A 56,074-nucleotide genomic window follows, 5' to 3' on the forward strand; every position below is an offset into this window, starting at 1 on the left:
TGCCCACCAGGTGGCTCGTAACCACGCTCCTGTAGATTGGCCGACCGATCCTCTCCAACCCCATCAGGTGGCGGTCTTGCACCGACCCCGTACAGAAGCGAGACCCCGGCGAGCGGATGACGCAAAAAGGGATTGACTGAGCAAGGCCCGTTACAGAAGGGTGGGCAAAGCGAAGCGTGCCCACCATCCACGTTCGGTGCAAGAAAGGTGGGCACGCTTCGCTTTGCCCACCCTACTTTCTCCACATGGCCTGCGCGAGCGACCATCACGCGTGATACTGGCCGCCGTTCACGGTGAGCGTCGAGCCGGTGATGAAGCCGGCGTCCTCGGCGGCGAGAAACAGCACCGCACGCGCGATCTCCTCGGGCTCACCAAGACGATTGACCGGGATCTGCGGGATCACGTTCTTCTCCAGGACGTCCTTCGGCACCGCCTGCACCATTTCGGTGTTGATATAGCCGGGCGCGATCACGTTCACGGTGATGCCGCCCTTGGCATTCTCAAGCGCGAGCGCCTTGGTGAAGCCGATGTCGCCGGCCTTGGCCGCGGAATAATTGACCTGGCCGAACTGGCCCTTCTGGCCGTTGATCGAGGAGATGTTGACGATGCGGCCGAACTTGCGGGCACGCATGCCCTCGATCACCTGGCGCGTCATGTTGAAGAGCGAGCCGAGATTGGTGTTGATCACCTCGTTCCACTGCTGCAGCGTCATCTTGTGGAATGCGGTGTCGCGGGTGATGCCGGCGTTATTGACGAGAACGTCGATCGGGCCGACCTCGGCCTCCACCTGCTTGACGCCGGCAGCGCAGGCATCGAACGAGGCGACGTCCCATTTGTAAACGGGAATGCCGGTTTCTTCCTTGAACTTTTGCGCCGCGGCATCATTGCCGCCATAGGTTGCCGCGACCTTGTAGCCGGCCGCCTTCAACGCCTTGCTGATCGCAGCGCCGATGCCGCGCGTCCCACCCGTTACCAATGCAACACGTGCCATGTCCGTCTCCTCCTTCGTCATTTTTTTCTAGGCCGACATTGTGCCGGTCTTTTGAAATTTATCTCTCTATTGAGCATGATCTTTTCGGAAAACCGGTCTCCACTTTTCCGGATCATGCTCTCAAAACGAAAATGCCCGGCGCGAGGCCGGGCATTCTCTTAACAGCTTGCACTGCGGTTGACAGACGATCTTTTCATCATTCAACCCGGCATGTTGCCTCTTGTTCAGTCGCGTGCAACGCACATCGCGATGCCCATGCCGCCGCCGATGCACAGCGTGGCGAGGCCCTTCTTGGCGTCGCGCTTCTGCATCTCGTGCAGCAGCGTCACGAGGACGCGGGCGCCGGACGCGCCGATCGGGTGACCGATCGCGATCGCGCCGCCGTTGACGTTGACCTTGGACGTATCCCAGCTGAGGTCCTTGTTGACGGCGCAGGCCTGCGCCGCGAACGCCTCGTTGGCCTCGATCAGGTCGAGATCGCCGATGCTCCAGCCGGCCTTCTTCAGTGCGCTGCGGGAAGCCGGGATCGGGCCGGTGCCCATGATCTTCGGGTCGACGCCGGCCTGGCCCCAGGAGACGATGCGCGCGAGCGGCGTCCTGCCTTCCTTGGCGGCCTGCTTGGCCGTCATCAGCACCACGGCGGCGGCGCCGTCATTGATGCCGGAAGCGCTGCCGGCGGTGACCGTGCCGTCCTTCTCGAAGGCGGGCTTGAGCTTGGCCATTGCGTCCAGCGTGGCGCCGTGGCGCGGATATTCGTCGGCGTCGACGACCACATCGCCCTTGCGGGTCTTGATGGTGACGGGGACGATCTCGTCCTTGAACCGGCCGGCCTTCTGCGCGGCTTCGGCCTTCTGCTGCGAGGCGACGGCGAACTCGTCCTGCTGGGCGCGGGTGATCTGATATTGCCGCGCCACGTTCTCGGCCGTGTTGCCCATGTGGTAGCCGTTGAAGGCGTCCCACAGGCCGTCCTTGATCATGGTGTCGACGAGCTCGAGCCCGCCCATCTTGACGCCGCCGCGCAGATGCTGCGCATGCGGGGCCATGCTCATGGATTCCTGGCCGCCGGCGACCACGATGTCGGAATCGCCATTGACCAGCGCCTGATAGCCGAGCGCGACCGAGCGCAGGCCCGAGCCGCAGAGCTGGTTGACGCCCCAGGCCGGGCTTTCCACCGGGATGCCGGCGGCGATCGAGGCCTGGCGGGCCGGGTTCTGGCCCTGGGCTGCGGTCAGGATCTGACCCATGATGACTTCGGACACGCGGCCCGGCTCGACGCCCGCACGCTCCAGCGCCGCCTTGATGGCGATGGCGCCGAGGTCATGGGCGGGAGTGTTGGCGAACGCACCGTTGAAACTGCCGACCGGGGTGCGGGCGGCGCTGACGATGACGACATCGTCTGACATGGGCATCTCCTAGAGCTTGATGTTTGGCCTGGGTAACTTGGCGGCGGGCGGGCGGCCGGACGCGGGCCTATCTTTCGGCCTTATCCTGTTAACCTCCTTGAGGCATGTCAATCGGCCAGACGGCCAAATCCTGCCGCGGCGCACTTAAATTGACCCCGTTGGAGCTTTCCTGAGCAATAACTATGCTTTGGAATTAACCGTGGCGCACAAATCGTTGCCGAACTGCTTTGAAAATGCTTACCTTTGCTGCGATGCGTGTGCATCACCCCTGCAGCAATGCTGCAAAGGGTCCCCTCCTGGTGTTGATGTGTGAGCCCCATGGCAAAATCAGAACACCCGACCACGATCAAGAAGTACGCCAACCGGCGGCTCTATAATACCGGAACCAGCACTTATGTGACGCTTGAGGATCTCGCCGCGATGGTGAAGGAAGGCGAGGACTTCCTCGTCTACGACGCCAAGACCGGTGACGACATCACCCGATCGGTGTTGGCGCAGATCATCTTCGAGCAGGAGAACAAGGCCGGCCAGAATCTGTTGCCGACCACTTTCCTGCGGCAGTTGATCCGGTTCTACGGCGACAGCATGCAAATGGTGGTGCCGAAATATCTCGAGCAGTCGATCGAGACGCTGACGAAAGAGCAGGAGAAATTCCGCAAGCAAATCGCAAGCACGCTGAGCGGAACTCCCTTCGCCCCGCTCGAGGAACAGGTTCGGCGCAACATGGAGCTGTTCCAGCAGACCTTCTCCATGTTCAAGCCATTCGTGCCGCCGCGCACGGGAACCGCAACGCCCGAGCCCGAGAAAGTGCCGGAGCCGGCGCCGGATGACGACAACATCGACGACCTGCGCCGCCAGATGAAGGAGATGCAGGAGCGCCTCGAGCGGATGTCGCGCGAGACGACGACGGCGACGAAGAAGGAAGAGTAGGCTCTTCCCCATACCTGCATTGAGCTCGTCATTCCGGGGCGCGCGCAGCGCGAACCCGGAATCCATTGGGCCGTTTGCGCGAGCGGCTGAATGGATTCTCTGATGTGCAAATTGCACATCATAGCTCGATGCGGTCGCATCGCCCCGGAATGACGGAGAGCGGTGGACGACCAGCTAACCAGCCGCCGGCATCGCTTTATCCGCGGTGTGCCATGGCCGCGTCGGCGAGGCCAATCCGATCAGGCGGCCCTGGATATAGTCGCAGCCCCATTCGCGCAGCATCACCGCGGACGCTTCGTCCTGCACCCATTCCGCGACTGTCTTGATGCCGAGCCGGCGCGCGAGGTCGAGCAGTGTCTGCACGAAAGCGCGGTCGTCGGCGGAATGCGCGATGTTCTGCACGAAGGCGCCATCGATCTTGACGATATCGACGCCGAGCTTGCGCAGGTTGCGGAACGAGGTGTAGCCGGCGCCGAAATCATCGATCGCGATCCGGCTGCCGAAATTCTTCAACCGCGTGACGAAGCCGCGCACCTCGTCGAGATTGCTGATCGCCACCGTCTCCGTGATCTCGACGATCAGCCGCTCGCCGACGCCGGGATGCGCGGCCATCAGCGATTCGATTCCGGAGAGCCAGTCCGGATCCATCGTGGTATCCGGCGAGATGTTGAGGCTGAGCTGAACCTCGGGTGAAGCGGCAAGCTCGGCCACCGCAAGCTCGAGCACGCGGTGATCGACCAGCCGGATCAGGCCGAGACGCTCGGCGACCGGCACGATGTCGGGCGCCGACAATGCCCGCCCGTCCTCCTGCTGCATGCGCACCAGGCACTCGTAGAAGGCAGGCTGCCGCGACTGCACCTCGACCACCGGCTCGAACGCCACGACGATGCGACGTTCGTTCAGGGCGGTGACGATCTCGTCGGTGACGCGGATGTTGACGCGGCGCTGGGCGTCGCGCTCGACATTCGGCTTCCAAAGCAGGAACGAGCCGGCGCGGCGGCTCTTGGTGGTATCGAGCGTCTCCTGGGCGCGGTTGATCGCCTCGTCGGCGCTGCGGGCGTGGCGGGGCACGCTGACCGCGCCTATCGACGCCGTCACCGACACGGGGCCCGACTTGGTCGGCACGATCTCCTCCCGCACGGCCGTGAGAAAACGTTCGGCGGCGACATTGGCATCGTCGACGGTGCAGTTGCGCAGGATCAGCCCGAACTTGTTGCCGGAGAAACGCCCGAGCACGTCGCCGCCGCGCAGGCGGGCGCGGATGCGCTTGCTGATCTCCGCGATCACGGCGTCAGCGACGTCGAAGCCGAAGGCGTCGTTGATGCGCGCCAGATGGTCGATGCCGATCATCATGAAGGCGCAGGACGATCGGAAGCGTGCAGCCTCCTCGATCGCCTCGGCGAGCGCGGCGATCAGATGGGTGCGGTTGAGTTCGCCGGTGAGCGGATCGTGCCGCGACAGCTTCACGAGCTGCTCGTCGCGGGCATGACGCTCATTGTCGATCCTGATCACGCCCTGGGCGCGCACTGGCCGGCCGTCGGGTCCGGCAAACCAGCAGCCGGTTTCCTCGATCCAGATCACGGGCGCCGAGGTATTGGCCCGCACGCCGTACTCAATCCGGTAAGGCATGCCCTCGCCGCTACGGAGCGGCGCGGGTTGGCCGAACGCATCGCTGCGAATGGCGCGCGATGGCTCGATCAGCCTGGAAAATGCGGCGCCGCTTGCAATCGCCTCCGCCGGGAGATCAGGGAAAACCAAGGCCACATTGTCGCTCCAGACGAGCGCATCGGAGGCAATATCCCAGACAAAGGTGACTTGGCCGAGCGAAGCCAGGATGTCGGCGGCTGGCGGGATGGAAGGCATCTGCTGTCGCCTCGTTTCAGGACACGGCCAATTCAGGACACGGCCAGTTGGATACAGGTGGACGCACGTGACAGTGGGTAAGTGATTCCGAGCCCGCAGTGTGCCTCTGTTTCCGCTCAGACCTTAGGTAAAGTTCATAAATAATCTGGAAACCACGTTTTGCCGCCATCGGGAACAAAAGCCCGTGCACCGGCATGGACCTTGCGAGTTCGAGGCCAACGGGATGGCAGCGTCCCGAAACGTGACAATCGAGCGGGATCAGCGATGCCGGAAGCCGGCGAATCAAGGCAAGTGCTGGACGGCGAGGTTTTGACCGGCGCCGCCATCGCCTCGGCTGAACTCGTCCCGCTGACCGAATCCCTGCACTACGTGTCCAAGCAGCCGCTGCCACGGCCCGACGCGGGCTTCGTGACCCAGCTGATCGCGACTGCGGCGCTGGCGCCGGAGACTCGTCCGCTGCGGCGCGGCACGCTGGCGGACGCGCAGATGGCCTATGGCGCCCATCCGCAGGAACGGCGCGGCGTCGCGCGCCGCACGCGCCAGATCATCTAAGAGCGTTTTCGAGCGAAGTGGAAACCGGTTCGCGTAAAGAAAACGCGTCAAAACAAGAATCCAGAGCTCAGCGCTGTTCCGGTTCAGTCGGCGGATTGCGGCTTGGCTGCAGGTCCGGGGAGGCGACCGCGGGTTGCACCTGCGTCGGCTTGGAATGATCCTGCAGCACTGATTCCGCGACCGAGGCCGCCGGCGGCACCGTGTTCGCTGACGTCGTTGAGGCTGCGGGTGGTGGAGCCGGCTGCGGGGCCGGCGCGGGAGCCGGCTGGGGAGTTGGCGCCGGCGCGGGTTGCGGCAGCGGGGCTGGCTCCGGCTCGATTTGCTGCACCCGTGTTGCGGGCGCGATCGCCGCACGACGGCGGGTGCGAAGCGCGATCCCGGAGATGAAATCCGCCAATGCCAGCAAGGTCAGCAGAGCAAAGGTCGAGGTGCCGAATTTCGGCCACAGCACGAATTCGGCGGCTGCCGCACCGAACACGATCAGCGACAGCAAGTGATCCATCACGAATTTGGCGCCCGGCCGCGCGCCCTTGATGACTTCGAGCAACAGCAGGAGGATGCCGAGCGCCAGCAGGATGTCGCTCAGCGTTATCGGCCACTCCGCCCCCGACATCAGCGGCACCGTCACCAGCGGATCGACCAGCGATACGCCGGGCATCAGGAAGACGATGATGTTGTAGACCGCGAGCGGAATCAGCAGCAGCGGAAAACCGACCATGCGAGCGAGGCCTTAGCGAAGGAAACCAGGAGCGAAACGCCCTGAGATCGTGATTCGATCAGATTGAATCGGATCATGACCTGATTTGATTGTTTGAGCATGACTTCCGCGCAAACGCTACGCGTTTGTCGCGAGGGAAGAACCGGTGCCACTCTTCCCGGATCACGCCCGACGCGCCGAGGCGGACCGTCTGATCGCACTCATTGGCCGATTTCAGGCGGCCCAATCAATCGTGATCCCGGCCCTGCTTTCAGAGCCGGGGATCCAAATGCTCTCCGATCCCGCGGGGATCAGGATTCTTTCTTCTTCAGGACCTGCCGGCCCTTGTACATGCCGGTCTTGAGATCGAGATGGTGCGGGCGACGCAGCTCGCCGGAATCCTTGTCCTCGACATAGGTCGGCTTCTTGATCGCGTCCGCCGAACGGCGCATGCCACGGCGCGACGGCGAGGTTTTTCTTCTGGGAACAGCCATAACAGTCCTCTAGGGGTGTAGCGGAGGCATCCGTCCGAAATTAAGGACGCGCGTCAAAAGCGAGCTGCGATGCCGATAAGGCCGGGCTTATAGAGGAAGGGATGGCGTAAAGCTAGGGCCTGACGCGATTAGATTGCGGTGCGAGCCCTCCCCGTCGGCAACGGGCAAAGCCCGACATGGCTGGTCGAATTTATCGGAACAAAACGTGACCATCCGCTATCGGTTTCGGCACGCGAGGGCACCACGATCTCGTCCCGTCCAGAATAGGCCATGCGGTGCCGGCCAGCGGGTGCATCGCGCTCAGAATCCGCGGCTCTCGCTCCAGCAGCGCTGCACCGCGCTGGCGCGGGCCATATAGGTTGCGCTCAGGCGGCGCACACCGGGGCCGGGATTGCGGGCGCTGCGCTTGACCGGATTGGGCAGGATCGCCGCGAGCAGCGCTGCCTCGCGTGGCGACAAAGTCGCCGCCGAGCGGCCGAAGGCGTATTGGGAACCGGCCTCGGCCCCGAACTGGCCGGACGGGCCGAGCTCGGCGATGTTGAGATAGATTTCCAGGATCCGCTGCTTCGGCAGCACGAAATCGATCCACATGGCCAGCGGCAGTTCCAGGGCCTTGCGGACCACGCTGCGGCCCGGCCACAGGAACAGGTTCTTGGCGACCTGCTGGGTGATGGTCGAGCCGCCCCGGCCCGGCTCGCCATCCTCGGCATCGTCGATCGCATCCTGCAGCGCGTCCCAGTCGATGCCGCGATGGCTGCAGAACTTCGAATCCTCCGACCCCACCACGGAGCGGGGGAGATACGGCGAGATCGCGTTGAAATCGACCCATTGCCGGGTGACAGGCGCGCCCTTGAGAGTGCGCCAAGCCATCAGCGCCGAAACCGGCTGCCCGGATCGGTAAAGCGGTGTCAGCACGTAGGGCACGAGCAGCACGGCCACCAGCAGCAGCAAAAGGATCCGGACAATGCGCAAATTGGAGGTTCCGGCTGAAAGCGGGTCGGCGCTGCCGGCAATATTGGCCGGTTTCAAATGAGATTCTGTAACAATTGGCGGTTTTTCCAGCGCTTTTAAGGCGCAGCCTTCGGCCCGGCGGAATTGACGAAGCCGGTGCCATCAACGATTGTCCGCCCCGAAATCCGATCTGGAGCAATTCTTAATGACGACCGGTACTGCAGAATTCGCCAAGCGGCTGGACCAGACCGCTGACGATACCGAGGCCCTGCTGGCGAAACTCTTGGCCGACACCGTGGAGAAGGACGAGATCGTCCGCCCGAGGCGGCTGATCGAGGCCATGCGCTATTCGAGCCTCGGCGGCGGCAAGCGCCTGCGGCCGTTCCTGGTGGTCGAGAGTGCCGCCGTGTTCGGCGTGCCGCGCAACGCCGCGCTGATGGCGGGGGCCGCGCTCGAATGCATCCACTGCTACTCCCTGATCCATGACGACCTGCCGGCGATGGACAATAGCGATCTGCGCCGCGGCCGCCCCACCCTCCACAAGGCCTATGACGACGCGACCGCGATCCTCGCCGGCGATGCGCTGCTCACGATCGCCTTCGACATCATCACCCGCGACGAGATCCATCGCGATGCCGGCGTCAGGCTGGCGCTGACCCGGGCGCTCGCGCGCGCCTCCGGCGTCGGCGGCATGGCTGGCGGGCAGATGCTCGACCTCGCCGGCGAAGGCCGGTTCGGCGACCGCGAGCCGGTGGACGTGGCGCGGCTGCAGCAGATGAAGACCGGCGCGCTGCTCCGCTTCGGCTGCATCGCCGGCGCCATCCTCGGCCAGTCCTCCGAGAAAGAATATCTGGCACTCGACGATTTCGGCCGCGCGCTCGGCGAAGCCTTCCAGATCGCCGACGACCTGCTCGACGTCGAGGGCGATGCCGCCGCGCTCGGCAAGCAGACCGGCCAGGACGCGGCGCTTGGCAAGACCACCTTCGTCACCCAGCTCGGCATCGACGGCGCCAAGCAGCGCGTCCGCGACCTGCTCGCGCGTGCCGATGCCGCTTTGTCGGTGTTCGGAGCGAAGGGCGATGTGCTGCGCGCGGCGGCGCGGTTCGTTGCCGAGCGCAGGAATTAGAGTGCCAATGGATCGGATCAGGTAGAGCGACCAAGACGAAGCTGCGCCCCCTCTCCCGCTTGCGGGAGAGAGTTGGGGTGAGGGTGTCGCCGCGGCGAGACTCTTCGTGTGGAGAGAGCCCCCACCCGCCGCTTACGCGGCGACCTCCCCCGCGAGCGGGAGAGGTGAACGAGCTAGCGGCCTGGCCGTTACAATCAAAGAGAGCAACCAGGGCGGACCATGAGCAAGGAATTCGAGGAACACCTTGTTCGCTTCCGGAAACTGCCGAAGGCTGTCCGCGTGGTGTATTCGCGGCCACGCATCTTTACTTCGATCGCAGTGGGCGTCGCCGCGTTCTTCCTTTTGCCTCAGACACTGCGTCCGGTGACGCGGCTCGTAGTGAGCTGGGATATCTTCGTCGCGCTATATCTCGCCCTCGCCTTCATGATGATGCTCCAATGCAGCATCGCTTACATCAGGCGCAACGCGATCCTGCAGGATGACGGCCGGTTCCTGATCCTGCTCATCACCGCGCTCGGCGCCTTCGCGAGCCTTGCTGCGATCATCTTCGAGCTCGGCGCCGCCAAAAGCAGCCCGGAAGCGCTGGCGCTCGCGATCGTCACCATCGCGCTATCGTGGGCGCTGGTGCACACCGCCTTTTCGCTGCACTATGCGCACGAATATTATCGCGGGAAGGAACCCGGCGGTCTGCAGTTTCCGAGCGGCAAGGAGCACGTCGAGGCCGACTACTGGGATTTTGTCTACTTTTCATTTGTGATCGGCATGACCGCGCAGGTCTCCGATGTCGGCATCACCGACAGGATCATCCGCCGCACCGCGACCGTGCACGGCATCATCTCCTTCGTGTTCAACACGGCGCTGCTGGCGTTGATGGTCAATATCGCGGCGAGCGCGATCTAGCTTCGGCGCGCAACATCACGCGTCATTGCGAGTTTGGCACCGGCCGAGGGCCGACCCCGCTTGATGAAAATAGGAGGGCGTTATTGACGCGCAGAGGCGCCTCCTCACCGCTGTCATTCCGGGGCGTCCGAAGGACGAGCCCGGAATCCATCGGGCGCCGCACTCCGCGGTGAGATGGATACCGGGCTCACGCTACGCGTGCCCCGGAATGACCGCGCGGACGATGACCGGCGGCTTGCAACTCACTTTCTTCTTAGCGGAGCGAAGCAATCCATTTCGCCGCTTGCTGAGGCATGGATTGCTTCGCTTCGCTCGCAATGACGGCTCGGCCAAGCTAATTGCAAACCTGGACATTGCCGCCGCCGCCCTCGTATGGGCCGCCTTGCGCGGTGGTGCGGAATTCGAGGTGGCAGCCGCGCGCGACCGGCCGGCAGCCGCCGCGGTCGCAGACCATTTGGCCGCCGCCACCGCCGCGGCCGCCTGAAGAGGCCATCGGCCGGGGAATGCGCACTTCCGCCCGCTCGCGCCGTGCCGGCCGATCGCCGGAATCGCGCTTGGCCACCGGCTTCTTGTCGCGTCGCTTCTCGCACGCATTGTCGTCATTGAGGAACGAGCCCGCGCCACAGACGATCCGGGTGCAGCGATCGCCATCGGCCTTGGTGCCGTGCTCGCAGATCAGCGGGCAGACGCGCGATGATTTCTGCTTAATGGCATCGAGCGTGTCGACATTGGCGACCTTGGTGTCGAGCCTGGTTCCGGCATAGCGATTGAACAGCGTCAGCGACCGCTGAGAGGCGGCGTTCCACTCGCCATCGGCGCTACCTGTCAGGCAGCCGACGCGGCGCAGCTCGGTCTGGATCGATTTGGTGACGTCGGCTTGCGGCGAGCCGGTGCTGAGCGCAGCGACACTCACCGCTTTGTCCTTGTCGACCGGCGTCGTCGCGGGCGCGGCGGCCGCCTGATCCGCGGCGATCTTGTCGGCCAGTGCCTTTTCCGCGGCCAGCCGCTTCTGCTCGGCGACCGCCGCCTGCTCCTGCGCGACCTGCTTGGCCTTTTCGGCGGCGATGCGCGCCTGTTCAGCGGCCCTGGCGTCGGCAGCCGCCTTGGCCTGCTCGGCTTTTTGGGCACCTTCGGCGGCGAGCCGGGCACGCTCCTGCTCCGCCGCCCGCGCCTTCTCCGTGGCGGCGACGCGGGCTTCCTCGGCTGTGATCTTCTCGAGCTGGAGTTTGGCGAGGCTCGCATAGAAGCCGTCGGGATATTGCGCGAGAAAGGCGTTGAGCGCGCTCTTGTTGCCGACCTGCAGCGCCAGCTCGTAATCACGGCGGATATCGGCCTGCGGATTCGGCACGGGCGCCGCCTTGGCTGGCGCCGGGACCAGCGGCACGTCCTCCCCACCGAGCGAGCCATAGACGAACGGCTCCTGGCGGTTATTGGTGGACTTCAGCACGTCGTCGCGGACGTAACCGAACGCGCGCCGCACATCGAGCCCGGGCGTCGCCAGGTGCTTTGCGAGCGCCGATGTGAAGGGGCTGTTCTTGCCGTCGCCATCGGCGGCGGTGGAACCGGCCTTGGCCGCATAGGCGATCAGCACGTTCGGGCTGGTCGGCTCGACCTTGGCGAGGCCCTGCCCGATCGCGCGCGACGCCACCGTGCGCTTCATGGTCTTGGCAAAGGGATTGTCGCGGCAGGCGTCGAGGATCACGAGCCGCAGTTTCTTGGCCGGCTCGATCGCGATCAGGACGCGGTCGAGCGAAAACGCCTCATCATAGACGTCGGTGTCGCGTTCCAGCCTCGCATCGACCGGAATGAGGTAATTGGCGCCGTCGACCTCGATGCCATGGCCGGCGTAATAGACCACGGCGATCTCGGCATCGCGGGTACGATCGGCAAAGTCGCGCAGCGCGCGGCGGGTCTCGACCGCCGGGAGATCGCGGCGGAAGTCCACCACGTCGAAACCGGCGTCCTTCAGCATCGCCGCGATCAGCGCGCCGTCATTGACGGGGTTGGGGAGCGGCGCGACGTTCTGATAGGCCTGATTGCTGAGCACCAGCGCCACGCGCTTCTCGGCGAAGGCCGGCTGGCACATCAGAAGCAGGAACAGCGCCAGAACGAGGTGATGCAATCCCGGAAATCCAATCGATTTCATTACCGCACCTTCAAAAAACGCGGCTTTTCCATCCGACAGCAAAGCCTATCAGAAGCCGGGGCCGGATGGGGTGAGCCAAATCACGAACCATCCCGTGCCCGCCGTCCCATAACGTGTTAGTAGCCGAAGCCGAATGATGGTTCGCGTAGCCCGGGTGAAGCGAGGCATAACCCGGGAGCGCTGGTGACCGTCGATGGAGTGTCCCGGGTTGCGCTACGCTCCACCCGGGCTACCAACGGATGCCGGGAGGAACCAACCATGAGCCATGACCGATCGACCATTGAGGCCGTCGTGCAGAACTATTTCGACGGGCTCTACGAAGGCGACGCCGACAAGCTCGGCGCGATGTTTCACCCCTCCGCCGACCTGCGCTGGCTGGAAAAGGGCGAGCTTCAGGTGCTGACCGTGCCGGACTGGCTCGACCGGGTCCGCAAGCGGCCGTCGGCCAAGGCCGAAGGCAAGCCGCGCGAGGATTTCATCGTTACCATCGACCGCTCGGACGACTCCACCGCCTTCATCAAGGTCCGCTGCCAATTGCCGCCGCGCTATTTCACCGATTATCTGGTGGCGATGAAACTGAAGGACGGCTGGCAGATCGTCTCGAAATCCTATCGTTACGACCTGCGGGAGTAAGTCCGCCCCGGGGTTGGCGGATCGGACGGCCCTCTTTTCGATCTCGCACGGTCGAGCCGTCCACGCACATTGACCTTGCCTGCGCTTCGGGGCCAATTTGGACGGCCATGGAAGCCAGATTCCAGACCTTCGTGATCCTGCTCGCTGTGCTGGCGGGCACGGCGCTGGTGGCGCGGCGCCTCAATGTCGCGCCTGCCATCCTCTTGATGCTGGCAGGCATCGCGCTCGCGTTCGTGCCGGGCATGCCCAGCATCGAATTGCCGCCGGAACTGGTGCTGCTGCTGGTGCTGCCGCCGCTGATCTACACGGCTGCGGTGGCTATGAGTTGGCGCGAGTTCAAAAATAGCCTTCGTCCGATCGTGCTGCTCGCCGTCGGCTGCGTGATCTTCACAGCGGCGGCGGTAGCGATCGCCACTCACTACCTGATCGGGCTGCCTTGGGAGGTCGGGTTCCTGCTCGGCGCGATCGTGGCGCCGCCCGACGTGGTCGCCCCGCTTGCGATCGCGCGGCGGCTCCACATCCCCCGCCGCATCCTTGTCGTGCTGGAGGGCGAGGGGCTGGCGAATGATGCCACGGCGCTGATCCTCTACCGCTTCGCCCTCGCGGCGATCACCACCGGCGCCTTCTCGCTGCCGAAGGCCACCGGCGAATTTGCAGCCATCGTGGTCTGCGAGATCGCGTTCGGCATCGCCGTCGGATGGCTCAGCCTGCGCGCCCGTCAGCACTCGCGCGATCCGCAGGTCGAGATCACACTCTCGCTGATCACACCTTATGTGGCCTATTGGCTGCCCGAACATTTTGGCGGCTCCGGCGTGATCGCCACGGTCGCCTGCGGTCTTTACGTGAGCTGGAATGGGCCGCTCCTGATTTCTTCCGCCACCCGCCTGCAAGGCATCTTCTTCTGGGACTTGGTGATCTACCTGATCGAAGGCATCCTGTTCTTGCTCACCGGCTTCCAGATGCGCTTGCTGTACGAGAAGTCGAAGGCATTTCCGCTCGACGACATCCTCTCCACCACTGCGCTGGTGATCGCAGTCATCGTCATCGCGCGCTTTGCCTGGGTATTTCCCGCAACCTATCTGCCGCGGATCCTGAGCAAGCGCCTGCGGCAGCGCGATCCACAGCCGCCCTGGCAATGGGTATTCACGCTCGCCTTCGTCGGCGTTCGCGGCGCGGTGTCGCTCGCCGCGGCGCTGGCGCTGCCGTTTGCGCTCGCGAGCGGCGAGCCTTTTCCCTACCGCGACATGATCCTGTTCGTCGCCTTCGGCGTCATCTTCATCACGCTGGTGGGATTTGGCTTGAGCCTGCCCACGGTCGTCGGCTGGCTGAACATCACCAAGGACGGCTGCGCCGAGACTATCGCCGAGCATGAAGCAGAAATTGTCGCGAGGCGCCAGGCGCTGGCCGCCGGCCTCGCATCGCTCGATGCCATCGTTGACGAGCGCGCGCTCTCCGAAGAGGTCGTCAAGCTGCTGCGGGCGCGGCACCATATCCGCACCAGCCAGCTTCCGGCCGCGCTTGATCCCGACAAGCACGACGTCTCCGCCAACGGCACCGAGCTGACGCGGGAATTGATCGCGACCGAGCGCCAGTTCATCCACGCCCTGCTCCGCGACGGCAAGATCACCGACGAGACGCGCCGCCGGATCGAGCGCGATCTCGACCTGGAAGAGGCCAGCCTCGCGAACCGCGAATATCGGAAGATACCGTTGTAACGCGGGCTAACCTTTTTATTTGAGCATGATCTCCGCGCAAACGCTTCGCGTTTGTCGCGAGGGAAAACCGGTTTCCACTTTTCCGGATCATGCTCTACCGCGAGGCGCAGAATTCCTTCACAGCACCGACCACAGCAGCGCCGATCACGTCCTGCCGTTCCGTGGACGCCATTGCCAGCTCCTCGTCCCGATTGATGATCGAGCCGGCCTCAAGCAGGACCGCGGGCACGCGGGTCCGCATAAGCACGATGAGCTGGTCGTAACGATAGACGCCTACCTTCTTGTCCAGCAATTTTCGCCGGTATCGCCCCATCACGGCCTGCGCATATTGGCGGGCATATTGCAGGCCCTGCGCCTTCATTCGATCGCCGAGCAGCCGGGCGAACCTCAGGCTGGTCCAGAATTTCGGATTGTCATGAGAGACGAACAGCGAATAGCCGCTAAACCGGTCGCTGAAGTGGCTCTTCGTTCCCTCGAACTCCCATTCTTCGAGAAAGGAATCAGGCACCGAATCATGGTGGATCGACAGGGCCAGATCGGCGCCTGAATTGTTGATGGCGGCGGCGCGCTTGAACAGGCTCGGCCTTTTCGGGCCTTCGGTCACCAGGAGGCGGGTTTGCGCAAAGCCTTCCGACTTCAATTTGTCCTCGATGCGTTTGGCAAGGCGGAGATTGAAATCGAATTCCGGAATGTTGCGGGCGCTCCTCGCACCCGGCGCTTCGGCGGTATGGCCGACATCCAGGATGAGCTTGAATTTGGACCGGTCGCATTTCGAAGACGCAGTCTTTGGCGCCGCCCTGACACTCCCGCGCGACCATGCGGCATATCGCGTGTCGGGCGACACGAGCGACAAGACGATGATCGAACTCATGATGATCGGACGATGGCGCCACACGGCGAACATCGTAGCCCGGATGCAGCGAAGCGCAATCTGGGATCTGTCCATCGGCGTGCGAGACATCCCGGGTTTCGCTTCGCGCACCCGGGCTACGGTTACCGCCTACTCCGCCGCGGCGTTCTGGCCGGGACCACCGACGAAGCCCGTGGGATCGCCGAAGCGCTCGGTCATGACCGCCGTTAGGTCCTTCGCCTTGCTGGTCACGCAGGCGCCAGAACGGACGGTGTAACGGTCCTGATGCGCAACATGCGGCGGCGCCTCGCCCTGCTGCAGCGCGCGGGCGGCGTCCATCACCAGCTTGCGAAAATGCATGATGCCGAGGTCGGTCGGCCCGAGATGCTCGCGGGTGCGGTCGGCAATCGGGCCCTGGCTGTCCTGCACCGCGGCGTCCTGCTCGGAAACGCCCTTGATGCCGGTGTAGCTCTTGGTCTTCTGCAGTTTGCGATCGATCAGATAGTCGTTCGATTTGTTGCGCAGCGGCACATAGTTCTCATCGACCTCGGCGATCACGCCGTTGCCGCGGTCATACGCATCGCGCTCCGCTTGCGTGATCGGGCGATGCGGATTCCAGGCGTAGGTGTAGATCCAGCAGTTGGTGTCGGTCACCGGCACGAAGCTCTGGCCGAAGATGTTCTCGCCCGGCATCGCGCTCGGCGCATAGGCGTGAACCGGCATCAGGAACTGGGCGATGCGCCAATAGATGTTGTCGGAGCCGGTGAGGCGGCCGCCTCCGATCGTCAGCCCGGCGTCGTGCGCGTTGATCTTGATCACGGGCCCGCGGGTCTTCGGCGATCCAGCGCATGTGCTCGGTCGCCACACGCACCAGCGGATTGACGAAATGCTTCTTGATATCGAGGATCTCGTTCTCTTCCTTCTCGAACGACAGATGCGCGAAAGTGAAATGCGCGGTATCGATCGAGCCTTCCAGCGCCTGCACCCAGTTGCAGTCCTGCCACTTCTTGCTGATGTAGCGATGCGACGGCGGCACCAGCGCCATCTCCAGCGCCGGCAACTCCGGCACTGAATCGGCCGGGCCCATATAGGCCCAGATCATGTCGCCCCATTCGCGCACCGGATAGGACTTGATGCGGATGTGATCCTTGGCGTTGAGATCGGGATAGGAGGTCGGCATGTCGACGCAGTGGCCGTCGGTGTCGAACTTCCAGCCGTGATAGACGCAGCGGATGCCGCACTCCTCGTTGCGGCCGAGCCAGAGATTGGCGCCGCGATGCGGGCAATATTGGTCGATGACCCCGACGACGCCGCGACTATCGCGGAAAGCGAGCAGCTCCTCGCCGAGGACTGTGATCTTCTTCGGCTCGCTGTCGGGCTCCGGCAGTTCCTCCGACAACAGCACCGGCAGCCAGAAGCGGCGCAACAGCTCCCCCATTCCCGTGCCCGGCCCGCTTTCGGTCAAGAACCTGTTGTCTTCCGCGCGAAGCATGGCACGTCCTCCGATTCTTGTTTTGGTTATGAGGAAGCTTGGCGCAAGCGCAGGCGCCGGTCAACGCGCACTGCATCAACGTGTCACACATATAGATTGTGAGATTTATCACACGCAATTTCAGGTAAAAATGATAGCGACGTTCGAATTACCATGTCCCGTTCAGGAAAGGATGCTCAGATGGCGACGTCGGAAGCCGAAGTCGAAACTGCCGTTCGTGGCGGATGCGCTCTCTTCAAGCGAATGATCGCAAACCTTGAAATCAGAATCCGCGACGAACGGCGCAGGCTCGCCGTCCTCGAAGCCAGCCTGAGGAAGGCGGAGTCTCAACCAAGGCCCGAACCGACCCTCATCGAGCAGCTCAAGCAGTCGATCGCATCACTACAGAGCCAGATCGATGAGGATGAGATGAGCCTTGCCGACATCCGCATCGACTTCGAGATGTTCTGCACGTGATAGGTTGCGGCGCGCCGTCCCGCATTCACCGTCACACCGGCCGCTCGCCTTTCACCGTGACGCGCGTGCCGGATCGGGTGTGGGGCCAGTAGTCCCACATCGCGCGGTGCTGGGTGCAGCGATTGTCCCAGAAGGCGATCGCGTTCTCGGTCCAGCGGAAGCGGCACTGGAACAGCGGGTTTTCCGCGTGCTGATAGAGATAGGCGAGGATCGCGTCGCTCTCGTCGCGGGGGATGCCCACGATGTGACGGGTGAAGCCGCGATTGACATAGAGCGCCTTCTTTCCCGTCACGGGATGCGTGCGCAGCACCGGATGCTCGGCATGGGGATAGCTCGGCTTGTCGGCAACGCCGTAATTGGCGTAGAGCCCGCGATAGATCGGCTCGCCGTCATGCAGCGCGGTGAGCCCGTCGAGATAGGCCTTCATCCGATCCGACAGCGCCTCATAGGCCGCATACATATTGGCGAACAGCGTGTCGCCGCCGTGCGGCGGGCACTGCCTGATGTAGAGGATCGAGCCCATCGGCGGCTCGAGATCGCAGGACACGTCCGAATGCCAGCCTTCGCCGTTGGCGCGCGGTGAATCCTTGTCGGCGTGGATCTTCATCAGCGCGGGATCCTCGCCCTCATGCGGCGCGGCGGGATGGATGTGCAATTCGCCGAACTTGCGGCCGAAGGCGAGATGCTCCTTCGGCGTGATGCGCTGGTCGCGGAAGAAGATCACGAGGTTCTCGGCAAGCGCGCGATGGATCTCGTCCATCTGGCGATTGGAGCGCGCATCGTCGGAGACGAGCTGCGCGATATCGACACCGGAAATCTCCGCGCCGATGATCGGCGTCAGCTTTTCGACGCCGATGGTTTCATAGGGCTCGCTCTCGTCGGCGAGATGCTTGTAGCGGGGACCTTGCTTGCCGGACAGCGAGCTCACGGGTGTTGCTCCCAATCGTTATTGTCGGGAGCATCGTAGCCCGGATGGGGCGAAGCGCAATCGCAGGCCGCGGCTTTATCTGTCGTCCCCGCAAAAGCGGGGACGACAGCGGAGAGGGGTCGTTGGACGGAGAGAACTTACTCCGCCGCGGTCACCGTATTCGGCACGCTGCTGCCCTGGCCGTAGCGCTGGTCGATGTAGTCGATGACCAGCGCCTTGAAATCGGCGGCGATCGCGGGACCGCGCAGGGTGCGGAACTTCTTGCCGTCGACGAAGACAGGCGCGGCCGGCGCTTCGCCAGTGCCCGGAAGTGAGATGCCGATATTGGCGTGCTTGGATTCGCCGGGGCCGTTGACGATGCAGCCCATGACAGCGACGTTGAGCTGCTCGACGCCGGGATACTTCGTCTTCCAGGCCGGCATCTCGTCGCGGATGAAATCCTGGATCGAGCGCGCCAATTCCTGGAAGGTGGTGGAAGTCGTGCGGCCGCAGCCCGGGCAGGCCGCGACCAGTGGCACGAAGGTGCGGAAACCCATCGTCTGCAACAGTTCCTGCGCGACCTGGACTTCCAACGTGCGGTCGCCGCCGGGCTCAGGCGTCAATGAGATGCGGATGGTGTCGCCGATGCCGTCCTGCAAGAGGATGCCGAGCGCGGCGGAGGAGGCGACGATGCCCTTCGATCCCATGCCGGCCTCGGTGAGGCCGAGATGGATCGCGTAATCCGAGCGGCGCGCCAGATCCTGATAGACCGCGATCAGATCCTGCACGGCCGAGACCTTGGCCGACAGGATGATGCGGTTCTTGGGCATGCCGAGCTCTTGCGCGCGGGCCGCTGACAAGAGTGCCGACTGCACCATGGCTTCGCGCGTCACCGCGCGGGCATCGCGCGGGTTCGGCGAGGCCGTGTTCTCGTCCATCAGCTTGGTCAAGAGTTCCTGGTCGAGCGAACCCCAGTTCGCACCGATGCGCACCGGCTTGTTGTTCTTGTTAGCGATCTCGATGATGTCGGCGAACTGCGAGTCGCGCTTGTTCTTGAAGCCGACATTGCCCGGATTGATGCGGTATTTGTCGAGCGCCTCGGCGCAGGCCGGATATTCGGCGAGCAGCTTGTGGCCGATATAGTGGAAATCACCGATCAGGGGCGTCTCGATGCCGCGCTTACGCAGGCCATCGCGAATGTGGGGCACGGCGGCAGCGGCTTCCTCGCGGTCGACCGTGATGCGCACCATCTCCGAGCCGGCGCGCGAAAGTGCTGCGACCTGGGCGATGGTGCCATCAACATCGGCGGTGTCAGTGTTGGTCATCGACTGAACGACGATCGGGGCGCCCCCGCCGACGGCGACATGGCCGACCATGACCTGGGTTGTCTGATGCCGGGGCGCTGGGCCGGCGACGTCGCTGAGAATTTCGGGCTTGTTCATGGCGTCTCGAATATCAGGTTTTGGTGACATTCACCAAGGGGGGCACGAAGGCGGGCTGGCGGTTTATTGGATCACATATTTTCTAACGGAGATTCAACAGCTTGCGCCTGAAAGCGGGATCGAGCGCAAGACCGGCGGCCGTCCGATGGGCTGACCGGTATATCGGGGGAGGATTCGGGGGATTAAAGGGCCCGCGAACACGCGAGGACGGCTTTTCATCCCCTACCGCGCGCCATACCTTGAAGCAAATACCACCCGCGGGAGGTGCAGATGGCGACAAGGGATGAGCTTATCACCACGGCGGAACTTGCCGATATCCTGCATCAGCCGGATCTTCGCCTCTTCGACTGTACGACCTATCTGGAGCCGGCGCCGGAAGGCAGCGGCGTTCCCTATATTGCGGTGCCGGGGAAAGAAACCTTCGAGGCCGGCCATATCGCCGGCGCCGATTTTCTCGACTTGCAGGGCGAATTCTCCGCTCCGAACACGGAACTGCGCTTCATGATGCCCCTCGTCGCGCAGCTCGAAACCGCCTTCGGCCGCCACGGGATCGGTCCCGACAGCCGGGTGGTGCTGTATTCGATCGGCACGCCGATGTGGGCGACGCGCTTCTGGTGGATGCTGAAATCGCTGGGCTTCGACGGCGCCTCCGTGCTCGACGGCGGCCTGGACAAGTGGAAAGCGGAAGGACGCCCGCTCGAGACCGGCCCCGCCAAGGGCTATCCGCCTGCGACGTTTGCCGCGAAACCGCGAGCGGGTTTCTTCGTCGGCAAGGACGACGTGCTCGCCGCACGAGGGGACCAAGGCACCGTCACCGTCAATGCGCTGGGTCCACAATTCCACGCAGGCCTCGAACCCAGCCGCTACGGCCGGCCGGGACGCATTCCCGGCAGCGTCAATGTGCCGGCGGCGACGTTGCTCGATCCCACGGCGAAGACGTTCATCGCGCGCGCGGACGCGGAAGCGAAATTTGCAAGCCAAGGCATCAGCAAGGACAAGCGCGTGATCGCCTATTGCGGCGGCGGCATTTCCGCCACGGTCGATTTATTCCAGCTCCATCGGCTCGGCTACGACAACCTCACTCTCTATGATGCCTCGATGGGCGAATGGGCCAAGGACGAGACCCTGCCGATCGAACGGGGATAGGCGCGGGTTCTTTACCCGTCATTGCGAGCGAAGCGAAGCAATACACGGCACGCGGAGGCATGGATTGCTTCGCTCCGCTCGCAATGACGGAGGAAAGATCTACCTCGACGCCCAGTCGTCATTCCGGGGCGATGCGAAGCATCGAGCCCGGAATCCATTTCTCCACCGCGCATGCGGCCCGATGGATTCCGGGCCTGCGCCTTCGGCGCATCCCGGAATGACAGCGGTGGTTCACGCCGGCACATTGGGATCCGGCGTCACCTTCGGATCCGGCTTGTTCACGAGATAGAGGCCGATGATCACCAACAGCGCCGCGACGCCGAATACCGGCGTCAGGGTGTCATGCATGATGACATAGGCAGCGACGACGCCGAACAGCGGCGTGATGAAAGTGAAGGCCGACAGCTTGCTGGCGGAATACATCTTCACCATCGCAAACCAGATCACGAAGGTGCAACCCACCACCCAGATCGCCTGATACGCCATCAAGGCGAGCGACAGCGGGCTGGGAAAATGGGTGATGGTTTCGCCCGCAAGCCACGAGGCGATACCCAGGATCGGAATCGACAGGGCGACCTGATAGCCGAGCGCCTTTTCCGGCGCGGCCTTGCGTAGCGCTGTCCCCTTGGCGACCAGCGTGGTGGCCGCCCAAAGCGCGCCGCCGCCGACCACCATCAGATCGCCCAGCAAGACCTTGGCGTCGACATCCGGCTGCGGCACGCCGATCGCAAGCGCGACGCCGGCAAAGCTCAAGGCGAGCCCGCTCCATTGCAAGGCGGAGAGCCGCTCGCCGAGGAACTGATGGGAGCCGAATGCGACGAAGAACGGCGCCGTATAGAGGAAGACCGACGCGCGCGAGGCCGAGGTGAACACCAGGCCGCTGAAGATCAGCACGAACTCGATGCCGAACATCAACCCGGCGACCAGGCCGGCCAGAAGCGTGCCGTCGCGCTCGAAGAATTTGACGCCGCGCAGCCAGCCCACGATCAGCATCACCGGCAACGCGCCGGCGGAGCGGAACATCGCCTGCAGCATCGGCGGAATGTCGGGCAGCGCAAGCTTGACCGCGATCTGGTTGAATCCCCAGCTCACGCACAGCATCAGCATGATCGCGACCGCGCCCGGGGTGAGCGCGCGGCCGGTTGCGGCGACGCTGGAGATGGTTTGCGTTGACATGTTGCCTCGGTTTCCGGCTTGGCGCCGTGTTATCGTTTGGAATCCGGAGCAGGGGGCTTCCGGGTTTCATCTCTTTGTCTGAGCATGATCTTTTCGGAAAACGGGTTTCCACTTTTCCGGATCATGCTCAAATTCAATCAGACAACGGCCCTGGTTTCTTTCTGGCAATGCGCGCAAGTGCCGGCGATCTCGACCACCGACAACTTCGGCGCAAAGCCCGCGGCGCGCGCTGCGGCCTTCAGGCTCTGGGCCACCGGCGCCGCCGGGATTTCGCCGACTGCGCCGCAGCGATCGCAGATCAAAAACGCCACCATCGAAGTCTCGTCGTGATCATGCGCGCAGGCCAGAAACGCGTTCCGGCTTTCGATGCGGTGAACGAGGCCGTTCTCCATCAGGAAATCGAGCGCGCGGTAGACGGTGATCGGCGCCGGGCGCGGCATCGACTTGGCGAGCTCGTCGATCACCTCATAGGCGCCGAGCGGCCGGTGGCTGGACAATAGCGCCCCGAGCACCTGACGGCGGATCGGCGTGAACTTCTGCGCCCGCCGCGCGCAAACCTCCTCGGCATGCGCGATCCCTTCCGCAGTGCAGCGGCCGTGATCGTGGTCAGGTGCGGGAAATGTGGGTTTTGTCAACGTCATATGCACCATTTTAGCAGCCTGACCGGCGATCCCAAAGCCCCGGGGCTCGCCCCGTTCCCAGCCATGTTCTGGAAGCGGAGCTGCCTTCCGTTAACCGGACATGCGGAAATCATAAGCAAGCTTATTATAGCCAAAGCTTATGGAGGGTAGATTATGCCGGGGTCCGTCGACGCGAACTTCATGTTCACGCTCGGTGAATTGTTTCGCCTGATCCGCGTCTACGCCGACAAGGAGGCCGCGCGCTACGGAATCACCCGCGCGCAATGGGCGGTGCTGACCAAGGTCGAGCGCAGCGAGGGAATGAAGCAGACCGAGCTTGCCGAGTTGCTCGAGATGCAACCGATCACGCTGACCCGGCTGATCGACAAGCTCTGCGACAATGGCTGGATCGAGCGCCGCGGCGACGAGAATGACCGCAGAGTGAACCGCCTCTATCTGCGCAAGGCGGCGCGCCCGCTGCTCGCCAAGCTCGCCGGCCTTCGCTCCGAACTCACTGCAACCGCGCTGGAAGGCATCAGCCCCGCCGATGCCCACCGCCTGCTCGTCCAACTCGAATCTATCAAGGAAAACGTCCGCAATGCCATCCAAACCCCGGCCGGCGAATCTCCCAGAAAAGAGCAGCGCTATGGCTGATCCCGTACTGAAACTCGCGCCCGAGCAGAGGGACAATCCGGCTTCGTCCCCGGCGAAGACCGATCAGCCGCGCGGACTGGTGGCGGGCTTGCGACGCTATCGCCGATTCCTCCTCCTCGTCGTGTTGCCGCTGGTGGTGCTGGTCGGCGGCGTCGTCTTCTATCTCAACGGCGGCCGCTATGTGTCGACCGACGACGCCTATGTCGGCGCACAGAAGGTGCTGATCACCCCCGACATCTCCGGCAAGATCGAGAAGGTCGTGGTCAAGGAAGGCCAGCAGGTCAAGGAAGGCGACGTGCTGTTCGAGATCGACCCGGTGCCGTTCCGCCTCGCGGTCGACCAGGCCAAGGGGGCGCTCGATCAGGCACGCACGAACTATGACAACCTGGTCGCCAATATCAAAATCTACGGCCAGATGCTCGATCTGGCACAACGGGGGGTCGACCTGAAGCAGCGGGACGTCGACCGCAAGCAGTCGCTGGTGAAAAGCAATTTCGGTTCGCAGCTCGACCTCGACAACGCCGCGACGTCGCTGGTGACCGCGAGCGCGCAGGCCGAGTTCATCAAGCAGCAGATCTCCAGTTCCAAGGCGCAACTGCTCGGCGATCCCGACCTGCCGCTGGAGCAATTCCCACCTTATGCGCAGGCCAAGGCCAAGCTCGATGAGGCCCAGCGCAACCTCGACCACACCGTGATGCGCGCGCCGATGGCAGGCACCGCCACTCAGGTCGAGCAGATCCAGCTCGGCCGCTTCATCGCCGCCGGCACGCCGGTGTTCTCCATCATCGACGTGGCGAACCCCTGGGTCGACGCCAACCCGAAGGAATCAGACTTCACCTATGTCGCGGTCGGCCAGCCGGTCGACCTCGAGGTCGACGCGTTCCCGAACCATTTGTTCAAGGGCACGGTCGGCTCGCTCTCGCCCGGCACCGGCGCGCAATTCGCGATCCTGCCGCCGCAGAACGCGACCGGCAACTTCGTCAAGGTGGTGCAGCGCGTGCCGGTCAGGATCTATTTCGACAAGAACGACAAGATGGTGCGCAAATTGAAGGCGGGCATGAGCGTCTACGCCACCATCGACACCAATCATCGCCGCACGCTGTCCGGCCTGCTCGGCCTGTCCTCGGCCGCAGCGACCCACGAGCAGGACTAGGTCTAATGAAATCAGATCGAGTTGGTGCGGCATCGGAACTCGCCACCTCTCCTATCGGGAGAGGTCGGGTCGCATCGCAAGATGCGATCCGGGTGGGGGGTTACGCTCTCTCGTGGGACCTGATCCCCCTCACCCGCCCCTTCGGCGCGACCTCTCGCCGGCGGGGAGAGGTGGTGCCCGCGGCCCGACCGATTCAACCAACCAGCACCAGGCGATAGAACAGATGTCGACGGCGGCCCCCTCGCTCATCATGGTGCCCGGACTGCGCCGGAACATGGTGACGGTCTGCGCGATGACAGCGACCGTCATGCAGGCGCTGGACACCACCATCGCCAATGTCGCGCTGCCCTATATGCAGGGCACGCTGTCGGCATCGCAGGACCAGATCAACTGGGTGCTCACGTCCTACATCGTGGCGGCCGCGATCATGACCGCGCCGGTGGGATGGATCGCCAACCGGTTCGGCCGAAAGCGCATCTTCATCATCTGCTCCGCCGGCTTCACCGTGGCTTCCGTGCTGTGCGGCCTGGCGCAGGACATCAGCCAGATGGTGCTGTTCCGCCTGCTGCAGGGCGTGTTCGGCGCAGCGCTGGTGCCGCTGTCGCAAGCCGTGATGCTCGACTCCTACGCGCTGCACGAACGCGCCAAGGCGATGTCGATCTGGGGCATGGGCGTGATGATGGGGCCGATCATGGGACCCTCGCTCGGCGCCTGGCTGACCGAGACCTATTCCTGGCACTGGGTGTTCTTCGTCAACCTGCCCTTCGGGGCCATCACCGTGCTCGGCCTCATCATCTTCATGGACGAGACCAAGCAGAACCTGGAACTGCGCTTCGACTGGTTCGGCTTCGGCGCGCTCGCGGTCGCGATCGGCTCGCTGCAGCTTGCGCTCGACCGCGGCGAGCAGCTCGGCTGGCTCGAATCCAACGAGATCATCGCCGAGTTCATCATCAGCGGCATCGGTTTCTATTACTTCTTCGCCCATTCGTTCACGACGTCGAAGCCGTTCATCCGGTTCGAGCTGTTCAAGGACAGGAATTTCGTCGGCGGCTGCGTGTTCATGACCGTGATGGGGCTTGTGCTCTACTCGACCATGGCGCTGTCCTCGCCTTACCTGCAGAACGTGATCGGCTATCCCATCATCACCGCCGGTGTGCTGCTGGCGAGCCGCGGCTGCGGCACCTTCGTCGCGATGATGCTGGTCGGACGCATGATGCGCTTCATCGAGGCGCGCACGCTGATCATCTCCGGCCTGGCACTGACCGCCGCGTCGCTGTTCGTGATGACCGGCTGGACCGACCAGACCAGCGCAACCGAGATCGTGGTCGTGAGCATCGTCCAGGGTTTCGGCTTCGGACTGGTGTTCGTACCGCTCTCGACCGTGGCGTTCCTGAGCTTGCCCAATCACCTGCGCACTGACGGCACCTCGATGCTGACGCTGCTGCGCAACGTCGCCAGCTCGATCGGCATCTCCATCGTGATCGCGCAGCTCACGGAAGGCTCGCGGCGCATCTACGCGACGCTGTCCGAGCACATCACCCCCTTCAACCATGCACTGCAGATGCCCAATGTCAGTGGCATGATCAATCTCAACACCGACACCGGCCGCGCGATGGCGGATAAGATCGTCGCGGTGCAGGCGCAGATCATCGCGTTCGCCCACGACTACCAGCTCGTGATGGTGTTCATCCTGGCCTCGATCCCGCTTGCGATCATGATCGGTTCGACCAAGGCGGCGCTGCGGTCGCAGTCGCAGGCATCCTCGGACCATGCGGCGGTGATGGAGTAGTCGAGGCTCGCTCACGAAAGAGTTATTCCCGGCGCGGCCGCCCTGGTTGATGCGTCGACCAATCCTATCTCCCACCGATATCACTGGAGGTTGGAACATGGCGGGTTCAGCGCTGGTCGTGGGCGCAAGCGGTATCGTCGGCAATAATCTGGTCCGGCACCTGCGTCAGCAGGAGTGGCAGATCTACGCGCTGGCGCGCCGGCCACCAGCCAACATCGGCCTGCAGCCGGTGGCGGCGGACCTGCTGGACCCCGCATCGGTTCGCAAGGCGCTACAGGATCTGAGACCGACGGACGTGTTCATCAGCACGTGGTTGCGCCAGAACACCGAGGCCGAGAATATCAGGGTCAATTCTGCGATGGTGCGCAACCTGCTCGACGCGTTGTCGCCTGCAGGCTCGGTCAGGCATGTCGCGCTCGTGACCGGGCTGAAGCACTATCTTGGTCCGTTCGAAAATTACGGCAAGGGCAAGCTGCCCGCCACGCCGTTTCGGGAAGACCAGCCCCGGCTCGAGATCGAGAATTTCTACTACGCCCAGGAAGACGAAGTGTTCGCGGCGGCTGGTCGCGACGGCTTTGGCTGGAGCATCCATCGGCCGCACACCATCATCGGCTATGCCGTGGGCAACGCGATGAACATGGGCGTGACGCTCGCGGTCTACGCCACCATCTGCCGCGAGACCGGACGTCCGTTCCTGTTTCCGGGCTCCGCGACGCAGTGGAATGGTCTTACCGATATGACGGATGCGCGGCTGCTCGCACGCCATCTGGAATGGGCGGCGACAACGCCGGCCGCCCGCAATCAGGCGTTCAATGTCGTCAATGGCGACGTGTTTCGCTGGAGCTGGATGTGGCAGCGGCTGGCCGACTGGTTTGGACTAAAGCCGGCGTCATTTCAGGGCGAAGGAATTCCGCTGGAGCGACAATTGGCCGATGCGGGCCCGATCTGGTCCGACATCGCCAGAAAATATCGGCTGGCCGAGCCCGATCTCGGCGTGCTCACCTCGGCCTGGCATACCGACGCCGACCTCGGTCGCCCGATCGAGGTCGTTACCGATATGAGCAAGAGCCGCAAGCTCGGCTTTCTCGATTACCAAACAACCGATGATAGCTTCTTCGATCTGTTCGCGCGTTTACGCGACGAGCGTCTCATCCCGTAAGACCGGCTACGCAAGCGCATCGAGCCGGGAGTAGCTGTCTTCCATTCCGTGCTCCATGCCGGTCGCCAGCATCGCCTCCCGCGTCGCTGCATCCGGCAGCGTCATTCGCATCGTCATCAAGGTGCCGCTGCCGTCGGGCGCGAAAATGGTCTCGACGTGATTGTCCGGCGTCGGGTCCGGCAGATGCATGCGCTCGACGTGGACGATGCGGCTGAACGGCGCGAGCTCCAGATATTCGCCGGTCAGATAGAACCCGCCGCCTTCGCCATTGCTCCACTCGTAGCGGATCTTGCCGCCAGGACGGGCTTCGCTGATGCAGACCGGCATGGTCCAGCCCGGCGGACCGAGCAGCCATTTCTGCAAGAGTTCCGGCTCGGTATGGGCGCGATAGACGGCTTCTGGCGGCGCGGCGAAGCGGCGGGTGACGATGACATATCGATCGCCTTCGGTCTTCAGCGTCAGTCTGGTCATGGGAAGCCTTTCACTTCTCGGTTTTCATATCGGCCAGAACCTGGTCGAGCCGGTCGTAATTCGCGTTCAGGGCTTGCCGTAGCATCGAAAGCCACTGGTCGATCTCGGCCACGGCGGTCGGCGCGAGCCGGCACGGTCGCTTGGTGCCTTCAACGCGGCGAATGATCAGGCCCGCGCTTTCCAGCACCTTGAGATGGCGGGAGATGGCGGGCTGCGTCAGCTCGAACGGCTCGACCAGTTCCATGACGGTCGCTTCGCCCAGCGCAAGGCGAGCCAGGATGGCCCGGCGGGTCGGGTCGGCGAGCGCTGAAAAGGCGGCGTCGAGGTTTGGCATATCAAGCATCCATTATATAACTATATTATTATATAACCGAATGCTGATAGTCAAGGGCCGTGGCCCGGGTGGAGCGAAGCGCAACCCGGGACATCTGGATCAACGTTTGTGAGCGGCCCCGGGTTACGCTGGCGCTCCACCCGGGCTACGGCGCTCCAGCTGGCACGCGGCAGCGTCAGCCGGCGATCTCGGTGAGTTCATCGACGGCGAGCAGCGCTTCCGAGCAATCATCGTCGCGGAAGTAGGCGCTGCGGGTGAACAGCACGGGAATGCCGGCGCGCGAGGCCGCGATTAATCCGTTGCGCGAGTCCTCGATGGCTATGCAGCGGGAAGCAGGGAGCGACAGTCGCGCCAGCATCATGAGATAGACGTCGGGTGCCGGCTTCTTCTCGGGCACATCGTCACCCGCGACGATCGCCTCGAACCACTCGGCCCAATCCTCGCCCAGCGCCACCAACAATAGCGCATCGATATTGGCACGCGAGGTCGTCGTCGCGATCGCCAGCCGCTGGCTGCGCCGTCGTGCCTTTCGCAGCAAAGCCTCCACGCCCGGCCGCAACGGGCAGCCGCCCGTTGCGATCAGTTCGGCATAACGCGCGGTCTTGATCTGGTGCAGCTCCGCGATCTCGCGCGTCGACAGCAGCGGCATGGTTCGCTTGCGCATGGCAAATGCGCGGATCCGCTCCTTGCCTCCGGCGACGCGCAGCAACTGTCCGTAGGTGGCTTGGTCCCAGTACCAGTTGAGGCCTGCGCGCGAGAACGCCTCGTTGAAGGCGCGGCGGTGCACCTCCTCGGTCTCGGCCATTGTGCCGTCGACGTCAAAGATCAGTGCGCGGGCGCGGGCAAGGAGGTCTCCGAAGGTCGCCGCCCGCACGGCTGTCAGCGTCTCGCTCATGTCTCCTTGTCCGTCGCGCCTTTCGAAAAGACCCGGCTCGCCAGCACATCGCCGGCCTCGATCGACATCACGTCGTCGGCCGTGAGCACCCGGTCGAGCCGGGAGACGATGCGGTTGGCCTGGCGGAGCCGGATGCGATCCAGCGCATTGCGGATCGAGCGCGCGTTGGAGAACAGCGGCTGAGTCTTGCGCACGGCGATGTAGCGGATGAAGGCATCGCGCGCCGCCGCTGAGAAGTGGTAGTTCTGCTGCTGCAACATCAACTCGGCGATCGCGAGCAACTCGGGGTCCGAATAGTCGGGGAAGTCGATGTGATGGGCGATGCGGGAACGAAAACCCGGATTGCTCTGGAAGAATTTTTCCATGCGGTCGCCATAGCCGGCGAGGATCACGACCAGATCCTCGCGCTGCTGCTCCATGATCTGCAACAGGATCTCGATCGCCTCCTGGCCGTAGTCGCGCTCATTGTCGGGGCGATAGAGGTAGTAGGCCTCGTCAATGAACAGCACGCCGCCCATCGCCTTCTTCAAGATCTCCTTCGTCTTTGGTGCGGTGTGGCCGATATATTGCCCGACCAGGTCGTCGCGAGTGACGCTGATGACGTGGCCGCGGCGCACGAAGCCGAGCCGGTGCAGGATGCTGGCCATCCGCATTGCTACCGTAGTCTTGCCGGTGCCAGGATTGCCGGTGAAGGACATATGCAGGGTCGGAAAGGTGGTGGCGAGCGCCATCTTCTGCCTGATGCGCTCCACCAGCAGCAGCGCTGCGATCTCGCGAATGCGCGTCTTCACTGGCGCCAGGCCGATCAACTCGGAATCGAGCTGGTCGAGCACGGCGCCGATGCCAAGGTCGGCGAATTCGCGGCGGAGATCGACGGCCTCCAGCGGGGCTTCGTCAGTCTGTGGCTGTGGTTGCGTCATCCTGCTCTCGTGTCGAAAAGCTCCGTCGCCGCAACCTGGCGACGACGGAGAAGTGCATCCGGACCAGGTCGGCCGAGGGAGCCACCCGCCTGGCTTGAACCGGACGCGGTTAACGGTCTGCGTAACGCTCGCCTTCAGGCCGCTCCGCCGCATAGGCATGCGTCGAATAGCGGAGGTTGCGACCGACGGATTCCTGCCGGTCGAGCCGGAAGCCGGGCTCGTTCGTGGGCCGATTGACGATGAAGGAGATGCGCACGGACTCCCATCCGTGGCTCGAATCGAAGCCGGAGATCCGGATATAGCGGTCGCCATACACGCGCCGGCATTCGCCGAGCTCCCGCATGATACCCGCGGCGTCGCGCAGATCGAACATCGGCAGGCCCCACATCTCCCAATAGGTGTTGCGGGGATGCGGATCGTCGGTGAATTCGATGTTAACAGCCCAGCCCCTGTCGAGGCAGTACTGCACCTGTGCCGTGATCTGCTCGTCGGTGAGATCGGGCAGGAAGGAGAAGCAGCCCTGGGTTATGCGCATGATGTACCCCTTTCAGACCGCGACGCTCGGCGTCGGAACGAAGTCCGGCGCATCGGTCGATTCATAGTTGAAGGTGACGTCCTTCCAGACCTCGAGCGCCTCGCGCAGCGGTGTGCAGCTTTGCGCCGCCTTGGCCAGGATCTCTGGACCTTCATGGACGTAGTCGCGCCCCTCGTTGCGGGCGAGGATCATCGCTTCCAGCGCGACGCGGTTGGCGGTGGCACCCGCCTGGATGCCCTGCGGGTGACCAATGGTGCCGCCGCCGAACTGCAGCACGACGTCCTCGCCCAGGAGGTCGAGCAGCTGATGCATCTGCCCGGCATGGATGCCGCCCGAGGCCACCGGCATCAGCTTGTTGAGGCTGGCCCAATTCTGGTCGAAGAACACGCCGTGCTCGAGCTGCATCGGATTGAAGTCTTCGCGGCAGATATCGTAGTAGCCGCGCGTGGTGTTCGGATCGCCCTCGAGCTTGCCGACCACAGTGCCGGCGTGAATATGATCCACGCCCGCGAGCCGCATCCATTTTGCGATGACGCGGAACGAGACGCCATGCGACCGTTGCCGGGTGTAGGTGGAATGGCCGGCGCGATGCAGATGCAGGATCATGTCGTTCTTGCGCGCCCATTTCGCCATCGACTGGATCGCGGTGTAGCCGATCACAAGATCGATCATGACGATGGTCGAGCCGAGTTCGCGGGCGAAATCGGCGCGCTCGTACATGTCCTCCATGGTCGCCGCGGTGACGTTGAGATAGGTGCCCTTGATCTCGCCGGTCGCGGCCTGCGCGCGGTTGACCGCCTCCATGCAGTAGAGGAAGCGCTCCCGCCAGTGCATGAAGGGCTGCGAGTTGATGTTTTCGTCGTCCTTGGTGAAATCGAGCCCACCCTTCAGCGCTTCGTAGACGACGCGGCCGTAGTTGCGGCCGGAGAGGCCGAGCTTCGGCTTCACAGTCGCGCCGAGCAAGGGACGCCCGAACTTGTCGAGCCGCTCGCGCTCGACCACGATGCCGGTCGCGGGGCCCTGGAACGTCTTCACATAGGCAACGGGAAGCCGCATGTCCTCGAGCCGCAGCGCCTTCAGCGGCTTGAAGCCGAAGACGTTGCCGATGATCGACGCGGTGAGATTCGCGATCGAGCCCGGCTCGAACAGATCGAGGTCATAGGCGATGTAGGCGAAATAGCTGCCTGGCGAACCCGGCACCGGATCGACGCGGTAGCATTTCGCGCGATATTTTTCCGCCGCCGTCAGACGATCGGTCCACACCACGGTCCAGGTCGCGGTCGAGGATTCGCCTGCTACCGCCGCGCAGGCTTCGGTCGGATCGACGCCGTCCTGCGGCGTGACGCGGAACAACGCGATGACGTCCGTGTCCTTGGGCTGGTAGTCGGGCTCCCAATAGCCCATGCGCTTGTATTCGAGCACACCGGATTTGTAGCGATCCTTGCCGCGCAGGGTCATCGACTGCATGTTCATATGGTCCTCCTGAAAACTTTCTGGCGTGCCCCTCACGCTGCTTCGGTCATCGCCCCAATTTGCGGATCGAGCGCGCCGGCGCGGTAGCGCCTCGCCATCTCGGACAGCGGAATCACCTTGATCTTCGCGGCATTGCCCGCCGTGCCGAACTGCTCGAAGCGGTCGCGGCAGAGGTCACGCAAAGCCTCCATCGCGGGTTTCAAGAATTTGCGGGGATCGAATTCGCTTTTCGATTGAGTCGCGACCTTGCGGAAGGCCGCGGCCATCGCGAGCCGGCAATCGGTATCGATATTGACCTTGCGGACGCCGTGCTTGATGCCGCGGACGATCTCCTCGACCGGCACGCCCCAGGTCTGCGGCATCTCGCCGCCGAACTGGTTGAACATGTCCTGCAATGGCTGCGGCACCGAGGACGAGCCGTGCATCACCAGATGCGTATTCGGCAGCCGCTGATGTATCTCCTCCACCACGCGCATCGCGAGGATGTCACCGTCGGGCCGCCGCGTGAACTTGTAGGCGCCATGCGAGGTGCCCATTGCGATCGCGAGCGCATCCACCTTGGTGGCGCGGACGAAATCGACCGCCTGGTCCGGATCGGTGAGGAGCTTGTCATGGCTGACCTTGCCCTCGACGCCATGGCCGTCCTCCTGCTCGCCGCCGCCATGCTCGAGCGAGCCGAGCACGCCGAGCTCGCCCTCGACGGAGGCGCCGACCCAATGCGCGATGTCGACGACGCGGCGGGTAATGTCAACGTTATAGTCATAATCGGCTGCCGTCTTGGCATCGGCCTTCAGCGAGCCGTCCATCATCACCGACGTGAAGCCATAGCGGATCGCGGTGGCGCAGGTGGATTCCTCGTTGCCATGATCGAGATGCAGGCACAGCGGCACGTCCGGATACATCTCCTCGAGCGCATCGATCATCTTCGACAGCATGATGTCACCCGTATAGGCGCGCGCGCCGCGTGAGGCCTGGATGATGACGGGCGCATCGCAGGCCGACGCCGCCTCCATGATCGCAAGGCCCTGCTCCATATTGTTGATGTTGAAAGCGGGCACGCCGTAGCCGCGCTCGGCGGCATGATCCAGCAGTTGCCTCAAGGTTATACGCGCCATGCTTATTTCCTTTCGCTTGCGTGCTGGATCACGCGCCTGGCCGCAGCCGCGACGGCGGCCGGCGTAATGCCGAACTCGCGGTAGAGCACATCAGCGGGCGCGGAGGCGCCGAAACCGTTCATGCCCACGAACTCGCCATCATCGCCAAGCCAGCGCGCCCAATCGCCCTCGATCGCGGCCTCGACGCCGACACGTGGCGCATCGCCCAGCACCTTGGCCTGGTAGTCGCGCGGCTGCTTCCGGAACAGATCGAAGCACGGGGCGGAAACGACGGCGGCACGGACATTCTCACTTCCGAGCAGCTTGGCCGCTTCGAGCGCGATCGAGACTTCTGAGCCGGTTGCAATCAGCGTGACGTCACGGCCTCCATCCGGCTCGATCGCCACATAGGCGCCAAGCGCGACGTGGTTGGTATCGGTAACATCGCGAAAAGCGGTCAGCGCCTGCCGCGACAGGCACAGGATCGACGGCGAGGTTTCGGCCTTCAGCGCGCAGTCCCAGGCTTCCGCGGTCTCGATCGGATCGGCGGGGCGAAACACCAGGAGATTGGGGATCGCACGGAGCGCGGCGAGATGCTCGACCGGCTGGTGCGTCGGACCGTCCTCGCCCAGTCCGATCGAATCGTGCGTCATGACGTGGATGACGCGGACGCCCATCAGCGCAGCGAGCCGGATCGCGGGGCGGCTATAGTCGGCGAATGCGAGGAATGTTCCGCCGTAGGGGACGAAGCCGCCGTGCAACGCGATGCCGTTCATCGCCGCCGCCATGGCGTGCTCGCGGACGCCGTAATGGATATAGCTGCCGTGCAGCCAGCCCGACCGCACTGGCACCTGTGATTTCGCCAGCGTGAGATTGGAGTGCGTCAGGTCGGCCGAGCCGCCGAGCAGGTTCGGCAGCGCTTCGGCGATCACATCGATCACCTGCTGCGACGCCTGCCGTGTCGCAAGCTTGGGACGCTCGGCCGCGAAACGCTCCTTCAGCTTCGCCATCGCCTCGGTATAGGCGCCGGGCAGCTTTTTGTTCAGCGCATCGTGGAACGGCGACCTGCCGCCGCCATTGCAGGCGCTCCGTGAACGCTCGATCCAGGCGCGGCGCGCCGCCCGGCCGCGTGCGCCGATCTCGCGCCATTCGGCAAGCACGGCTGGCGGAACTTCAAATGGCTCGTAGCGCCAATCGAGCGCTGCCCGCGTTTTGGCGACCTCGTCCGATCCGAGCGGTGCACCGTGAACCTTCTCGCTGCCTTCCCGGTTCGGCGCGCCGAAGCCGATCACGGTCTGGCAGGCGATCAGCGACGGCAGGTCACTCTTCCTGGCTTCATCGATCGCCCTCGCAACCGCTTGCGGATCATGGCCGTCGATCCGGCAGGCCGACCAGCCGGAGGCCCTGAAACGCGCGAGCTGATGGTCGGAACAGGACAGTGACGTCGCGCCGTCGATCGAGATCCGGTTGTCGTCGAACAGCACGATCAGCCGGTTCAACCGCAAATGCCCGGCGAGCGAGATCGCCTCGTGGCTGATGCCTTCCATCAGACAGCCATCGCCGGCGATGACATAGGTGAAGTGGTCGACGAGTTCGTCGCCGAACCGCGCATTCATCAATCGCTCGGCGAGCGCCATGCCGACGGCGGTCGCGATGCCCTGCCCGAGCGGGCCGGTCGTCGTCTCCACGCCGGGCGTGTGGCCATATTCGGGATGGCCTGGAGTCGCCGATCCCCACTGGCGGAAGGCCTTGAGCTGATCCAGCGTGACGCCTTCATAGCCGGTCAGATGCAGCAGCGCGTAGAGCAGCATCGAGCCATGGCCGGCCGAGAGCACGAAACGGTCGCGGTCGGGCCAGGCCGGATCATCGGGGTCGAATTTGAGGAAGCGCGAAAACAGCACGGTCGCAACACCGGCCATGCCCATCGGCATGCCGGGATGCCCGGACTTCGCCTTCTCCACGGCATCGATGGCGAGGAAGCGGATGGCGTTCGCCATCTCGGCATGGCTGACTTGGGTGCGGCTGGCCACAGACGCAAGTGCGGTCATATCGTTCGCCTCTTTCGTTCCATCAGTTGCAGAATCAGCGGGGTGAGGATGAGCTGCATCGCCAGGTCGAGTTTGGCGCCGTGGATCACGATCGAATTGGCGCGCGACATAAAGCTGTGCGGGATCATCGAGAGCAGATAGGGAAAATCGATGCCACGCGGATTCTTCAGCCGGATCACGACCATCGATTCGTCCGGCGTCGGGATCCAGCGCGCGATGAACGGGTTCGACGTGTCGACCGTCGGCACGCGCTGGAAGTTGATGTCGGTCTCGGTGAACTGCGGGCAGATGTAGTTCACATAATCAGGCATGCGCCGCAGGATGGTGTCGGTCACTGCCTCCGTGGAATAGCCGCGGTGGCTGCGATCGCGATGCAGCTTCTGGATCCATTCGAGATTGATGACGGGGACGACGCCGATCTTGAGGTCGGCATATTTGGCAACATTCACCTTCTCGGTGACGACGGCGCCATGCAGGCCCTCATAGAACAGCAGATCGGAACTCTCCGGCAACGACTCCCACTTGGTGAAAGTGCCGGGATCGCCGCCGTAGAGCCGCGCCTCCTGCTCGTCGTGCACATAGTGCCGCGTCGTCCCAGTGCCGGACTCGCTATAGTCGCGGAACAGTTTTTCGAGTTCCTCGAACAAATTGGTTTCGGGGCTGAAATGGCTGAAATGCTTGTTGCCGCGCTCGGCCTCCTCAACCATCTTGCTGCGCATCTCGGCGCGATCGTAACGGTGGAAGGCATCGCCTTCGACATAGGCGGCGCTGACATTCTCGCGCCGGAAGATGTTCTCGAAGGTCTTCCTGACCGATGTCGTTCCGGCGCCGGAAGAACCTGTGACCGATATGATGGGGTGACGCCGCGACATGCCGGCCTCCTTCAGCGAAACAGTCCGCGGCGCGCGAACAACGGCGCGTCGGCGTTTTCGAACAGCGGCTCGACGCCCTCGTGCATCATATCGATGTCGCGCACGGTGCGCGGCGATCCCATGATCAAGGGCACCCGCTGGTGCGGCGTCCGCGCCGAAAGTTCGAGAATGCGGGCGCGCCCGCTGGAGGCGGCGCCATCAGCCCATTCCATGATCAGCGCCACGGGATGGGCTTCGTAGAGCAGGCGCAGGCGGCCTTCGCGGTAGGCCGGGCGCGCATCGGCTGGATAGAGAAACACGCCGCCACGGACCAGGATGCGGTAGGCTTCCGCCACCAATGAGCCGATCCAGCGCATGTTGAAGTCGCGGCCGCGTTCGCCATTGGCGCCGGCGAGGCATTCGTCGATATAGCCGCGCACCGCGCCGCTCCAGTGCCGGCGATTGGAGGCGTTGATCGCGAACTCCGGCGTATCGGGCGGAATCCGGATACCGCGCCCGGTCAGCACGAATTCGCGCCGCGGCGGATACAGAGTGAAGACGTCGACGCGCTGGTCCAGCGCCAGCACCAGCACGGTCTGCGGGCCGTAGATGAAACAGCCGGCGGCAATCTGCGCGGTGCCGGGCTCGAAGAAGGTCGAGAGGATGTCGCGCGCCTTGGGCCGGATGGAAAAGATGGTGCCGACCGAGATGTTGTTCGCAAGGTTGGCCGAGCCGTCGAGCGGATCGATCGCGACACAGAGCGGCGCCTCGGCGTCGAGCGTCTCCGGCAGTTCCACTTCCTCCGAGAGCACGGCGGCCACCGGCGCTGTGCGCAGGGCGTCGCGCATCAGCCGATCTGCGACAACATCGATGTCCTTTTGGGTGTCGCCGGCCGGATTGACCGCACCGTCACGGCCGGTGATGCCGACCAGCGGGCCCGAGGCGATGACGCCTGCGAGTTCGACCGCGGCCGCGGCCAGCGCCTCGACCACCGCCACGGCTGCCGCGCGGACGGTGTCCTGACGCGCGGGGTCGTCGAGATAGGCCTGCAATGCAGGAAGATGATCCACGGCCGCTCTCCCGTTCACCGAGCCCTCTCGACGGGGCTTCGCTTGAAGCGGCTCCGGAGCGGAGTCGCTGTCGCCACTATCAACACGCGAATTGCAGAATTAGTGAAATTTTAATATCTTAAGTGTGGCCAAAGTATTTTTTATGGAGGTACTCATGCCGGGACGTTTCTCGCGCGACCTCACCATTCGTCAGCTGCGCGCGTTGACCGCCGTGCATGCGGCCGGCTCGATCACAGGCGCGGCCAACCGGCTCAACCTTACCCAGCCGGCGGTCACCCTGCAGCTTCGCAACCTGCAGGATCTTGCCGGCCTGCCCCTGATCCAGCGCACTGTTGAAGGCATGGCGTTGACGGATGCCGGCCGCACCGTTCTCGCGCTGGTCGAGCGTATCGAATCCGCGCTCGCCGACTGCGAGCAGTCGCTCGACATGATCGCGGGCAAGAACGGCGGGCGCGTCGCGATGGGCGCAGTCAGCACCGCCAAATATTTCGTGCCGTTCGCGATCGCGGCGTTCTCGCAACGCTTCCCGAAGATCGACGTGACGCTCAGAATCGGCAATCGCGAGGACATCCGCGATGCGCTACGCGGCTACGACCTCGATATCGCCGTGATGGGGCAGCCGCCAGCGGACATCGAGGTCGAGATGCGCCCGCTCGGCAGGCATCCGCACGTGATCATCGCCGCCGCCGATCACCGGCTCAATGGAAAGAAACGCGTCGCCGCGACTGATCTTGCCTTTGAGACCTTCATCACCCGCGAGCACGGCTCCGGCACGCGGCTGCTGATGGAGCAGTTCCTCCAGAAGCATCGGATCGAGCCCAAGGTCGGCATGGCCATGGACAGCAACGAGACCATCAAGCAGGCGGTGATGGCCGGGCTCGGCATCGCCTTCATCTCCCAGCACACCGTCTTCCACGAGTTGGAGGAAGGACGGCTGGTGGTGCTCGAGGTCGCGGGCCTGCCAGTGATGCGCCAATGGCACGCGATCCGCCGCGCCGACAAGATCCTGCTGCCGCCGGCGCAGGCGATGCTGGAGTTCCTCGGAAAGGAGGGATCGCGCTATTTGCCGAATGTGCGGTGAGGCCTGCCGCGCAACCGAGCCGTCATACGCGGGCTTGACCCGCGTATCCATCCATCTTCGCAAACGACTCATTGGAGATGGATGGCCGGGTCAAGCCCGGCCATGACGAGAGAATGCTGAGGCGTGACCTTAGACGTCGAAGAACACGGTCTCGTTGTCGCCCTGCAGGTGGATGTCGAGCACATAGGCCGGATTGGCAGCGCCCGCCTTGCGCTTGGCGATCAATGTCGCGCGGCGATCGGCCGGCACCAGCGCCAGCACGGGGTCGGCGGCGTTGGCCGTCTCATCATCGAAATAGATCCGCGTGTAGAGATGCAGCAGCATGCCGCGCGCATACACCGCGAGCAGGATGTGCGGCGCCTGCGGCTTGCCGTCGGGGTCGGGCACTTGCCCCGGCTTGATGGTGTCGAAGGAATAGCCGCCCTTGGCATCGGTGCCGACGCGGCCAAATCCCTTGAATGAGCTGTTCGGCAGCGCGCGGGCATCCTGCGGATCGGAGAACCGGCCCTGTGCGTCGGCCTGCCAGATCTCCAGCATGCAGTCCGGCACCGGCACGCCGTCGCCGTCGAACACCGTGCCCTCGACGCGGATGCGCTCGCCGGAAACGTCAGGGGTGATCAGGTTGTTGGTGAAGGCGTCGTTCCACGCGTACTCGCCGTTCGGCGTCAGGCCGTATTTGAAATACGGGCCGACCGTCTGCGATGGTGTGATGCCGTCCGGCCGCTGCTCGCTCACTGTTTATTCTCCATCGGCGTCGCGTTCCTGCCGCGCAGGACAATGTTGAAGCGGTAGCACAGCGCCCATTCCGGCTGGGTGTTTTCGAGATCGAACGAGGAGATCATCCGCGCGCGCGCCTTCTCGTCCGTCACCGAGTTGAAGATCGGATCGAACGGAAACAAGGGATCGCCCGGGAAATACATCTGCGTCACCAGGCGCGAGATGAAGGCATGGCCGAACACCGAGAAATGGATGTGGGCCGGGCGCCAGGCGTTGTGGTGATTGCCCCACGGGTAGGCGCCGGGCTTGATGGTGACGAACCTGTAATAGCCGCTCGCATCGGTCTGCGCGCGGCCGGCGCCGGTGAAGTTCGGATCGAGCGGCGCCGGATGCTGGTCGACGACATGGACGTAGCGGCCGCAGGCATTGGCTTGCCACAACTCCACCAGCGCGTGGGGCACGCCGCGGCCGTCCTCGTCGAGCACATGGCCGTGCACGATGATGCGTTCGCCAAGCGGCTCGCCCTTGTGCTGAATGGTGAGGTCGTGATCGTTCTCGCGCACTGTTTCGTGGCCATAGACCGGACCGGTCAGTTCGGAGAGCGTTTGCCGGATCGGGATCAACGGCTTTTGCGGCGAGCGCTTGACCGTCGAGCGATAGCCCGGCGACAGCCGCGGCGGGTGCGCCGCGAGCGATTGCAGCGGATAGAGCAAGGTCATGATGATTTCCTCCCTGGCGCTCCTTGCCGGTGAGCCAGCCGTCAGATCATTATAAGATATAACTAATCCGGAAAAGCGCTGTTTTGCTTTTCCGTCCCTCGTCCCGTCATTGCGAGCGCAGCGAAGCAATCCATTTCGCCATTTGCCGAGGCATGGATTGCTTGGTCGCGGAGCCTGTCATCGGGCCCGCCAAAGGCGGGACCCGTTGGCTCCTCGCAATGACGGAGAGAGGTCAGTTCAACTTCTCGATCGCCGCTGCAACGCCCTGGCCGACGCCGACGCACATGGTTGCCAAGGCAAGCTTCCCGCCCCGCTTTTCCATGCCATGCACCGCTGTCAAGACGAGCCGCGCGCCGCTCATGCCAAGCGGATGGCCGAGCGCGATCGCGCCGCCATGCGGGTTCACGAAGTCGGCATCCTCCTTGACCCCGAGCTGGCGCAGGCAGGCTATGCCCTGCGAGGCGAAGGCCTCATTGAGTTCGATCAAATCGAAATCAGTGATCTTGAGGCCGAGCCGCTCCATCAATTTGCGCGTCGCCGGCACCGGGCCGATGCCCATGATGCGCGGCGGCACCGCGGCCGAGGCGAGCCCGAGGATGCGCGCCCGCGGCGTCAATCCGTGCTTCTTCACGGCGGCCTCGGAGGCAAGGATCATCGCGGCGGCGCCGTCATTGACGCCGGAGGCGTTGCCGGCCGTCACCGTGCCGGGGTTGCGCACTACCGGCTTCAGCTTGGCGAGGCCTTCCAGCGTCGTCTCCGGACGTGGATGCTCGTCCTTGTCAACGGTAATGGGGCCCGCCTTGCCACCCGGCGCGGAGACCGGGGTGATCTCCTCGGCGAAATAGCCGGCCGCGATTGCGGCACCGGCGCGCTGCTGCGAGCGGATCGCGAACGCATCCTGGTCGGCGCGCGAAACCTGGAATTCCTCGGCGACGTTCTCGCCGGTCTCCGGCATCGCATCGACGCCATACTGCGCTTTCATCAGGGGATTGATGAAGCGCCAGCCGATCGTGGTGTCGAAGATTTCGGCCGAGCGCGAGAACGCTTCCGCCGCCTTGCCCATCACGAATGGCGCCCGCGTCATCGATTCGACACCGCCAGCAATCGCGAAATCGATCTCGCCGGCGCGGATGGCGCGGCCGGCCGCGCCGACCGCGTCGAGACCGGAGGCGCAAAGCCGGTTCAGCGTCTGGCCGGGAACCGACTCAGGCATGCCCGCGAGCAGCAGCGCCATGCGCGCAACATTGCGGTTGTCCTCGCCGGCCTGGTTGGCGCAGCCGAAAAAGACCTCATCCACCTGCGACCAGTCTAGGTTCGGATGCTTGGCCATCAGCGCCTTGATCGGGGTGGCAGCGAGATCGTCGGTGCGCACCTTGGCGAGTGAGCCGCCGAAGCGGCCGATCGGGGTCCGGACGGCATCGCAGATATACACATCACGCATTGATTTCTCTCCCTGATTGCCGCGGACTTGCGCGCTAGGCTTGGATTGATGGCGAGTTTTAGGAGCGGGTTAGCAGGAGGTCAATTGAGGCGGACGCGTCCCTCGCCCGCGTTGAAATGAGGTCGGGGGCGTGGAGAGGGTGGAAAACCCAATATCGCGGGGCAAAGCGGTGGGACGGGAGAGCGAAATTTTGTAGTTTCCGCCCCCTCATGACCGTCCAGCAGCCCATTCCCGTTCCATCCGAGGCGACACCGAGTGCGGAAACGCCCGCGCGCATCACGCCGATGATGGAACAGTACCTCGAAATCAAGTCCGCCAATCAGGGCCTGCTCCTGTTCTATCGAATGGGCGATTTCTACGAACTGTTCTTCGAGGACGCCGAGATCGCTTCAAAGACACTCGGCATTGTCCTGACCAAGCGCGGCAAGCATCAGGGTATGGACATCCCGATGTGCGGGGTGCCGGTGGAACGCGCCGAGGATTACCTGCACCGATTGATCGCGGCGGGCCACCGCGTCGCCGTGTGCGAGCAGAGCGAGGATCCGGCAACGGCGCGCGCCCGCGGCAACAAGAGCGTGGTGAAGCGCGACGTGGTGCGGCTGGTGACGCCGGGCACGCTGACCGAGGACACGCTACTCGATGCCCGCACCAACAATTACCTGCTCGCGATCGCCCGCGCCCGCGGCTCGTCCGGCGGCGACCGCATCGGGCTGGCCTGGATCGATATCTCGACCTCGGAATTCATGGTGACGGAGTGCTCAATCGCCGAGCTTCCGGCGACACTGGCGCGCATCAATCCGAATGAAGCCATCGTCACCGACGCGCTCTACAGCGACGTCGAGTTCGGGCCAGTGTTGCGCGAATTGCCGGCGGTGACGCCGCTTACTCGTGACGTCTTCGACGGCGCCACCGCCGAGCGGCGGCTGTGCGACTATTTCGCGGTCGCGACCATGGACGGCCTCGCCGCGATGTCGCGATTGGAAGCAACGGCCGCCGCGGCCGCCGTCACCTATATCGACCGTACGCAGGTTGGCAAACGCCCGCCGCTGTCACCACCCGCGCGCGAGGCAGTCGGCAACACCATGGCGATCGACCCGGCGACGCGCGCCAATCTCGAATTGACACGCACCTTGGCCGGCGAACGCCGCGGCTCGCTGCTCGATGCGATCGATTGCACTGTGACCGCCGCCGGCTCACGCCTGCTGGCACAGCGGCTCGCGGCGCCGCTCACCGACAGCACTGCGATCACGCGGCGGCTCGATGCCATCTCGGCCTTCGTCGCCGATAGTGCGGCACGTGAGGATATCCGCAGCGTGCTGCGCGCGGCGCCGGACATGTCGCGCGCGTTGGCACGGCTGTCGGTCGGCCGCGGCGGCCCGCGCGATCTCGCTGGGCTCCGCGACGGCATCCTGGCCGCCGATCAGGCCTTGGTGCGGCTGGCGCAGCTCGACCAGCCGCCGGCGGAAATCGTGGCCGTGATGGAGGCGCTGCGCCGTCCGTCGCGGGACTTGGCGCATGAGTTCGAGCGTGCGCTCGCCGAGCAATTGCCGCTGATCAAGCGCGACGGCGGTTTCGTCCGCGAAGGCTATGAGGCGGCGCTGGACGAGAGCCGCAACCTGCGCGACGCCTCGCGCCTCGTCGTCGCTTCGATGCAGGCGCGCTACGCCGAGGACACCGGCGTCAAGGCGCTCAAGATCCGCCATAACAACGTGCTCGGCTATTTCGTCGAGGTGACCGCGCAGCACGGCGACAAATTGATGACGCCGCCCTTGAACGCGACCTTCATCCATCGCCAGACGCTTGCCGGCCAGGTCCGCTTCACCACCTCCGAACTCGGCGAGATCGAAGCCAAGATCGCCAATGCCGGCGACCGCTCGCTCAATCTCGAGCTCGAGATCTTCGACCGGCTCTCCGCGATGGCACTCGCCGCAAGCGACGATCTGCGCGCCGCCGCGCTCGCCTTCGCACTGCTCGATGTCGCGACCGCGCTGGCAAAGCTCGCGGTCGACGAGAATTATGTGCGGCCCGAGGTCGATCATTCCCTGGGCTTTGCGATCGAAGGCGGCCGCCATCCGGTGGTCGAGCAGGCCTTGAAGCGCGACGGCCAGCCGTTCATCGCCAACGCCTGCGACCTGTCGCCAGGGCCGGCGCAGAAATCCGGACAGCTCTGGCTGCTCACCGGTCCGAACATGGCCGGCAAATCGACCTTCCTGCGCCAGAATGCGCTGATCGCGCTGCTCGCCCAGATCGGCAGCTATGTGCCGGCATCACGAGCGCGGATCGGCATCATCGATCGCCTGTTCTCCCGCGTCGGCGCGGCTGATGATCTCGCGCGCGGACGCTCGACCTTCATGGTCGAGATGGTCGAGACGGCGGCGATCCTCAACCAGGCCAGCGAGCGTTCGCTCGTGATCCTGGATGAGATCGGCCGCGGCACGGCCACCTTCGACGGTCTGTCGATCGCCTGGGCCGCGATCGAGCATCTGCACGAGAACAACCGCTGCCGTACGCTGTTCGCGACGCATTATCACGAGCTCACCGCGCTCTCGGCAAGACTGCCGCGGCTGTTCAACGCCACGGTGCGGGTGAAGGAATGGCAGGGCAATGTCGTGTTCCTGCATGAGGTGCTGCCGGGCTCGGCTGACCGCTCCTACGGCATCCAGGTGGCAAAGCTCGCAGGATTGCCGCCGGCCGTGATCAGCCGCGCAAAGTCCGTGCTGGCGAAACTGGAGGCGCAGGACCGCGGCCAGACCGCACGCGCTTTGGTCGACGACCTCCCGCTGTTCGCTGTCCCCTCCCGCGCCGCCGCCGAAGCCGCGCCGCCGAGCGAAGCGGAGCTGTTGGTGGAAGCCGTGAAGGCGCTGCACCCCGACGAGATGTCCCCGCGCGAGGCGCTGGAGGCGCTCTACGCGCTGAAGGCGAAACTGCCGAAGCAGTAGACACTGCCGTAGGGTGGGCAAAGCGCAGCGTGCCCACCGTCCACGTTCGGTGCAAGAAAGGTGGGCACGCTACGCTTTGCCCACCCTACGTTCGAAGCAATCGTCGCCGGCCATGCCACCACAGGCCGAGATTCCAGGTCACACAGGTGGCGAGCGCAAGACTCAGGCCGATCGCCGAGCCGAACTGCAGCGCGGCGAGGTGGAGCACCGCGACCGCAAGCCCAAATCCCATCAGGCCCCAGGCGCCGTTGGCGATCACGGCGGCCGTCGGCGGGCCGCCGATGCGCGGATGCAGGATCAGCATCATCGAGGTGAACACCACCGGAAACAGGGCGATGATGCCGCTGACCTGCGGGCCGACCCAGCCTGAGGACGTCACCACGATCGCGACCAATGTGGCGACCAGCGAGGCGCGCAGCGGGATGTCGTACCAGCGGCGCGTGATCAGCGGCATCTTCTTCACATGGCGGTAGCGCTGCAACAGCGGCACGCAGATCGCAAAGGTGATGACGTTCACGATCAGCCCGGCGGCAAGCGTCCAGTGAAACTGGCGGAAGATGGACGCGAGCAGGAGCCATACCGCGACGGCGGCGACCGTGCTGAGCAGCGCACTATGGCGCTGTGCCAGCACGACATAGGTCAGTCCAAGATAGATCGTCGCCGCGTTGATGGGCAGGCTGGCGAGCGCGCCCTCGGCGATGAACGCCGCATCATGGTCGAGCGCGAGGAAGACATAGGATGGCCCCGCCGAGATCGGCAGCGTTGCCACCAGCGCGCCGATCACTGGCCCCGAACGCTCGGTGATGATGGAGGCGGTCACGACAAAGGCGGCGGTAGTCGCCATGCGCAATAGCAGCGTCAGCAGGAAGATGAATTCGGGGGGCATCGGCGCCGAAGAATTTATTGCAGGATCGCCGTAGCGACGGCCGCTTTCACCTCTCCCATAGGGAGAGGTCGATTTGCGCAGCAAATCGGGTGAGGGGTTCAGGTCCCTCAAGGAAGCGAAGCCCCTCACCCGCGCCGGAGCCTGTCATCGGGCGCGCCTTCGGCGCGACCCGTTGGGCGCGACCTCTCCCTGTGGGAGAGGTAAGAGCAACGACATCACACCCGCTTCAACGAGACCGCGACCTGCGGGCCGTGCCTGATGGTCTGGTAGACCACGCAATAGCGCTCGGTGAGCTTCAAGAGGAGGTCGAGCTTGTCCTGCGGCGCGTCGGTGTCGACCTCGAAGCGCAGGCGGATCTCGGCGAAGCCGACCGGGGCCTCTTTGTCGACACCGAGCGTGCCGCGGAAATCGAGATCGCCCTCGGCGAACACGTTGCCGCTCTTGAGCGGCACTTCGATCGCCGTCGCCACTGATTTCAAGGTCACGCCGGCGCAAGCGACCAGCGCTTCCAGCAGCATGTCGCCGGAGCAGAGTTCCAGCCCGGAGCCACCGGTCGCTGGATGGAGGCCCGCGACCGCGAGGGCGCGGCCGGTTTCGACCTTGCAGGCGATGCCTTCGCTCTCGATCGAGCCTTTGGCTTTCAGCGTGATGACGGCGGTGGCGGGGTCGGCCTTGTAGCGTTCCTTGATCGGGGCTTGCAGCGCGCGGAGCTCGGTGGCGTCCATTGTTGTTCTCCCGGATTTTCTGCCTCCGGGTGTACTGCCTTATCGCACGGCTGTCACCACCACATCGCCTCGCCTGCATTCGCGGCCGCCTCGCTGTCAGGCACGTTGCGGTCGAGCGAACGATCGAGCGCCGTCAGCACGCGGCGCTTGAAATTGTCGAAATGTGCCGAACTTCGGTCGCGCGGCCGCGCCAGGTTGATCGCGATCTCCTCGAACAGCCGGCCCGGCCGCGGCCGCATCACCAGCACGCGGTCCGCCAGCACCACGGCCTCGTCGACGTCATGCGTCACCAGGATCAGCGTCGGGCGAGTGTCGGCCCAGAGGTCGAGCAAATGATCCTGCAGGTCGCGCCGGGTGAAGGCGTCGAGCGCGGAAAACGGCTCGTCGAGCAACAGCACCTCCGGCTGCGGCACCAAAGCGCGCGCGATCGCCACCCGCTGCGCCTGCCCGCCGGAAAGCTCGCGCGGCCAGGCATTGGCCTTGTCAGTGAGACCGACACGGGCCAGCGCGCGCGCCACCTTTTCACGCCGTGCATCGGCCGGCAGGTCTGACAGGCCAAAGCCGATATTGTCGGCGACGCTGAGCCATGGCAGCAGCCGCGGCTCCTGGAAGATGATGCCGATCTTGGCGTGCGGCGCGGTGATGGTGTCGCCATCGAGCGTCACCGTGCCCGACGTGGCGCGATCGAGCCCGGCGATGGCGCGGAGCAGCGTCGACTTGCCGCAACCGGAGCCGCCGATGATGGCGATGATTTCGCCCGGCTTGATCTCGGCAGAGAAGCGCGACAATGCATGGACCCCGTTGGGATAGGTCTTGCCGACCTTGTCGAGCGCGAGCATCAGGCGGCTCCGCGCTCGCGGCCGAAGGCGTCCTGCCAGCGCAGGAGCGGCGCGGTGGCGAGCTCGATCAGCCAGTCGGTAGTCTTGCCGAGGATCGCGAAGATCACGATCGCGGCGACGATCTGCGCCGGCTTGCCGAGCTGCTGGCCGTCGATCAGGAGATAGCCGAGCCCCTCGGAGGCGCCCATGAACTCGGCGGCAACCACGAACATCCAGCCCAGACCAAGGCCGACGCGGAGCGCCACCACGTAAGCCGGCAAGACCGCCGGCAACAGGATGCGCCGGATCATCGCCGGGCCCGAGAGGCGGAAGATGCGGCCGACCTCGACGATCTTGCGATCGACCGAGAGGATCGCGCCCATCACGCCGAGATAGACCGGGAAGAACACGCCGACCGCGATCAGCGCGACCTTCGAGGTTTCGAAAATGCCGAGCCAGAGGATGAACAGCGGCACCCAGGCGATCGAGGGGATCGCCCGCAGCGCCTGCACGGTCGGATCGAGCAGCCGCCGCGCCAGTCCCCAATAGCCGGAGACGGCGCCGAGCAGCGTGCCGGCGACGACGCCGAGCGCAAAGCCCGCGGCAACGCGAGAGAGTGTCGTGGTGATGTGCCGCGACAGCTCACCGCTTTTCGCCAGTTCCACGATCGTGGCGAAGACTTTCGTCGGCGGCGGCACCAGCCGGCCGTTGGAATAGCCGAGCCAGACCGCGAGCTCCCAGCCGAGGGCGAGACCCGCTGGCAGCAGCAGCCCGAGCGCGGGCCGCACAAAACGCGACAGCCGCACCGCCGCAGGCGGCATGGCGGCGTCGGGTTGTTCCAGCACTGGCACTTCAATGGTCATCGCCACGGCAAGAACCCTTTCCCGCGCCAGATTGCAAGGTGGGTATTCGTCGAGGCTTCGTAGCCCGAGTTTCGCTGCGCTCCACCCGGGCTACGGATCGTCAATTCGTCGGCAGAGGGACTTGGTCGTCGATCAGCGAATTCAGCACCGCCTTCACGTCGACCTTGGCATCGACCACGCCGGCCTGCTGCAGCGCGAGCCCTGCGGCGAGGATCGAATCGCGCTGCGGGGCGCCGATCCGGCTGTGGGTCAACTCGGTGCGCTCCTTGAGCTGCTTGTCGACCACGGCCTCCGGCAGCTTGGTTACGGCAATGAAGGTCTTCTTCAGCTCGTCGTAATTCGCCAGCGAATATTTGCGGGCCTCTTCGTAAGTAGCGAGCACGCGGCGCACGACGTCCGGGTGGTCCTTCAGGAACTGCTCGCGCACATTAAGGATGCCCCAGGTGTTGGCGTCCGCCTTGCGGAAGAACAATTTTGCGCCGTCCTCGACTTCGGCCTGCGCCATCATCGGATCGAGGCCGGCCCAGGCGTCGACATCGCCGCGGATTAGCGCGGTCTTGCCGTCGGCGTGCTGGAGCAGCACCGGCGTGATGTCCTTTTCGGAGAGGCCGGCATCAAGTAGTGCCCGCACCAGGAAGATGTGCGGATCGGTACCGCGGGTCACCGCGACGCGCTTGCCCTTGAGGTCGGCGACCGAGGCGATCTTAGAATCCTTGCCCGTGACCAGCGCGGTCCATTCGGGACGCGAATAGACATAGATCGACTTGATCGGGTTGCCGTTGATCTTGGCGACCAGCGCGGCCGAGCCCGCCGTCGAACCCAAATCGATCGATCCCGCGTTGAGGAATTCGAGCGCCTTGTTGGAGCCGGCGGATTGCACCCAGACGATGCTGATGCCGTCCTTGGCGAACTCCTTTTCCAGGAGCCCTTTCTGCTTCAGGACCAGCGAGACCGGATTGTAGGTCGCCCAGTCGATGCGTATCTCCTTGAGCGGCTCCGCCGCAAAACTTGCCGCGGGCGCAAGCGCCAAACCTGAAATCATCGCAGCCACAGTGCGCCGTGAAATCCGGACCATCCTCAGCCTCCAGGTACTGGAAAATCTTGTTAAAACGTCATTTCATCTCAATGAGTTAGGCCGCAAGTCAATGAGAAAATCCGGATCCTGAAGGCGGCAGCGCGAGAATGAATTTGCCCAAATCAACTGGAATTCAGCACAGAGTGATCGCGGGGCCACAATGTCCCGTGACAGCACAGGCGCCGTCCTTTATCGGGATAGACCATGGATAGTGTCGTGGCCGAACCCCGCTCGGAAGTGGATGACCGTTTCGATACCGCGCGGATCACCGCCGCGGTCGACGCGCTCGCCGAGAAACACGCGGGACGCGAGGACCAATTCCGCTCGGCCATGGCGCAACTGCTCAAGGCGGAACTGATCGCGGCACGCGCCACGGCACAGGCCGTACTGCTCAAGGACCGCCACGGCCGACGCTGCGCGGAGCGGCTCTGCATCGTGCAGGACGAGATCATCCGCATCCTCTATGCGGCGGCGACCAAGCACCTCTATCACTCGCCGATCCCCTCCGGCGAGGAGCGCATGGCAGTCGTCGCCACCGGCGGTTACGGCCGCGGCCTGATGGCGCCGGAATCCGACATCGATCTGTTGTTCATCCTGCCCTACAAGCAGACCGCCTGGGGCGAGCAGGTCGCCGAAGCGATCCTTTATTGCCTGTGGGACATGGGACTGAAGGTCGGCCACGCCACGCGCTCGGTCGACGAATCGATCCGCCAGGCGCGCGGCGACATGACGATCCGCACCGCGATCCTGGAAACGCGGTTCCTGACCGGCGACCGGCCGCTCTATGACGAACTGGTCGACCGCTTTGACAAGGACGTCGTGCAGGGCACCGCTGCCGAATTCGTCACCGCCAAGCTGGCCGAGCGCGAGGAGCGGCACCGCCGCGCCGGACAGTCGCGCTATCTGGTCGAGCCCAATGTCAAGGACGGCAAGGGCGGCCTGCGCGACCTGCACACGCTGTTCTGGATCGCGAAATACGTCTACCGCGTGCGCGAGACCGATGAATTGCTCGAACGCGGCGTGTTCGACGCGCAGGAATACCGCACCTTCCGCCGCTGCGCCGATTTCCTGTGGTCGGTGCGCTGCAACATCCATTTCTTCGCCGGCCGCGCCGAGGAGCGGCTGTCGTTCGACGTCCAGCGCGAGATCGCGGTCAGGCTCGGCTACACCTCGCATCCCGGGATGCAGGACGTCGAGCGCTTCATGAAGCATTACTTCCTGATCGCCAAGGATGTCGGCGACCTCACCGCGATCCTGTGCGCCAAGCTGGAGGAAGAGCAGAAGAAGCCGGCGCCGGTGCTGAGCCGCATGGTGGCGCGCCTGCGGCCCGGCAGCACCAAGCGGCGCGTGCCCGAGAGCGACGACTTCATCGTCGACAACAACCGCATCAACCTGGCCGCGCCCGACGTCTTCAAGCACGATCCGGTCAACCTGATCCGCATCTTCCGCCTGGCGCAGAAGAACAACCTCGCCTTCCATCCCGACGCGATGCGCACCGTGACGCGCTCGCTCAAGCTCGTGAACACGCAGCTTCGCGAAGACGCGGAAGCCAATCGGCTGTTCATGGAAATCCTGACGTCAGACAATGCCGAGATCGTGCTGCGGCGAATGAACGAGACCGGCGTGCTCGGTCACTTCATCCGCGCCTTCGGCAAGATCGTGTCGATGATGCAGTTCAACATGTACCACCACTACACGGTGGACGAGCATCTGATCCGCTGCATCGGCTTCCTGCAGGAGATCGAGCGCGGCGGCAATGACGAGTTCATTGTCGCCAGCGACCTGTTCCGCAAGATCCGCCCCGAGCATCGCCCGGTGCTCTATATCGCGACCCTTTTGCACGATATCGCCAAAGGCCGGCCCGAGGATCATTCGGTCGCCGGCGCGAAGGTGGCGCGACGGCTATGCCCCCGGCTCGGCTTCAGCAACGCCGACACCGAGCTCGTCGCGTGGCTGATCGAGGACCACCTGACGATGTCGACGGTCGCGCAGTCGCGCGATCTCTCCGACCGCAAGACGATCGAGAATTTTGCCGCCGTCGTGCAATCGGTCGAGCAGATGAAACTGCTCACGATCCTCACCACCGCCGACATCCGCGGCGTCGGCCCCGGCGTCTGGAACGGCTGGAAGGCGCAACTCCTGCGCACGCTCTATTACGAGACCGAGCCGGTGTTGACCGGCGGCTTCTCGGAAGTGAACCGCGCCCGCCGCATCGCGGTGGCGCAGGCCGAATTCCGGGCCGCCTTCACCGAATGGCCGGAGGCGGAGCTCAACGCCTATATCGAGCGGCACTATCCGGCGTACTGGCTCAAGGTCGAATTGCCGCGCAAGATCCGCCAGGCGCGCTTCATCCGCGCCAGCGAGCAGGCCGGGCACAAGCTTGCGATCAATGTCGGATTCGACGAGGCGCGCGGCGTCACCGAACTGACGATCTGGGCAACCGACCATCCCTGGCTGTTGTCGATCATCGCCGGTGCCTGCGCTTCCGCTGGCGCCAATATCGTCGACGCCCAGATCTACACCACGACCGACGGCCGCGCGCTCGACACCATCGCGATCTCCCGCGAATACGACCGCGACGAGGATGAAGGCCGCCGCGCCACCCGGATCGGCGAGATGATCGAGGACGTGCTGGAAGGCAAATTGCGCCTGCCCGAGGCGATGGCACGCCGCGCCGTCCATCGCAGCAGCGGCAACAAGGTGAAGGCGTTCACCGTCGAGCCCGAAGTGACGATCAACAACCAGTGGTCGGACCGCTACACCGTGATCGAGGTTTCCGGCCTCGACCGACCCGGCCTGCTGTACCAGCTCACCACCGCGATCTCGAAGCTCAACCTCAATATCGCCTCCGCCCATGTCGCGACCTTCGGCGAGCGCGCCCGCGACGTGTTCTATGTCACCGACCTCCTGGGCGCGCAGATCACTGCGCCGACCCGGCAGGCCGCGATCAAGAGTGCGCTGTTGCACCTGCTGGCCGACGAGAACGCGGCGGCCCAGCCGGCGGCCTGAACCTTCGCCGCGATTTTACGGAACCAGCAACCGGCTGACAGTTAAGCCTTTTATCCGATCAGCCAGCTTCAGGGTTGCCGCCTCAACGCCGCTGCCTTACCTAGAGCCTTGGTAAACCGTGGCTCTAGCCTTTTGTTTCGACGCGTTTTCTGGCGCGAACCGGTATCCACCCTCGGATCAAGTCCGAGGGCATGCTTCGCTCGAAAACGCTATGGTAGGCTCATGAAATTCCTCGATGAAGCAAAGGTCTATATTCGCTCCGGCGACGGCGGCAACGGCTGCGTCGCGTTCCGGCGCGAGAAATTCATCGAGTTCGGCGGGCCCTCCGGGGGCAATGGCGGGCGCGGCGGCGACGTCATCATCGAGGCGGTCGACGGGCTGAACACGCTGATCGACTACCGCTACCAGCAGCATTTCAAGGCGCAAAAGGGCACCAATGGCATGGGCAAGGACCGCCATGGCGCCAATGGCAAGCCGATCGTGCTGAAGGTGCCGGTCGGAACCCAGGTGTTCGACGAGGACCGCGAGACGCTGATCTACGATTTCACCAAGCTCGGCGAGAAATTCGTGCTGGCCGAGGGGGGCAATGGCGGTTTCGGCAACGCGCATTTCAAGTCGTCCACCAACCGCGCCCCCCGCAATGCCAATCCCGGCCTGCCCGGCGAGGAACGCTGGATCTGGCTCCGCCTGAAACTGATCGCCGATGCGGGCCTGGTCGGACTGCCGAACGCCGGCAAATCGACCTTCCTGTCCGTGGTCAGCGCCGCCAAGCCGAAGATCGCGGACTATCCCTTCACCACGCTGCACCCGCAGCTCGGCGTCGTCAGCGCGCAGGGCCGCGAATTCGTGCTCGCCGACATCCCCGGGCTGATCGAGGGCGCGCATGAAGGCGCTGGCCTCGGCGACCGCTTCTTGGGCCATGTCGAGCGCTGCCGCGTGCTGTTGCACCTGATCGACGCCACCTGCGAGCATGCCGGCAAGGCCTACAAGACGGTACGTACCGAACTCGAGGCCTATGAGGGCCATCTCGCCGAGAAGATCGAGATCGTCGCGCTGAACAAGATCGACGCGGTCGCGCCGGACGAATTGAAGAAGCAGAAGGACCGGCTGAAACGGGCGGCCAAGAAAACGCCGCTGCTGGTCTCCGCCGCCACCGGCGAGGGCATTCCGGACGCGTTGAAGGCGCTGGTCGAGGTGATCGGCGAGGCGCCGGTGTCGGCCAAGGCCAAAGGCGGCACTGATGCCGAACCCTGGGCGCAACCGACGCCGCAGGGCTGATTCCAACGCTCTTTCCCGAGCGCCGCTTTCAAAGTAAGGGGTGGTGCGCATCCCTCCGCTGCTCTACTCCGACCGAACCCATGAAACGCCCCGCGCTCAATCGCTTTCGCCGTATCGTCGTCAAGGTCGGCTCATCGCTCCTGATCGATTCCGAGGCGGGCGAGGTCAAGTCGTCGTGGCTGTCTGCGCTCGCCGCCGACATCGCCAAGCTGCACCGGGAAGGCCGGGAGGTGTTGGTCGTCTCCTCCGGTTCGATCGCGCTCGGACGTAGCCAGTTGAAACTGCCGCGCGGGCCCCTCAAGCTCGAGGAGAGCCAGGGTGCAGCCGCCGTCGGGCAGATCGCGCTGGCACGGATCTGGTCGGAAGTGCTTGGCGATCACGGGATTCGTGCCGGGCAGATCCTGGTCACACTGCAGGATACCGAGGAGCGCCGCCGCTATCTGAATGCGCGCTCGACGATCGCCAAGCTCCTGGAATGGCGCGCGGTGCCCGTGATCAACGAGAACGACACGGTCGCCACCAACGAGATCCGCTATGGCGACAATGACCGCCTCGCCGCCCGCGTCGCTACGATGGCGAGCGCCGATCTCCTCGTCCTGCTGTCCGACATCGACGGCCTCTATGACGCTCCGCCGGCCGGCAACCCCAACGCAAAACTGATCCCGGTGGTCGAAAGCATCAGCGCGGAGATAGAGGCGATGGCGGGCGAGGCTGGATCCGAGCTGTCGCGCGGCGGCATGCGCACCAAGATCGAAGCGGCCAAGATCGCGACCACCGGCGGCACGCACATGCTGATCGCCTCCGGCAAGATCGAGCATCCGTTGCAGGCGATCGCGGACGGCGGGCGCTGCACCTGGTTCCTGACGCCGGCCAACCCGATCACAGCGCGTAAACGCTGGATCGCCGGCTCGCTGGAACCGAAGGGCACGCTGACCATCGACGCCGGCGCGGTGGCCGCGCTACGCGCCGGAAAGAGCCTGTTGCCGGCCGGCGTGATCCGGATCGACGGCCAGTTCGCCCGCGGCGACGCGGTGATCGTCCGTGGCCCCGATACCCATGAGATCGGCCGCGGCCTCGTCGCCTACGACGCAGAGGAGGCCGACAAGATCAAGGGGCGCTCCTCCCCCGACGTGATGGCCATCCTGGGCATCAGCGGCCGGGCGGAGATGATCCACCGCGACGATCTGGTGGTCGGCCCTGCAGGGGTTATTGCGGCCAAATAGGCCATTGGCCGAGCTCCTGCGGGCTTCCCGGCGGTTGGTGAAACCGACCCGGTTCGACCTGCCATGCCGGTTCCTCGCCTCGCCAAGGCCCCGATTTCCGTGCTAGACCATGGTCTTAACAGAACGCTGGGACACTCCATGACTGCGCCGCTGAAGGCGATCGACGGTAACGCCGATCTGCCGACCCTCATGAACGAACTCGCGACACAAGCGCGTGCCGCTGCGCGCGTGCTGGCGCTCGCGCCGCCCGAGCAGAAGAACAGGGCCCTTGCCGCGATCGAGCGTGCCATCCGCGAGAATGCACCGACCATCCTTGCCGCCAATGCCGAGGATGTCGCCGAGACGCGCGCGAGCGGTGCGACCTCGGCATTCGTCGACCGCTTGACGCTGACGCAGGCGCGCATCGAGGCGATGGCCGATGGCGTCGCCACCGTGCGCAACATTCCCGATCCGGTCGGCGCCGTCACCGAGAGCTGGCAGCGGCCTAACGGCATGACCATCGAACGTGTCCGCGTGCCGCTCGGCGTTATCGCCGTAATCTTCGAAAGCCGCCCCAATGTCGCGGCCGATGCCGGCGTGCTGTGCCTGAAATCCGGCAACGCCGTGATCCTGCGCGGCGGCTCCGACAGTTTCCGCTCCTGCCGCGCGATCCATGAGTGCCTGGCGCAGGGCCTGCGCGAGGCGGGTCTGCCGGAAGCCGCGATCACGCTAGTGCCGACCCGCGATCGCGCCGCGGTTGGGCTATTGCTCACCGGGTTGAACGGCGGCGTCGATGTGATCGTGCCGCGCGGCGGCAAGAGCCTGGTCGCGCGGGTGGAAGCCGAAGCGCGCGTGCCGGTGTTCGCCCATCTGGAGGGCGTCAACCACGTCTATGTCGACCGCTCCGCCAATCTCGATATGGCGAAGTCGATCGTGCTGAACGCCAAGATGCGGCGTCCCGGCGTCTGCGGCGCGGCCGAGACGCTTCTGGTCGACCGCGCCGGCGCCTCCGCCAGCCTGAAGCCGCTGGTCGAGATGCTGATCGATGCCGGCTGCGAAGTGCGCGGTGACGAGACGGTGCAACGCGTCGATGCCCGCGTGAAGCCGGCAGCCGAGGAAGACTGGGACACCGAATATGAGGACGCGATCATCGCGGCTCGAATCGTCGACGGCGTCGATGAAGCGATCGCGCATATCCACCAGCACGGCTCGCGGCATACCGATGCCGTCGTGACGGATGATAAGGCTGTTGCGGAGAAATTCCTCAATGAGGTCGACTCCGCGATCGTGCTGCACAACGCCTCGACCCAGTTCGCCGACGGCGGCGAGTTCGGCTTCGGCGCGGAGATCGGGATAGCCACCGGCAAATTCCACGCCCGCGGGCCGGTCGGCGCCGAGCAACTGACGAGCTTCAAGTATCGCATCCACGGCACCGGACAGACACGGCCGTGAAGCCAAACTTGTGATCCCATTGAAGCCAGCCCAGATCGCGTCGCCATCGGTCGCGCGGGCGCTTCCGTTCTACACCAACGGAATGCGCATCGGCCTGCTTGGCGGCTCCTTCAATCCGCCGCATGCAGCGCATCGCGCGATCAGCCAGTTCGCGCTCAAGCGGCTGCAGCTCGACCGCGTCTGGTGGCTGCTCACGCCCGGCAACCCGCTCAAGAGTCACGACGGCCTGCATGCGCTCGCCGAGCGCGCTGCAGCCGCACTGAAAGTGGCCGACGATCCTCGTATCGATGTGAGCTGTCTCGAAGCTGTCATCGGCACGCGCTACACTGTAGACACGATCATCCATTTGCGGCGCCGCGTCTCCGGCGTGCATTTTGTCTGGATCATGGGCGCCGATAACCTCGCGCAGTTCCACCGTTGGAAAGACTGGCGGCGCATCGCCTCCGATGTGCCGATCGCCGTGATCGACCGTCCGCCACAAAGTTTCCGCGCGCTCGCCGCGCCCGCCGCACAGGCGCTCGCCCGCTATCGTCTGCCCGAGAATCAGGCGCCCCGGCTGGCGGATCAGCGGGCGCCGGCCTGGGTCTTTCTCACTGGCATGAAATCCAATCTGTCTTCGACCGGCCTTCGGAACCCTGATGGGAGCTGGAGGACGGTCTAGCGCATGATCGAGGTGGATCATGCGGCAAGTGGCGTGGGGCTTACTGGAATATTGAAACCCTTAACCCCACATGCGTAGTATAGGCGGCGGGCACCGAGATTCGGCGTTCGCGATACAGTGAAAGGAATGGTCCCTGGCCACACCTGTATTGTCCAAGTCTGTTTTACCCAAGGCAGCCAACAAGGCAGCAAAACCTGCGCGTAAAACATCGACCCCGACAGCGGCCTTGAAGGCGCAAGGCGACGCCGACAAGACCCTGAATATGATCCTCT

Annotated in this window: 51 protein-coding genes and 1 pseudogene (1 of these 52 cut by a window edge); 20 read left to right on the top strand and 32 right to left on the bottom strand. The window is 64.4% G+C overall.

Annotation, left to right across the window (positions count from 1 at the left end; genetic code table 11):
• Positions 1-265: 265 nt before the first annotated feature.
• Positions 266-991: an acetoacetyl-CoA reductase gene (phbB, locus tag ACZIRK_RS25880; RefSeq protein ID WP_130231417.1), complete on the bottom strand. Its 726-nt coding sequence runs from the start codon at positions 989-991 to the stop codon at positions 266-268.
• Positions 992-1,215: 224 nt separating this feature from the next.
• Positions 1,216-2,394, bottom strand: a complete 1,179-nt coding sequence (locus tag ACZIRK_RS25885) for an acetyl-CoA C-acetyltransferase (RefSeq protein ID WP_463328360.1) — start codon at positions 2,392-2,394, stop codon at positions 1,216-1,218.
• A 318-nt stretch (positions 2,395-2,712) separates the two neighbouring features.
• Between ACZIRK_RS25885 and phaR the strand changes: the two genes are divergently transcribed.
• Complete coding sequence (gene phaR, locus ACZIRK_RS25890; protein ID WP_028169166.1) at positions 2,713-3,324, top strand: polyhydroxyalkanoate synthesis repressor PhaR; 612 nt, start codon at positions 2,713-2,715, stop codon at positions 3,322-3,324.
• Positions 3,325-3,498: 174 nt separating this feature from the next.
• On the opposite strand, the gene ACZIRK_RS25895 is transcribed toward phaR, so the two are convergent.
• Positions 3,499-5,187 carry a putative bifunctional diguanylate cyclase/phosphodiesterase gene (locus tag ACZIRK_RS25895; protein WP_463328361.1) on the bottom strand — a complete coding sequence of 563 codons (1,689 nt, stop codon included), beginning with the start codon at positions 5,185-5,187 and terminating at the stop codon, positions 3,499-3,501.
• 264 nt (positions 5,188-5,451) lie between these two features.
• Here ACZIRK_RS25895 and ACZIRK_RS25900 point away from each other — a divergent pair, with 264 nt between their 5' ends.
• Positions 5,452-5,739, top strand: coding sequence for a hypothetical protein (locus ACZIRK_RS25900; protein WP_130231411.1), 288 nt, complete (start codon positions 5,452-5,454; stop codon positions 5,737-5,739).
• Positions 5,740-5,806: 67 nt separating this feature from the next.
• On the opposite strand, the gene ACZIRK_RS25905 is transcribed toward ACZIRK_RS25900, so the two are convergent.
• From ACZIRK_RS25905 to mtgA, 3 genes are all read right to left on the bottom strand, one after another.
• Entirely contained in the window at positions 5,807-6,457 is a 651-nt protein-coding gene (locus tag ACZIRK_RS25905; RefSeq protein ID WP_463328362.1) for a hypothetical protein, read from the bottom strand.
• 290 nt (positions 6,458-6,747) lie between these two features.
• The gene (gene rpmF, locus ACZIRK_RS25910; protein ID WP_007598106.1) at positions 6,748-6,930 is read right to left on the bottom strand and encodes a 50S ribosomal protein L32; all 183 of its coding nucleotides are present in this window, start codon (positions 6,928-6,930) and stop codon (positions 6,748-6,750) included.
• Positions 6,931-7,230: 300 nt separating this feature from the next.
• Positions 7,231-7,902, bottom strand: coding sequence for a monofunctional biosynthetic peptidoglycan transglycosylase (mtgA, locus tag ACZIRK_RS25915; RefSeq protein WP_130231796.1), 672 nt, complete (start codon positions 7,900-7,902; stop codon positions 7,231-7,233).
• 184 nt (positions 7,903-8,086) lie between these two features.
• On the opposite strand from mtgA, the gene ACZIRK_RS25920 reads away from it, so the two are divergent.
• Both ACZIRK_RS25920 and ACZIRK_RS25925 read left to right on the top strand, forming a co-directional pair.
• Positions 8,087-9,007 (top strand): polyprenyl synthetase family protein, encoded by a 921-nt coding sequence (locus tag ACZIRK_RS25920; RefSeq protein WP_028169159.1) that lies wholly within the window; start codon positions 8,087-8,089, stop codon positions 9,005-9,007.
• A gap of 219 nt (positions 9,008-9,226) precedes the next feature.
• On the top strand, positions 9,227-9,907 hold the full coding sequence (locus ACZIRK_RS25925) for a DUF1345 domain-containing protein (RefSeq protein WP_130231956.1): 681 nt from the start codon (positions 9,227-9,229) through the stop codon (positions 9,905-9,907).
• A 334-nt stretch (positions 9,908-10,241) separates the two neighbouring features.
• Here the strand turns inward: ACZIRK_RS25925 and ACZIRK_RS25930 are convergent, their stop codons facing one another.
• Positions 10,242-12,053 (bottom strand): caspase family protein, encoded by a 1,812-nt coding sequence (locus tag ACZIRK_RS25930; protein ID WP_463328363.1) that lies wholly within the window; start codon positions 12,051-12,053, stop codon positions 10,242-10,244.
• Positions 12,054-12,311: 258 nt separating this feature from the next.
• On the opposite strand from ACZIRK_RS25930, the gene ACZIRK_RS25935 reads away from it, so the two are divergent.
• Together ACZIRK_RS25935 and ACZIRK_RS25940 are read left to right on the top strand one after the other, a co-directional pair.
• Positions 12,312-12,686, top strand: a complete 375-nt coding sequence (locus ACZIRK_RS25935; protein ID WP_130225384.1) for a nuclear transport factor 2 family protein — start codon at positions 12,312-12,314, stop codon at positions 12,684-12,686.
• A gap of 107 nt (positions 12,687-12,793) precedes the next feature.
• Positions 12,794-14,401, top strand: a complete 1,608-nt coding sequence (locus ACZIRK_RS25940; protein ID WP_130225383.1) for a Na+/H+ antiporter — start codon at positions 12,794-12,796, stop codon at positions 14,399-14,401.
• Positions 14,402-14,495: 94 nt separating this feature from the next.
• Here ACZIRK_RS25940 and ACZIRK_RS25945 read toward each other — a convergent pair whose 3' ends face one another.
• The 3 genes and pseudogenes from ACZIRK_RS25945 to ACZIRK_RS25955 all read right to left on the bottom strand — a co-directional run.
• Positions 14,496-15,296 carry an N-acetylmuramoyl-L-alanine amidase family protein gene (locus ACZIRK_RS25945; protein ID WP_245474669.1) on the bottom strand — a complete coding sequence of 267 codons (801 nt, stop codon included), beginning with the start codon at positions 15,294-15,296 and terminating at the stop codon, positions 14,496-14,498.
• Positions 15,297-15,401: 105 nt separating this feature from the next.
• Entirely contained in the window at positions 15,402-15,974 is a 573-nt protein-coding gene (locus ACZIRK_RS25950) for a hypothetical protein (protein ID WP_463328364.1), read from the bottom strand.
• A gap of 268 nt (positions 15,975-16,242) precedes the next feature.
• Positions 16,243-16,743, bottom strand: a pseudogene (locus ACZIRK_RS25955) (Rieske 2Fe-2S domain-containing protein); the annotation flags it as partial.
• 180 nt (positions 16,744-16,923) lie between these two features.
• On the opposite strand from ACZIRK_RS25955, the gene ACZIRK_RS25960 reads away from it, so the two are divergent.
• A complete protein-coding gene (locus tag ACZIRK_RS25960) occupies positions 16,924-17,199 on the top strand; it encodes a hypothetical protein (RefSeq protein WP_130225382.1) in 276 nt (91 codons plus the stop codon).
• Between the two features lie 31 nt (positions 17,200-17,230).
• On the opposite strand, the gene ACZIRK_RS25965 is transcribed toward ACZIRK_RS25960, so the two are convergent.
• Complete coding sequence (locus tag ACZIRK_RS25965; protein ID WP_463328365.1) at positions 17,231-18,127, bottom strand: TauD/TfdA dioxygenase family protein; 897 nt, start codon at positions 18,125-18,127, stop codon at positions 17,231-17,233.
• 137 nt (positions 18,128-18,264) lie between these two features.
• Positions 18,265-19,548, bottom strand: a complete 1,284-nt coding sequence (gene ispG / locus ACZIRK_RS25970) for a flavodoxin-dependent (E)-4-hydroxy-3-methylbut-2-enyl-diphosphate synthase (protein ID WP_130225380.1) — start codon at positions 19,546-19,548, stop codon at positions 18,265-18,267.
• Positions 19,549-19,818: 270 nt separating this feature from the next.
• On the opposite strand from ispG, the gene ACZIRK_RS25975 reads away from it, so the two are divergent.
• Positions 19,819-20,694 (top strand): sulfurtransferase, encoded by an 876-nt coding sequence (locus ACZIRK_RS25975; protein ID WP_130225379.1) that lies wholly within the window; start codon positions 19,819-19,821, stop codon positions 20,692-20,694.
• Between the two features lie 231 nt (positions 20,695-20,925).
• On the opposite strand, the gene ACZIRK_RS25980 is transcribed toward ACZIRK_RS25975, so the two are convergent.
• Together ACZIRK_RS25980 and ACZIRK_RS25985 are read right to left on the bottom strand one after the other, a co-directional pair.
• On the bottom strand, positions 20,926-21,801 hold the full coding sequence (locus ACZIRK_RS25980; RefSeq protein WP_130225392.1) for a DMT family transporter: 876 nt from the start codon (positions 21,799-21,801) through the stop codon (positions 20,926-20,928).
• A 206-nt stretch (positions 21,802-22,007) separates the two neighbouring features.
• Positions 22,008-22,511, bottom strand: a complete 504-nt coding sequence (locus ACZIRK_RS25985; RefSeq protein WP_130225391.1) for a Fur family transcriptional regulator — start codon at positions 22,509-22,511, stop codon at positions 22,008-22,010.
• A gap of 153 nt (positions 22,512-22,664) precedes the next feature.
• On the opposite strand from ACZIRK_RS25985, the gene ACZIRK_RS25990 reads away from it, so the two are divergent.
• The 4 genes from ACZIRK_RS25990 (at position 22,665) to ACZIRK_RS26005 (ending at position 27,245) form a co-directional block, all read left to right on the top strand.
• Positions 22,665-23,144, top strand: coding sequence for a MarR family winged helix-turn-helix transcriptional regulator (locus ACZIRK_RS25990; protein WP_207231001.1), 480 nt, complete (start codon positions 22,665-22,667; stop codon positions 23,142-23,144).
• Positions 23,137-24,297 carry an HlyD family secretion protein gene (locus ACZIRK_RS25995; RefSeq protein ID WP_130225377.1) on the top strand — a complete coding sequence of 387 codons (1,161 nt, stop codon included), beginning with the start codon at positions 23,137-23,139 and terminating at the stop codon, positions 24,295-24,297. The genes ACZIRK_RS25990 and ACZIRK_RS25995 overlap by 8 nt, the downstream gene beginning before the upstream one ends.
• A 223-nt stretch (positions 24,298-24,520) precedes the next feature.
• Positions 24,521-26,086, top strand: coding sequence for an MDR family MFS transporter (locus ACZIRK_RS26000; RefSeq protein ID WP_130225376.1), 1,566 nt, complete (start codon positions 24,521-24,523; stop codon positions 26,084-26,086).
• 97 nt (positions 26,087-26,183) lie between these two features.
• On the top strand, positions 26,184-27,245 hold the full coding sequence (locus ACZIRK_RS26005) for an SDR family oxidoreductase (RefSeq protein WP_130225375.1): 1,062 nt from the start codon (positions 26,184-26,186) through the stop codon (positions 27,243-27,245).
• Between the two features lie 6 nt (positions 27,246-27,251).
• Here the strand turns inward: ACZIRK_RS26005 and ACZIRK_RS26010 are convergent, their stop codons facing one another.
• The 10 genes from ACZIRK_RS26010 to ACZIRK_RS26055 form a co-directional block, all read right to left on the bottom strand.
• The gene (locus tag ACZIRK_RS26010) at positions 27,252-27,716 is read right to left on the bottom strand and encodes an SRPBCC domain-containing protein (protein WP_463328366.1); all 465 of its coding nucleotides are present in this window, start codon (positions 27,714-27,716) and stop codon (positions 27,252-27,254) included.
• A gap of 10 nt (positions 27,717-27,726) precedes the next feature.
• Positions 27,727-28,050, bottom strand: a complete 324-nt coding sequence (locus ACZIRK_RS26015) for an ArsR/SmtB family transcription factor (protein WP_130225373.1) — start codon at positions 28,048-28,050, stop codon at positions 27,727-27,729.
• Positions 28,051-28,225: 175 nt separating this feature from the next.
• Positions 28,226-28,945, bottom strand: a complete 720-nt coding sequence (locus ACZIRK_RS26020) for an HAD family hydrolase (RefSeq protein ID WP_130225372.1) — start codon at positions 28,943-28,945, stop codon at positions 28,226-28,228.
• Positions 28,942-29,865: a CbbX protein gene (gene cbbX, locus ACZIRK_RS26025; RefSeq protein ID WP_130225371.1), complete on the bottom strand. Its 924-nt coding sequence runs from the start codon at positions 29,863-29,865 to the stop codon at positions 28,942-28,944. The genes ACZIRK_RS26020 and cbbX overlap by 4 nt, the downstream gene beginning before the upstream one ends.
• 109 nt (positions 29,866-29,974) lie before the next feature.
• Positions 29,975-30,400, bottom strand: coding sequence for a ribulose bisphosphate carboxylase small subunit (locus tag ACZIRK_RS26030; RefSeq protein WP_130225370.1), 426 nt, complete (start codon positions 30,398-30,400; stop codon positions 29,975-29,977).
• A 12-nt stretch (positions 30,401-30,412) separates the two neighbouring features.
• Positions 30,413-31,873, bottom strand: a complete 1,461-nt coding sequence (locus ACZIRK_RS26035) for a form I ribulose bisphosphate carboxylase large subunit (RefSeq protein ID WP_130225369.1) — start codon at positions 31,871-31,873, stop codon at positions 30,413-30,415.
• Positions 31,874-31,905: 32 nt separating this feature from the next.
• On the bottom strand, positions 31,906-32,988 hold the full coding sequence (gene fba / locus ACZIRK_RS26040) for a class II fructose-bisphosphate aldolase (RefSeq protein WP_130225368.1): 1,083 nt from the start codon (positions 32,986-32,988) through the stop codon (positions 31,906-31,908).
• 2 nt (positions 32,989-32,990) lie between these two features.
• On the bottom strand, positions 32,991-35,015 hold the full coding sequence (gene tkt, locus ACZIRK_RS26045) for a transketolase (protein WP_463328367.1): 2,025 nt from the start codon (positions 35,013-35,015) through the stop codon (positions 32,991-32,993).
• A complete protein-coding gene (locus ACZIRK_RS26050; protein ID WP_130225367.1) occupies positions 35,012-35,887 on the bottom strand; it encodes a phosphoribulokinase in 876 nt (291 codons plus the stop codon). The genes tkt and ACZIRK_RS26050 overlap by 4 nt, the downstream gene beginning before the upstream one ends.
• Positions 35,888-35,898: 11 nt before the next feature.
• A complete protein-coding gene (locus tag ACZIRK_RS26055; RefSeq protein WP_456641493.1) occupies positions 35,899-36,936 on the bottom strand; it encodes a class 1 fructose-bisphosphatase in 1,038 nt (345 codons plus the stop codon).
• A gap of 154 nt (positions 36,937-37,090) precedes the next feature.
• Between ACZIRK_RS26055 and ACZIRK_RS26060 the strand changes: the two genes are divergently transcribed.
• A complete protein-coding gene (locus ACZIRK_RS26060) occupies positions 37,091-38,017 on the top strand; it encodes a LysR family transcriptional regulator (protein WP_463328368.1) in 927 nt (308 codons plus the stop codon).
• A gap of 129 nt (positions 38,018-38,146) precedes the next feature.
• Here ACZIRK_RS26060 and pcaG read toward each other — a convergent pair whose 3' ends face one another.
• From pcaG to pcaF, 3 genes are all read right to left on the bottom strand, one after another.
• Positions 38,147-38,752, bottom strand: coding sequence for a protocatechuate 3,4-dioxygenase subunit alpha (pcaG, locus tag ACZIRK_RS26065; protein ID WP_463328369.1), 606 nt, complete (start codon positions 38,750-38,752; stop codon positions 38,147-38,149).
• Positions 38,749-39,453 carry a protocatechuate 3,4-dioxygenase subunit beta gene (pcaH, locus tag ACZIRK_RS26070; RefSeq protein WP_130225364.1) on the bottom strand — a complete coding sequence of 235 codons (705 nt, stop codon included), beginning with the start codon at positions 39,451-39,453 and terminating at the stop codon, positions 38,749-38,751. Before pcaH ends, pcaG begins: the two co-directional genes overlap by 4 nt.
• A 232-nt stretch (positions 39,454-39,685) precedes the next feature.
• On the bottom strand, positions 39,686-40,894 hold the full coding sequence (gene pcaF, locus ACZIRK_RS26075; RefSeq protein WP_028167987.1) for a 3-oxoadipyl-CoA thiolase: 1,209 nt from the start codon (positions 40,892-40,894) through the stop codon (positions 39,686-39,688).
• A gap of 209 nt (positions 40,895-41,103) precedes the next feature.
• Between pcaF and mutS the strand changes: the two genes are divergently transcribed.
• Positions 41,104-43,833, top strand: a complete 2,730-nt coding sequence (gene mutS / locus ACZIRK_RS26080; protein ID WP_463328370.1) for a DNA mismatch repair protein MutS — start codon at positions 41,104-41,106, stop codon at positions 43,831-43,833.
• An 85-nt stretch (positions 43,834-43,918) separates the two neighbouring features.
• Here the strand turns inward: mutS and ACZIRK_RS26085 are convergent, their stop codons facing one another.
• The 5 genes from ACZIRK_RS26085 to ACZIRK_RS26105 all read right to left on the bottom strand — a co-directional run bounded on the left by ACZIRK_RS26085 (position 43,919) and on the right by ACZIRK_RS26105 (position 48,200).
• Complete coding sequence (locus tag ACZIRK_RS26085) at positions 43,919-44,719, bottom strand: hypothetical protein (protein ID WP_130225363.1); 801 nt, start codon at positions 44,717-44,719, stop codon at positions 43,919-43,921.
• Positions 44,720-44,934: 215 nt separating this feature from the next.
• The gene (locus tag ACZIRK_RS26090; protein ID WP_130225362.1) at positions 44,935-45,444 is read right to left on the bottom strand and encodes an OsmC family protein; all 510 of its coding nucleotides are present in this window, start codon (positions 45,442-45,444) and stop codon (positions 44,935-44,937) included.
• 53 nt (positions 45,445-45,497) lie between these two features.
• On the bottom strand, positions 45,498-46,283 hold the full coding sequence (locus ACZIRK_RS26095; protein ID WP_463328371.1) for an ABC transporter ATP-binding protein: 786 nt from the start codon (positions 46,281-46,283) through the stop codon (positions 45,498-45,500).
• Positions 46,283-47,125, bottom strand: coding sequence for an ABC transporter permease (locus tag ACZIRK_RS26100; protein WP_130225388.1), 843 nt, complete (start codon positions 47,123-47,125; stop codon positions 46,283-46,285). Before ACZIRK_RS26100 ends, ACZIRK_RS26095 begins: the two co-directional genes overlap by 1 nt.
• 100 nt (positions 47,126-47,225) lie before the next feature.
• Positions 47,226-48,200, bottom strand: a complete 975-nt coding sequence (locus ACZIRK_RS26105) for an aliphatic sulfonate ABC transporter substrate-binding protein (protein WP_130225360.1) — start codon at positions 48,198-48,200, stop codon at positions 47,226-47,228.
• Positions 48,201-48,404: 204 nt separating this feature from the next.
• Here ACZIRK_RS26105 and ACZIRK_RS26110 point away from each other — a divergent pair, with 204 nt between their 5' ends.
• The 6 genes from ACZIRK_RS26110 to rsfS all read left to right on the top strand — a co-directional run.
• Entirely contained in the window at positions 48,405-51,209 is a 2,805-nt protein-coding gene (locus tag ACZIRK_RS26110) for a [protein-PII] uridylyltransferase (RefSeq protein WP_130225359.1), read from the top strand.
• A 222-nt stretch (positions 51,210-51,431) separates the two neighbouring features.
• Positions 51,432-52,487: a GTPase ObgE gene (gene obgE / locus ACZIRK_RS26115; protein ID WP_028166271.1), complete on the top strand. Its 1,056-nt coding sequence runs from the start codon at positions 51,432-51,434 to the stop codon at positions 52,485-52,487.
• A gap of 80 nt (positions 52,488-52,567) precedes the next feature.
• Positions 52,568-53,710, top strand: coding sequence for a glutamate 5-kinase (proB, locus tag ACZIRK_RS26120; protein WP_130225358.1), 1,143 nt, complete (start codon positions 52,568-52,570; stop codon positions 53,708-53,710).
• Between the two features lie 138 nt (positions 53,711-53,848).
• Positions 53,849-55,141 (top strand): glutamate-5-semialdehyde dehydrogenase, encoded by a 1,293-nt coding sequence (locus ACZIRK_RS26125; protein ID WP_130225357.1) that lies wholly within the window; start codon positions 53,849-53,851, stop codon positions 55,139-55,141.
• Positions 55,142-55,160: 19 nt separating this feature from the next.
• Positions 55,161-55,802, top strand: coding sequence for a nicotinate-nucleotide adenylyltransferase (locus ACZIRK_RS26130; protein WP_130225356.1), 642 nt, complete (start codon positions 55,161-55,163; stop codon positions 55,800-55,802).
• A gap of 226 nt (positions 55,803-56,028) precedes the next feature.
• Positions 56,029-56,074, top strand: the beginning of a protein-coding gene (gene rsfS / locus ACZIRK_RS26135) for a ribosome silencing factor (protein WP_028166267.1). Its footprint extends 305 nt past the window's final position; 46 of the gene's 351 nt are visible here — the first part of the coding sequence; it begins with the start codon at positions 56,029-56,031; its stop codon lies beyond the right edge, outside the window.

It is taken from the genome of Bradyrhizobium sp. Leo114 (genome assembly GCF_055229415.2).

What these genes read in the sequence shown, in the direction of transcription:
- phbB (WP_130231417.1), bottom strand. Translation starts at nt 991, where the DNA reads ATGGCACGTGTTGCATTGGTAACGGGTGGGACGCGCGGCATCGGCGCT.
- ACZIRK_RS25885 (WP_463328360.1), bottom strand. Translation starts at nt 2,394, where the DNA reads ATGTCAGACGATGTCGTCATCGTCAGCGCCGCCCGCACCCCGGTCGGC.
- phaR (WP_028169166.1), top strand. Translation starts at nt 2,713, where the DNA reads ATGGCAAAATCAGAACACCCGACCACGATCAAGAAGTACGCCAACCGG.
- ACZIRK_RS25895 (WP_463328361.1), bottom strand. Translation starts at nt 5,187, where the DNA reads ATGCCTTCCATCCCGCCAGCCGCCGACATCCTGGCTTCGCTCGGCCAA.
- ACZIRK_RS25900 (WP_130231411.1), top strand. Translation starts at nt 5,452, where the DNA reads ATGCCGGAAGCCGGCGAATCAAGGCAAGTGCTGGACGGCGAGGTTTTG.
- ACZIRK_RS25905 (WP_463328362.1), bottom strand. Translation starts at nt 6,457, where the DNA reads ATGGTCGGTTTTCCGCTGCTGCTGATTCCGCTCGCGGTCTACAACATC.
- rpmF (WP_007598106.1), bottom strand. Translation starts at nt 6,930, where the DNA reads ATGGCTGTTCCCAGAAGAAAAACCTCGCCGTCGCGCCGTGGCATGCGC.
- ACZIRK_RS25920 (WP_028169159.1), top strand. Translation starts at nt 8,087, where the DNA reads ATGACGACCGGTACTGCAGAATTCGCCAAGCGGCTGGACCAGACCGCT.
- ACZIRK_RS25925 (WP_130231956.1), top strand. Translation starts at nt 9,227, where the DNA reads ATGAGCAAGGAATTCGAGGAACACCTTGTTCGCTTCCGGAAACTGCCG.
- ACZIRK_RS25930 (WP_463328363.1), bottom strand. Translation starts at nt 12,053, where the DNA reads ATGAAATCGATTGGATTTCCGGGATTGCATCACCTCGTTCTGGCGCTG.
- ACZIRK_RS25935 (WP_130225384.1), top strand. Translation starts at nt 12,312, where the DNA reads ATGAGCCATGACCGATCGACCATTGAGGCCGTCGTGCAGAACTATTTC.
- ACZIRK_RS25940 (WP_130225383.1), top strand. Translation starts at nt 12,794, where the DNA reads ATGGAAGCCAGATTCCAGACCTTCGTGATCCTGCTCGCTGTGCTGGCG.
- ACZIRK_RS25950 (WP_463328364.1), bottom strand. Translation starts at nt 15,974, where the DNA reads ATGCCGGTTCACGCCTATGCGCCGAGCGCGATGCCGGGCGAGAACATC.
- ACZIRK_RS25960 (WP_130225382.1), top strand. Translation starts at nt 16,924, where the DNA reads ATGGCGACGTCGGAAGCCGAAGTCGAAACTGCCGTTCGTGGCGGATGC.
- ispG (WP_130225380.1), bottom strand. Translation starts at nt 19,548, where the DNA reads ATGAACAAGCCCGAAATTCTCAGCGACGTCGCCGGCCCAGCGCCCCGG.
- ACZIRK_RS25975 (WP_130225379.1), top strand. Translation starts at nt 19,819, where the DNA reads ATGGCGACAAGGGATGAGCTTATCACCACGGCGGAACTTGCCGATATC.
- ACZIRK_RS25980 (WP_130225392.1), bottom strand. Translation starts at nt 21,801, where the DNA reads ATGCTGATGCTGTGCGTGAGCTGGGGATTCAACCAGATCGCGGTCAAG.
- ACZIRK_RS25985 (WP_130225391.1), bottom strand. Translation starts at nt 22,511, where the DNA reads ATGACGTTGACAAAACCCACATTTCCCGCACCTGACCACGATCACGGC.
- ACZIRK_RS25990 (WP_207231001.1), top strand. Translation starts at nt 22,665, where the DNA reads ATGCCGGGGTCCGTCGACGCGAACTTCATGTTCACGCTCGGTGAATTG.
- ACZIRK_RS25995 (WP_130225377.1), top strand. Translation starts at nt 23,137, where the DNA reads ATGGCTGATCCCGTACTGAAACTCGCGCCCGAGCAGAGGGACAATCCG.
- ACZIRK_RS26000 (WP_130225376.1), top strand. Translation starts at nt 24,521, where the DNA reads ATGTCGACGGCGGCCCCCTCGCTCATCATGGTGCCCGGACTGCGCCGG.
- ACZIRK_RS26005 (WP_130225375.1), top strand. Translation starts at nt 26,184, where the DNA reads ATGGCGGGTTCAGCGCTGGTCGTGGGCGCAAGCGGTATCGTCGGCAAT.
- ACZIRK_RS26010 (WP_463328366.1), bottom strand. Translation starts at nt 27,716, where the DNA reads ATGACCAGACTGACGCTGAAGACCGAAGGCGATCGATATGTCATCGTC.
- ACZIRK_RS26015 (WP_130225373.1), bottom strand. Translation starts at nt 28,050, where the DNA reads ATGCCAAACCTCGACGCCGCCTTTTCAGCGCTCGCCGACCCGACCCGC.
- ACZIRK_RS26020 (WP_130225372.1), bottom strand. Translation starts at nt 28,945, where the DNA reads ATGAGCGAGACGCTGACAGCCGTGCGGGCGGCGACCTTCGGAGACCTC.
- cbbX (WP_130225371.1), bottom strand. Translation starts at nt 29,865, where the DNA reads ATGACGCAACCACAGCCACAGACTGACGAAGCCCCGCTGGAGGCCGTC.
- ACZIRK_RS26030 (WP_130225370.1), bottom strand. Translation starts at nt 30,400, where the DNA reads ATGCGCATAACCCAGGGCTGCTTCTCCTTCCTGCCCGATCTCACCGAC.
- ACZIRK_RS26035 (WP_130225369.1), bottom strand. Translation starts at nt 31,873, where the DNA reads ATGAACATGCAGTCGATGACCCTGCGCGGCAAGGATCGCTACAAATCC.
- fba (WP_130225368.1), bottom strand. Translation starts at nt 32,988, where the DNA reads ATGGCGCGTATAACCTTGAGGCAACTGCTGGATCATGCCGCCGAGCGC.
- tkt (WP_463328367.1), bottom strand. Translation starts at nt 35,015, where the DNA reads ATGACCGCACTTGCGTCTGTGGCCAGCCGCACCCAAGTCAGCCATGCC.
- ACZIRK_RS26050 (WP_130225367.1), bottom strand. Translation starts at nt 35,887, where the DNA reads ATGTCGCGGCGTCACCCCATCATATCGGTCACAGGTTCTTCCGGCGCC.
- ACZIRK_RS26060 (WP_463328368.1), top strand. Translation starts at nt 37,091, where the DNA reads ATGCCGGGACGTTTCTCGCGCGACCTCACCATTCGTCAGCTGCGCGCG.
- pcaH (WP_130225364.1), bottom strand. Translation starts at nt 39,453, where the DNA reads ATGACCTTGCTCTATCCGCTGCAATCGCTCGCGGCGCACCCGCCGCGG.
- pcaF (WP_028167987.1), bottom strand. Translation starts at nt 40,894, where the DNA reads ATGCGTGATGTGTATATCTGCGATGCCGTCCGGACCCCGATCGGCCGC.
- mutS (WP_463328370.1), top strand. Translation starts at nt 41,104, where the DNA reads ATGACCGTCCAGCAGCCCATTCCCGTTCCATCCGAGGCGACACCGAGT.
- ACZIRK_RS26085 (WP_130225363.1), bottom strand. Translation starts at nt 44,719, where the DNA reads ATGCCCCCCGAATTCATCTTCCTGCTGACGCTGCTATTGCGCATGGCG.
- ACZIRK_RS26090 (WP_130225362.1), bottom strand. Translation starts at nt 45,444, where the DNA reads ATGGACGCCACCGAGCTCCGCGCGCTGCAAGCCCCGATCAAGGAACGC.
- ACZIRK_RS26095 (WP_463328371.1), bottom strand. Translation starts at nt 46,283, where the DNA reads ATGCTCGCGCTCGACAAGGTCGGCAAGACCTATCCCAACGGGGTCCAT.
- ACZIRK_RS26100 (WP_130225388.1), bottom strand. Translation starts at nt 47,125, where the DNA reads ATGACCATTGAAGTGCCAGTGCTGGAACAACCCGACGCCGCCATGCCG.
- ACZIRK_RS26105 (WP_130225360.1), bottom strand. Translation starts at nt 48,200, where the DNA reads ATGGTCCGGATTTCACGGCGCACTGTGGCTGCGATGATTTCAGGTTTG.
- ACZIRK_RS26110 (WP_130225359.1), top strand. Translation starts at nt 48,405, where the DNA reads ATGGATAGTGTCGTGGCCGAACCCCGCTCGGAAGTGGATGACCGTTTC.
- obgE (WP_028166271.1), top strand. Translation starts at nt 51,432, where the DNA reads ATGAAATTCCTCGATGAAGCAAAGGTCTATATTCGCTCCGGCGACGGC.
- proB (WP_130225358.1), top strand. Translation starts at nt 52,568, where the DNA reads ATGAAACGCCCCGCGCTCAATCGCTTTCGCCGTATCGTCGTCAAGGTC.
- ACZIRK_RS26125 (WP_130225357.1), top strand. Translation starts at nt 53,849, where the DNA reads ATGACTGCGCCGCTGAAGGCGATCGACGGTAACGCCGATCTGCCGACC.